General features: G+C 72.2%; 47 protein-coding genes and 1 pseudogene. 25 read left to right on the top strand and 23 right to left on the bottom strand.

Going from position 1 to position 52,248, the window contains the following annotated elements:
- Positions 1-385 precede the first annotated feature (385 nt).
- From ACIRQ9_RS38150 to ACIRQ9_RS38125, 6 genes are all read right to left on the bottom strand, one after another.
- Positions 386-2,212: a ThiF family adenylyltransferase gene (locus tag ACIRQ9_RS38150; RefSeq protein WP_404184688.1), complete on the bottom strand. Its 1,827-nt coding sequence runs from the start codon at positions 2,210-2,212 to the stop codon at positions 386-388.
- A gap of 20 nt (positions 2,213-2,232) precedes the next feature.
- Positions 2,233-2,949, bottom strand: coding sequence for a Type 1 glutamine amidotransferase-like domain-containing protein (locus ACIRQ9_RS38145; protein ID WP_404184685.1), 717 nt, complete (start codon positions 2,947-2,949; stop codon positions 2,233-2,235).
- A gap of 28 nt (positions 2,950-2,977) precedes the next feature.
- Positions 2,978-4,255 carry an MFS transporter gene (locus ACIRQ9_RS38140; protein ID WP_404184683.1) on the bottom strand — a complete coding sequence of 426 codons (1,278 nt, stop codon included), beginning with the start codon at positions 4,253-4,255 and terminating at the stop codon, positions 2,978-2,980.
- Positions 4,252-5,118 (bottom strand): YqcI/YcgG family protein, encoded by an 867-nt coding sequence (locus ACIRQ9_RS38135; RefSeq protein WP_404184680.1) that lies wholly within the window; start codon positions 5,116-5,118, stop codon positions 4,252-4,254. Before ACIRQ9_RS38135 ends, ACIRQ9_RS38140 begins: the two co-directional genes overlap by 4 nt.
- Positions 5,119-5,354: 236 nt before the next feature.
- The gene (locus tag ACIRQ9_RS38130; protein ID WP_404184677.1) at positions 5,355-5,519 is read right to left on the bottom strand and encodes a hypothetical protein; all 165 of its coding nucleotides are present in this window, start codon (positions 5,517-5,519) and stop codon (positions 5,355-5,357) included.
- Between the two features lie 158 nt (positions 5,520-5,677).
- Positions 5,678-5,989 (bottom strand): hypothetical protein, encoded by a 312-nt coding sequence (locus tag ACIRQ9_RS38125; RefSeq protein ID WP_404184674.1) that lies wholly within the window; start codon positions 5,987-5,989, stop codon positions 5,678-5,680.
- 223 nt (positions 5,990-6,212) lie between these two features.
- Here ACIRQ9_RS38125 and ACIRQ9_RS38120 point away from each other — a divergent pair, with 223 nt between their 5' ends.
- The 3 genes from ACIRQ9_RS38120 (at position 6,213) to ACIRQ9_RS38110 (ending at position 9,796) form a co-directional block, all read left to right on the top strand.
- On the top strand, positions 6,213-7,202 hold the full coding sequence (locus ACIRQ9_RS38120) for a helix-turn-helix domain-containing protein (protein ID WP_404184671.1): 990 nt from the start codon (positions 6,213-6,215) through the stop codon (positions 7,200-7,202).
- Between the two features lie 194 nt (positions 7,203-7,396).
- Positions 7,397-9,112: a DUF4158 domain-containing protein gene (locus tag ACIRQ9_RS38115; protein ID WP_404184668.1), complete on the top strand. Its 1,716-nt coding sequence runs from the start codon at positions 7,397-7,399 to the stop codon at positions 9,110-9,112.
- 18 nt (positions 9,113-9,130) lie between these two features.
- The gene (locus ACIRQ9_RS38110; protein ID WP_404184691.1) at positions 9,131-9,796 is read left to right on the top strand and encodes a Tn3 family transposase; all 666 of its coding nucleotides are present in this window, start codon (positions 9,131-9,133) and stop codon (positions 9,794-9,796) included.
- Between the two features lie 393 nt (positions 9,797-10,189).
- Here ACIRQ9_RS38110 and ACIRQ9_RS38105 read toward each other — a convergent pair whose 3' ends face one another.
- Entirely contained in the window at positions 10,190-11,155 is a 966-nt protein-coding gene (locus ACIRQ9_RS38105) for a pirin family protein (RefSeq protein WP_404184665.1), read from the bottom strand.
- A 277-nt stretch (positions 11,156-11,432) separates the two neighbouring features.
- On the opposite strand from ACIRQ9_RS38105, the gene ACIRQ9_RS38100 reads away from it, so the two are divergent.
- Positions 11,433-13,706, top strand: coding sequence for an MFS transporter (locus ACIRQ9_RS38100; RefSeq protein WP_404184662.1), 2,274 nt, complete (start codon positions 11,433-11,435; stop codon positions 13,704-13,706).
- Between the two features lie 28 nt (positions 13,707-13,734).
- On the opposite strand, the gene ACIRQ9_RS38095 is transcribed toward ACIRQ9_RS38100, so the two are convergent.
- Together ACIRQ9_RS38095 and ACIRQ9_RS38090 are read right to left on the bottom strand one after the other, a co-directional pair.
- Positions 13,735-15,105, bottom strand: a complete 1,371-nt coding sequence (locus tag ACIRQ9_RS38095; protein ID WP_404184659.1) for a VWA domain-containing protein — start codon at positions 15,103-15,105, stop codon at positions 13,735-13,737.
- Complete coding sequence (locus tag ACIRQ9_RS38090; RefSeq protein ID WP_404184656.1) at positions 15,102-15,959, bottom strand: AAA family ATPase; 858 nt, start codon at positions 15,957-15,959, stop codon at positions 15,102-15,104. The genes ACIRQ9_RS38095 and ACIRQ9_RS38090 overlap by 4 nt, the downstream gene beginning before the upstream one ends.
- Before the next feature lie 125 nt (positions 15,960-16,084).
- Between ACIRQ9_RS38090 and ACIRQ9_RS38085 the strand changes: the two genes are divergently transcribed.
- The 5 genes and pseudogenes from ACIRQ9_RS38085 to ACIRQ9_RS38065 form a co-directional block, all read left to right on the top strand.
- Entirely contained in the window at positions 16,085-16,663 is a 579-nt protein-coding gene (locus ACIRQ9_RS38085) for a TetR/AcrR family transcriptional regulator (RefSeq protein WP_404184653.1), read from the top strand.
- Positions 16,664-16,876: 213 nt separating this feature from the next.
- On the top strand, positions 16,877-17,557 hold the full coding sequence (locus ACIRQ9_RS38080; protein ID WP_404184650.1) for an ABC transporter permease: 681 nt from the start codon (positions 16,877-16,879) through the stop codon (positions 17,555-17,557).
- Positions 17,554-18,225, top strand: a complete 672-nt coding sequence (locus ACIRQ9_RS38075) for an ABC transporter permease (RefSeq protein WP_404184647.1) — start codon at positions 17,554-17,556, stop codon at positions 18,223-18,225. Before ACIRQ9_RS38080 ends, ACIRQ9_RS38075 begins: the two co-directional genes overlap by 4 nt.
- Positions 18,222-19,163 carry an ABC transporter substrate-binding protein gene (locus ACIRQ9_RS38070; RefSeq protein WP_404184644.1) on the top strand — a complete coding sequence of 314 codons (942 nt, stop codon included), beginning with the start codon at positions 18,222-18,224 and terminating at the stop codon, positions 19,161-19,163. Before ACIRQ9_RS38075 ends, ACIRQ9_RS38070 begins: the two co-directional genes overlap by 4 nt.
- A 154-nt stretch (positions 19,164-19,317) precedes the next feature.
- Positions 19,318-19,497, top strand: a pseudogene (locus ACIRQ9_RS38065) (hypothetical protein); the annotation flags it as partial.
- A 54-nt stretch (positions 19,498-19,551) separates the two neighbouring features.
- Here the strand turns inward: ACIRQ9_RS38065 and ACIRQ9_RS38060 are convergent.
- The 7 genes from ACIRQ9_RS38060 to rhaI form a co-directional block, all read right to left on the bottom strand.
- Positions 19,552-20,706, bottom strand: coding sequence for a betaine/proline/choline family ABC transporter ATP-binding protein (locus ACIRQ9_RS38060; RefSeq protein ID WP_404184641.1), 1,155 nt, complete (start codon positions 20,704-20,706; stop codon positions 19,552-19,554).
- A 53-nt stretch (positions 20,707-20,759) separates the two neighbouring features.
- Positions 20,760-21,419, bottom strand: coding sequence for a lactate utilization protein C (locus ACIRQ9_RS38055; protein WP_404184638.1), 660 nt, complete (start codon positions 21,417-21,419; stop codon positions 20,760-20,762).
- Positions 21,416-22,894 carry a LutB/LldF family L-lactate oxidation iron-sulfur protein gene (locus ACIRQ9_RS38050; RefSeq protein ID WP_404184635.1) on the bottom strand — a complete coding sequence of 493 codons (1,479 nt, stop codon included), beginning with the start codon at positions 22,892-22,894 and terminating at the stop codon, positions 21,416-21,418. Before ACIRQ9_RS38050 ends, ACIRQ9_RS38055 begins: the two co-directional genes overlap by 4 nt.
- The gene (locus ACIRQ9_RS38045; RefSeq protein WP_404184632.1) at positions 22,891-23,646 is read right to left on the bottom strand and encodes a (Fe-S)-binding protein; all 756 of its coding nucleotides are present in this window, start codon (positions 23,644-23,646) and stop codon (positions 22,891-22,893) included. The genes ACIRQ9_RS38050 and ACIRQ9_RS38045 overlap by 4 nt, the downstream gene beginning before the upstream one ends.
- 71 nt (positions 23,647-23,717) lie before the next feature.
- Entirely contained in the window at positions 23,718-25,163 is a 1,446-nt protein-coding gene (locus tag ACIRQ9_RS38040) for a rhamnulokinase family protein (protein ID WP_404184629.1), read from the bottom strand.
- On the bottom strand, positions 25,160-27,199 hold the full coding sequence (locus ACIRQ9_RS38035; protein WP_404184626.1) for a bifunctional aldolase/short-chain dehydrogenase: 2,040 nt from the start codon (positions 27,197-27,199) through the stop codon (positions 25,160-25,162). The genes ACIRQ9_RS38040 and ACIRQ9_RS38035 overlap by 4 nt, the downstream gene beginning before the upstream one ends.
- A 141-nt stretch (positions 27,200-27,340) precedes the next feature.
- A complete protein-coding gene (rhaI, locus tag ACIRQ9_RS38030; protein WP_404184623.1) occupies positions 27,341-28,501 on the bottom strand; it encodes an L-rhamnose isomerase in 1,161 nt (386 codons plus the stop codon).
- A 255-nt stretch (positions 28,502-28,756) separates the two neighbouring features.
- On the opposite strand from rhaI, the gene ACIRQ9_RS38025 reads away from it, so the two are divergent.
- The 9 genes from ACIRQ9_RS38025 to ACIRQ9_RS37985 all read left to right on the top strand — a co-directional run bounded on the left by ACIRQ9_RS38025 (position 28,757) and on the right by ACIRQ9_RS37985 (position 38,087).
- Complete coding sequence (locus ACIRQ9_RS38025) at positions 28,757-30,274, top strand: sugar ABC transporter ATP-binding protein (protein ID WP_404184620.1); 1,518 nt, start codon at positions 28,757-28,759, stop codon at positions 30,272-30,274.
- A gap of 28 nt (positions 30,275-30,302) precedes the next feature.
- Positions 30,303-31,376 carry an ABC transporter permease gene (locus ACIRQ9_RS38020; RefSeq protein ID WP_404184617.1) on the top strand — a complete coding sequence of 358 codons (1,074 nt, stop codon included), beginning with the start codon at positions 30,303-30,305 and terminating at the stop codon, positions 31,374-31,376.
- Positions 31,369-32,346 carry an ABC transporter permease gene (locus ACIRQ9_RS38015; protein WP_404184614.1) on the top strand — a complete coding sequence of 326 codons (978 nt, stop codon included), beginning with the start codon at positions 31,369-31,371 and terminating at the stop codon, positions 32,344-32,346. Before ACIRQ9_RS38020 ends, ACIRQ9_RS38015 begins: the two co-directional genes overlap by 8 nt.
- Before the next feature lie 123 nt (positions 32,347-32,469).
- Positions 32,470-33,549 carry a rhamnose ABC transporter substrate-binding protein gene (gene rhaS / locus ACIRQ9_RS38010; RefSeq protein WP_404184611.1) on the top strand — a complete coding sequence of 360 codons (1,080 nt, stop codon included), beginning with the start codon at positions 32,470-32,472 and terminating at the stop codon, positions 33,547-33,549.
- A 17-nt stretch (positions 33,550-33,566) separates the two neighbouring features.
- Positions 33,567-33,887: an L-rhamnose mutarotase gene (locus tag ACIRQ9_RS38005; RefSeq protein ID WP_404184608.1), complete on the top strand. Its 321-nt coding sequence runs from the start codon at positions 33,567-33,569 to the stop codon at positions 33,885-33,887.
- A gap of 253 nt (positions 33,888-34,140) precedes the next feature.
- Positions 34,141-35,166 carry a LacI family DNA-binding transcriptional regulator gene (locus ACIRQ9_RS38000; protein WP_404184605.1) on the top strand — a complete coding sequence of 342 codons (1,026 nt, stop codon included), beginning with the start codon at positions 34,141-34,143 and terminating at the stop codon, positions 35,164-35,166.
- Positions 35,167-35,263: 97 nt separating this feature from the next.
- Positions 35,264-36,565, top strand: coding sequence for an alpha/beta fold hydrolase (locus ACIRQ9_RS37995; protein ID WP_404184602.1), 1,302 nt, complete (start codon positions 35,264-35,266; stop codon positions 36,563-36,565).
- A 125-nt stretch (positions 36,566-36,690) separates the two neighbouring features.
- Positions 36,691-37,584, top strand: coding sequence for an RNA polymerase sigma factor SigJ (gene sigJ / locus ACIRQ9_RS37990; RefSeq protein ID WP_404184599.1), 894 nt, complete (start codon positions 36,691-36,693; stop codon positions 37,582-37,584).
- Between the two features lie 89 nt (positions 37,585-37,673).
- Positions 37,674-38,087: an NAD(P)H-binding protein gene (locus ACIRQ9_RS37985; RefSeq protein WP_404184596.1), complete on the top strand. Its 414-nt coding sequence runs from the start codon at positions 37,674-37,676 to the stop codon at positions 38,085-38,087.
- Here ACIRQ9_RS37985 and ACIRQ9_RS37980 read toward each other — a convergent pair.
- A complete protein-coding gene (locus tag ACIRQ9_RS37980) occupies positions 38,081-39,163 on the bottom strand; it encodes an aldo/keto reductase (protein WP_404184593.1) in 1,083 nt (360 codons plus the stop codon). The genes ACIRQ9_RS37985 and ACIRQ9_RS37980 overlap by 7 nt on opposite strands.
- Positions 39,164-39,283: 120 nt before the next feature.
- Between ACIRQ9_RS37980 and ACIRQ9_RS37975 the strand changes: the two genes are divergently transcribed.
- Positions 39,284-40,126 carry a pentapeptide repeat-containing protein gene (locus ACIRQ9_RS37975; protein ID WP_404184590.1) on the top strand — a complete coding sequence of 281 codons (843 nt, stop codon included), beginning with the start codon at positions 39,284-39,286 and terminating at the stop codon, positions 40,124-40,126.
- Here ACIRQ9_RS37975 and ACIRQ9_RS37970 read toward each other — a convergent pair.
- On the bottom strand, positions 40,085-41,626 hold the full coding sequence (locus ACIRQ9_RS37970; protein ID WP_404184587.1) for a cytochrome P450: 1,542 nt from the start codon (positions 41,624-41,626) through the stop codon (positions 40,085-40,087). The two genes, ACIRQ9_RS37975 and ACIRQ9_RS37970, sit on opposite strands and share 42 nt — an antisense overlap.
- 108 nt (positions 41,627-41,734) lie before the next feature.
- Between ACIRQ9_RS37970 and ACIRQ9_RS37965 the strand changes: the two genes are divergently transcribed.
- Positions 41,735-42,340 (top strand): TetR/AcrR family transcriptional regulator, encoded by a 606-nt coding sequence (locus ACIRQ9_RS37965; RefSeq protein WP_404184584.1) that lies wholly within the window; start codon positions 41,735-41,737, stop codon positions 42,338-42,340.
- 90 nt (positions 42,341-42,430) lie between these two features.
- Positions 42,431-43,156, top strand: a complete 726-nt coding sequence (locus ACIRQ9_RS37960; RefSeq protein WP_404184581.1) for a DUF2470 domain-containing protein — start codon at positions 42,431-42,433, stop codon at positions 43,154-43,156.
- Here the strand turns inward: ACIRQ9_RS37960 and ACIRQ9_RS37955 are convergent.
- From ACIRQ9_RS37955 to ACIRQ9_RS37945, 3 genes are all read right to left on the bottom strand, one after another.
- Complete coding sequence (locus tag ACIRQ9_RS37955) at positions 43,124-44,326, bottom strand: lactonase family protein (protein WP_404184578.1); 1,203 nt, start codon at positions 44,324-44,326, stop codon at positions 43,124-43,126. The genes ACIRQ9_RS37960 and ACIRQ9_RS37955 overlap by 33 nt on opposite strands.
- A 108-nt stretch (positions 44,327-44,434) precedes the next feature.
- Positions 44,435-45,466 (bottom strand): hypothetical protein, encoded by a 1,032-nt coding sequence (locus ACIRQ9_RS37950; protein WP_404184575.1) that lies wholly within the window; start codon positions 45,464-45,466, stop codon positions 44,435-44,437.
- A gap of 34 nt (positions 45,467-45,500) precedes the next feature.
- Positions 45,501-46,754 (bottom strand): aromatic acid exporter family protein, encoded by a 1,254-nt coding sequence (locus tag ACIRQ9_RS37945; protein ID WP_404184572.1) that lies wholly within the window; start codon positions 46,752-46,754, stop codon positions 45,501-45,503.
- 379 nt (positions 46,755-47,133) lie between these two features.
- Between ACIRQ9_RS37945 and ACIRQ9_RS37940 the strand changes: the two genes are divergently transcribed.
- The gene (locus ACIRQ9_RS37940) at positions 47,134-48,042 is read left to right on the top strand and encodes a DUF3626 domain-containing protein (protein ID WP_404184569.1); all 909 of its coding nucleotides are present in this window, start codon (positions 47,134-47,136) and stop codon (positions 48,040-48,042) included.
- On the opposite strand, the gene ACIRQ9_RS37935 is transcribed toward ACIRQ9_RS37940, so the two are convergent.
- A complete protein-coding gene (locus tag ACIRQ9_RS37935) occupies positions 47,988-48,257 on the bottom strand; it encodes a hypothetical protein (protein WP_404184566.1) in 270 nt (89 codons plus the stop codon). The two genes, ACIRQ9_RS37940 and ACIRQ9_RS37935, sit on opposite strands and share 55 nt — an antisense overlap.
- A gap of 532 nt (positions 48,258-48,789) precedes the next feature.
- On the opposite strand from ACIRQ9_RS37935, the gene ACIRQ9_RS37930 reads away from it, so the two are divergent.
- Positions 48,790-50,079 carry an ROK family protein gene (locus ACIRQ9_RS37930; RefSeq protein WP_404184563.1) on the top strand — a complete coding sequence of 430 codons (1,290 nt, stop codon included), beginning with the start codon at positions 48,790-48,792 and terminating at the stop codon, positions 50,077-50,079.
- 77 nt (positions 50,080-50,156) lie between these two features.
- On the top strand, positions 50,157-50,381 hold the full coding sequence (locus ACIRQ9_RS37925; RefSeq protein ID WP_404184560.1) for a hypothetical protein: 225 nt from the start codon (positions 50,157-50,159) through the stop codon (positions 50,379-50,381).
- A 41-nt stretch (positions 50,382-50,422) separates the two neighbouring features.
- On the opposite strand, the gene ACIRQ9_RS37920 is transcribed toward ACIRQ9_RS37925, so the two are convergent.
- Positions 50,423-51,385: an SDR family NAD(P)-dependent oxidoreductase gene (locus tag ACIRQ9_RS37920; RefSeq protein ID WP_404184557.1), complete on the bottom strand. Its 963-nt coding sequence runs from the start codon at positions 51,383-51,385 to the stop codon at positions 50,423-50,425.
- Between the two features lie 498 nt (positions 51,386-51,883).
- On the opposite strand from ACIRQ9_RS37920, the gene ACIRQ9_RS37915 reads away from it, so the two are divergent.
- A complete protein-coding gene (locus ACIRQ9_RS37915; RefSeq protein WP_404184554.1) occupies positions 51,884-52,132 on the top strand; it encodes a hypothetical protein in 249 nt (82 codons plus the stop codon).
- The last annotated feature ends 116 nt before the right edge of the window (positions 52,133-52,248 follow it).

Genomic DNA, 52,248 nt, shown 5'->3' with positions numbered 1-52,248 from the left:
ACCTTGGGGCCCCCGGTGGGGGGGGGGGGGGGGGGGGTGGGGGGGGGGGGCGGGGGGGGGGGGGGGGGGGGGGGGGGCCCCCCCCCCCCCCCACCCCCGCTGTGCGGGTTAGTTCAGGACGCTGCGCTGGCTGCCCTTGACGCGGATGATGCGACGGATCTTGAGAACGATGCTCATGTGTGTCTCCTCATCGGGATTGGGACGCCGGGCCGGACGGCCCGTGTCGCCGTTGCCTGGTGGGGCGTCGGCGGGTTAGTTCAGGACGCTGCGCTGGCTGCCCTTGACGCGGATGATGCGACGGATCTTGAGAACGATGCTCATGCGTGGTGCACCTCCCTTCGATGTGCTGAGGTGAGCAGGGCGCCGGTGGGCCGGGCTGACGAGGTCAGCGCCGGTCGCCGGTGGTCTGGGGGGACAGGACGAAGGTCAGGAAGTACGGAACCCTGGATGCCTTCGCCCAGATCTCGGGATGGGTGGCGGCGGCCTCGACCGGTGGCTGCGGCTCGTGCAGCCCGGTGATGCAGAAGCCGGCGCGGAGGATTGCGGCGATGTAGGTCTGCACCGTGCGGTGGTGGGTCGTCATGGCCTCCATGACGATGTCGCCGCCGGGGCCCTCGCGGTGCTTGGTGACGGGACCTTCGGTGAAGTACTGCTCTAGCCGGAGGTCCTCGTACTGCCACTGGCCGCGGACATTTCTGCGGTTCCACGAGGCGCCGTCCTTCACCGGATGGGGCACGGTCACCAGCACGGTCCCGTCGTCCCGTACCGCGCGTCGCAGCTGGGCCAGTACCGGGTCGGGGTCGGCCACATGATCGAGCACGTTGTTGCATACCACCACGTCGAACTCGGCCGTGTATTCAGGCAGCCGGTCGCCGGTCACTGTGGTCACCCGGTTGGCAAACTCGGCAGGCAGGGCGGCCTGCAACAGTTCGAGCATCCGGGCGGAGCGATCGAAGCCGACGACATTGGCTCCCCGGGCGGCGATCATCCGGACCTGCTCGCCCGTACCGCAGCCGTAGTCCAAGGCCCGCATACCCGGTCCGACGTGAATCAGGTCGGCCATCAGGGGGTCCAGAACCACGGAGTTCAACGAGGCCTCGGCCCGGTCGGACTCGTACAGGTCCTCCAACTCGACCTGCGGCACTGCGCCCTGCCAGCGGGGGTCGGGCTTCTGGTCGCCGCACGCAAGGCAGTCGGCCCGGCGCGGGAAGTGCTCGCTGTGTAGCCGGTAGGAGCGGGAGTCGACCATGAGCCGGGTCCCGGCGGAGCAGCAGTCCCCGCCGAGCAGGGACCGGAGCACCTCGTTGGCGGCCATGGCGGCCACGATGACGTTCAGCGGACCGTAACTACCAGCCTGCATAGCCAGGTTGAGGTTGGGGCCAGGAGTCTCACCGGGTTCCAGGTACTGCTCCAGCTCGCCAGAGTGCCGGAAGCACTCATAGCAGGCGGTCGTGCCGGGCAGAACCAGCGGTCCGACAGAGCCGAAGGACTCCAGGTATCCCGCAGCTAGGTAACCGAAAGAGTGCTTGCGGGCGGCAGCGTCGATCCACTCGTGGAGTTCGTCAGGACTGTCTGCGGAGAGTACCACCAGGTCGCAGTCAGCCAAATGCTCGTCGAACAGCGCCGGACTCGCCGGTTCGGGGACCGTGCTGACTCGCACGGTGGAGTTGAGCCTGCGCAGCCGCTCGGCGGCAACCTCGACCTTGGGCCGGCCGACGGTCTCCTCGTCGTAGAGGAACTGGCGGGTCAGATTGCTCAGTTCGATGTGATCGCCGTCCGTGAGCACGAGATGTCCCACTCCGGCTGCGGCCAGCAGCGTGGCCACATTGCTGCCGATTCCGCCGGTGCCGACGACTCCCACCTTCGCTGAGGCGAGACTGTGCTGCGCAGTACCGGCTGGCAGTCCGGTCATGTCGTAGTAGAGGAGGTGGCGGGCGTAGCGGCTGTCGTCCGGGATCGGGGAGCCGACGATGCCAGCCTCGGTGAGCTGGTCGAGCAGGTCCTCGGCCCCTTCTTCGCTAAGTCCGGCGGTGCTGGTCAGATGCGTTACAGCGTTGTCCCGTTTGACGGGTGCGGACAGTAGGGTGATCAGTTCGGCCAGGAAGTCGGGGGCGTCAAGGATCTCGGTGCCGTTGGGCGGCAGATGGCCGATCCTGAGGGTGCTGCCGAGACGGCGGGCTTCTAGATAGGGCTTGAGCTGAAGGGTGTCCATGGCAATGCGTCCTTCGGAGGTCAGGCCGTCAGCAGGCGATATGGCAGGGGGGTCTCAGTAGCGGTGCCGTCGGTGCCGACGGTGACGCGGTGGAGCGTGGCACCGGGTGTCCTGGTCACGACGGTTTCGAGGTGGCCGTCGGTGAACAGGGCGGCCGCGCCGTCGTCAAGCGCCCAGCCGCCGGGCAGTGCCCCGGTCGCGACAGCGGAGACAAAGGCAGCTCCGCGCCCGGGCTCGCTGTCGTAATGCGGGCACAGGCTGCCGGGCAGTAGCCCCAGGCCGTCCCCGAGCGGGGCCAGCGGGCCGAAAGAATCGGTGAGGCAGGTGCTCATCCAGCACGCGGCCCCCGCGCTGATCCCGCAAAGCAGTACCCCTTCCTCGTACGCTTCGCGGAGGATCTCGTCGAGGCGGTGGATGCGCCATACGGCGAGCATGTTCGCGGTGTTGCCGCCGCCGACGTAGACGACGTCCTGCTCCAGCACGAACCGTCGCAGGTCCTCGTGCCGGCGGCGGAACAGTGGTAGGTCCGAGGGCTCGCAGCTCTTGTCGGCGAAGGCGGTGTGGAAGCGGTCGACGTAGCCTGCCGCGTCACCGCTCGCCGTCGGGACGAAGCAGACCCGGGGGCGGTCAGGGCCGTCTGCGATCCGCGCCGTGGCTAGGACGAAGTCGTCGAGCAGGGTGTCGGGGTCGTCTGAGAATCCGCCGCCCAGCAGCACAATCCTTCGAGGCCTGGTCATCGCTGGTCGCTCCGGTCCGGTCAGGGGGTCAGTTCGAGTGGGCCGCTGGCGATAGCGGCGTTCGGTCGTCAGTGGTGGGGGCGGCGTGGTGCCGGAGCCTGCGGATCTGCGGCACAGCGATTAGCACCGTTGGTACGGACAGGGCCAGCAGGAGGCTGGCGCCTCGTAGGGTGTGCTGCTGGCCGGCCGCCGCTGCGACGCTGGCGGCGATCAGGTAGCCGAAGGGGCGCAGGCAGGATGAACCGATCCGATCGAAAGCCGCGACGCGTCCGAGTTTGTCCTGTGGTGTCTCGCGCTGAAGCGTCGTCTCCCAGAAGGCGTCTGCAGCGGCGAATCCCGCCCCGGCCATGGCAGTGGTCGCAAGCAGTATGGGGAGCCAGTCCGTCCAGGTCAGCGCCGCCATCGCTGGAACAGACACGGCCAGCGCCGCTTGCATGGTCAGCAGCGGTCGGGCGGGTTGCAGCCGCAGTGCGAGGAGGCTGCCCAGGAGCGAACCGGCTCCGAACGCGGTAACCAGCGCTCCCCATGCAGCAGGTCCGCCCAGCGTGGCCCCGGCGACGACCGGACCGAGGGTGAAGAAGGCTGCGAAGCACGCCTGGAAGAGCAGGCTCTGCAGGATTCCCGCTACCAGCCAGTTCCGGGAGGACACCTCGTGCCATCCCTCAGCCAGATCCTGCCGCACCCCGCGTGGTCGGCCGCCGGCCGAAGCCGGTACAGGCTCACTCTGCCGGATCCCCAGCAGCAGACATGCGGACATTAGGAACGTCACTGCGTCGACCAGCAGTGACCAGCCGGGACCCGCAAACGCCACCACCACCCCTGACACAGCGGGACCCAGCATCCCCGCCCCGTTGCCTACCAGGCCGAGCAGGCCGTTGGCGCGCTGCAGGTCGCCGTCGGGAACGGTCGCCGGTGTTAGTCCGGTCGCGGCAGGCACGAAGAATGCGCTCGCCGAGCCCAGTACGGCCTGCAGCACCATCAGCAGCCACAGCGTGATCTGCCCGGTGAGGACCGCCGCCGCGAGTGCACCCTGCACGACCGCGCAGACCACGTCGCTTGAGACCATGATCCGCGCGCGGGGCAGCCGGTCCGCCCACACTCCTCCGAAGATCAGGAAGATAACGTGTGGCAGGGTTCGAGCGGCCAGGACCAGCCCTAGGGCACCGGCTGTCGGCGAGGACTGGAGCACCGCGAAAGCGACGGCGACCAGAGCCAGTTCAGTGCCGAACCGGGACAAGCCGTGGGCGGCAACCAGCCGTCTGAAGCTGGCGTGCCGAAGCGGGCTGAGCGCAAGCGGGGCTTTCACCGGGTACTCCTCTGGCCGTCGTCGGCGGGGCCGAATTCCCACCACCGCACAGGCGCTTCGCCCAACGACAGCGGTTTGACGAACCGGTGGGCCTCGAAAGGGGACAATGTGATCGACAGGTCGTAAGGTCTGCCACTGTTCTCGTAGAGGTCACGGATACGGGCTCGCACGGCCGGTGAGATGAGACCCCCGCCGCTCGGGCTGACGGCCCGGTCGAAGGCGCGGTCCGGCTGGAAAAGCAGATACGTGTACGGCTCGCCGAAGCCGTGGCGGGAGTGGTCCGGGGGGTAGCAAGGTGCTGTCGTCACGAGAAACATCCGCTCGCGGGCAAAGGTGAAATACCACCCCTCACGCTCCGGTGACCGCAGGTCGCACCGGCTGGCCCCGTCCAGCTCGGCCAGCCCCCGCAGCACCCGACGGGTGGTCGACGCGAGGTCCGTCACGGTCGCGCCGTACTCCCTGGGGAGGGTCAGGACGATCCCGTCCACCGGTTCCCGACGGGCGGCCGCAGCGAACCCACGCATTTTCTGGCCCCAGGCTGGCAGGGCATCCTCAATGTCTGGGCCGCTCCATGGCACCGTCCAGATCACCGAACGTTGCGCAAATACACACTGCGTTCCCCGCATGACTCGTTCGAAGGACTCCGCCTCCGGGCCGGTGACCGGCGACCAGTCTGCGACGTCTGGCCCGGTGGTAATGGGTCCGGCGAAACCAACCGGCGGACCGTTCCTGGCTCCGAGCGTGTCGAGCCGTACGCCGACGCGGTTCAGCAGTGTGCCAAGCGAAGCGCCCCGCAAGGCTGCCCGCTGCCGCAGCGTGAGCCCACTTCCACCCGAGTAGGCGCGGACCAGGTGCTCGATCAACTTCGTATCGGCATGCAGCGCCGCCGCACGGCGGCGCGGGTGAACGGGGATGGAATCCCGGGTTACCCGGTCCCCAATCAACTTCCCCAGTACCGCAGTCGCCTGCCGGGCTGGGGCGAGGAACTCTGCCTCCCCCGCGAGCACCCGATCCGTCGACTGACTGAGCTGGCGGGCTGCGGCCCGTATTCCGAGGCCCTCGCCGAGGTTTGGTGGACGGCTCGCGTCCAGACCCGTTCTCACTGCCAGCCGAAGTCGTCGGTTGTGATCTGAGTCTCGGCGGCTGCCGCCGTCACGTCCGTTGCCTGGGCTGCGACACTCGCCGACGGCTGGGCGTGGGAGTTCGCCGATGGCGAGCACACCATGACCACCGAAGCGGTGGCCAGCAGGATGAAACGAATCATAGCGGCGTCCCTTTCACTTCAGGAGAACGACAGGGCGATTGACTGCCAGAATCTACCAAGCCTGATTGCCCCCGGCGCCGTGCCTATGACCTGCAGCTTTCCGTCTGACTAGACCGAAGGCAACAGACCTCCTGTGGACGGATCCGTCCTTGGACTGTTCAGTCCATCCATACGTCGCCCACGGGCTGCGCGAGCAGTGGGACCTGGGCGACCGTCAGTTCCCAGTGCCGCAGGCTCGGCTCCGCCGCGAGCGCCCGGGCGACCACGGCACCTGCGACGCGCTCCGCCTCCTCCAGATACCGGGCGAGAACGTAGACGCCGATTACCGGCTCTGGTTGCGCGTTGGCGTGGAGCACCAGGTGCTCCACGGCCTCCTCCGGGAGGGCATGCTGCCGGACAAGCAGCGCAAGGTCAGACGGTGGCTCGGCGTCCGGGACACGGGATTTGAGGTGCGCGTGAACGAGGTACATGTCTTGACGCTTCCACGGACACAGCCGACGAGAGCGAATGGTGCGGTGGACAGTTCGGGCCTTTGCCTAAAGAGTCCTCTCTGATGTCTGGACTCCGGTCCGGCACCCGGACCACCAGCTCGGATACCGTCGCCAGCACGCCGAAACGATCTCCACGGAGCTATCGTGCGTGCAGCGCGGGAAACACCGCGCACCACGACGTGCTCCTGGGGGACTCGACTCCATGCTGGAACTGCTGGGCCTAGACACGACAACCGAATCCGTCTACCTGGCCATGCTGCAGCAACCTCAGGCAGGGATTACGGAACTCGCGGACAGTCTCGGCCTCGGCGAGGAAGAGGTACGGAGAGCTCTGGACATACTGTCCGAACTCGCGCTGATACGCCCGTCCGTTGACCCCGATGGTGCTCCGGAGGTGGTCAACCCACAGATGGGCCTGGAGGTTCTACTCTCGCGCCAACAGGCCGAGTTGACCGAACAGCAGCGGCGGATCGAGGCATCCCGGGCTGCTGCGGCCCGCCTCATCTCAGAGTACGCCCGGCTCTTCCCCGCCTCGCATCCCGGCACAGAGCAGCTCGTCGGACCTCATGAAGTCCGGCACCGACTGTCCATGCTGGCGGAGCAAGTCGAACAAGAGGTACTGGCGTTCGCACCAGGCGGACCGCAGACTCAGGAGAACATGAGCGCCTCACGACCGCTTAACCAGCGGCTGCTGGACCGTGGCATCCGTATGCGCACCCTGTATCTGGACAGCGTACGCAGGGACTCGGCGACGGTGGAGCATGCGCATTGGCTGGCGGAGCATGGTGCTGAGGTGCGCACCGTTCCGGTACTTCCTACCCGGATGATCATCATTGACCGTGCCACCGCCGTCATCGCGATCGATGGCGACGACAGCTCCCAGGGAGCGGTGGTGTTGACCGGGGGCGGCACTCTGACCGCCCTGTGTGCCCTTTTCGAGAGCACATGGGCAGCAGGCCAGCCGCTCGGCACTCCGCAGGGACCCGACTCCCACGGTGTCACTCCGCAGTACCGCAGCGCGCTCGAGCTACTCGCCGAAGGGTTCACCGATGAGGCGATTGCCAAACGACTAGGGGTATCGCCGCGTACAGCGCGCCGTATCGCCACGGATCTCATGGACCGGCTGGACGCCCGGAGCCGCTTCCAGGCTGGGGTACACGCTGCGCGACGCAGTTGGCTACCGAAAGCGTAGGGACCGTCGGTCAAACCTCGACCCAGCAAGATTTGCTGTTGTGTAGTCCATCACCAACGGCCTGGATAACACCGCCCGTTCCGTGGGCCGGTGACCGCCGTCAGCCCCCGCTGCCCCTTGTTCCGTCTCTGCCAATCATGTGACTTAAGGTGAGCGCCGTCACAGCAGGGGAAGCGATGGGGAGAGGCGGGCCGGTGGCATTCCTGACCGACGAACAACGCCGCAACTACGGCACGTTCACCGCCGTACCGGACGAGGGGCAGCTGGCCGGCTACTTCCTCCTGGACCGCACCGCGCGGCGGCGGGCGATGGCCTGCCGTGGTGCGAGGTCGCAGCTCGGCTACGCCCTCCAGCTCGGCACCGTACGGTTCCTCGGAACTTTCCTGGACAACCCCGAGGACGCGCCCGCGGAAGTCGTCGAGTACGTCGCCGACCAGCTCGGCCACTCCCCGTCCGTGCTCGCCGGGTACGGCGCCGAGCGCACCCGCCGGGACCACAGAGACGCCATCAAGGACGCCTACGGCTACCGGGATCTGATGGGCGACGCCTGGTGGAAGCTGGCCCGCTGGCTGTGGGACCGGTGCTGGTCGGGCAACGAGCGCCCCATCGCCCTGTTCGACCTCGCCACCCTGCACCTGGTCGAGAACAAGGTGCTGTTGCCCAGCGCCACCATCCTCGAACGCATGGTCACCTCCATTCGCGAGCACACCAACCGCAAGACCTGGCGCACCCTGGCCGCCCAACCCGACGCCGTCCAGCGCGCCGCCCTGGCCGGGCTGCTGTCGGTTGAGGACAGCCGCCGCACCTCCAAGCTGGACCGGCTGCGCCGCTCCCCACACGACATCACTGGCCCCGGCGCGGGCAAGGCCATCGACTGGTTCATCGAGCTCAACAAACTCGGAGCCGCCGGCTGGGACCTGGCCGCGATCCCCGCCGGCCGCCTGAACGCGCTGTCCCGCTACGCCTCCTCGGTCCGCCCCAAGGCGGTCGCCGACCTCGCCGAACCCCGCAGGACGGCCACACTGGTGGCGTTCGCCGCCGCGATGCGCACCCGCTCCGCGGACGAGGCCATCGAGGTCTTGGACATGCTGATGTCCGACCTGGCCCGCACCTCCGCGAACCTGGCCGCCAAGCAGCGCATGCGCACCCTGGGCGACCTGGACGCCGCCGCCCTGATGCTGCGCGAGGCGTGGATCACCCTCAGCCACTCCGCCGCCGACCCCGAGCAGGACGTCCGCGGCGGCTTCGACCTGCTCGACATCACCGCCATGCACCAGGCCGCCCGCACCGTCGGCGAACTCGCCCGGCCCGAGGCCGAGACCGTCGCCGCCGAACTGACCGCCCGCTACCGCACCATCAACCAGCCCCTGCGGCGCCTAGCCAAACATCTCGGCCTGGAGGGGGTCGAAGAGGCAGGCCCCCTGATGGAGGCTCTAGCGTTCCTGTCGAAGCTGGAGCGGACTCTGGCCAAGAGCCGCCAGAGCGTGTTCCCCTCCGTCCCCACCGGCCACCTCGGACCCACCTGGCAGACCCGGGTGTTCCCAACCAAGGGCGAACACGCTGGCGGCGTTGACAAGCACGCCTGGATCGTGGGCACCGCCGACGCCCTGCGCGGCGCGCTGCGCCGCCACGACGTGTTCGTGCCCGGCCTGGACAAGTGGGGCGACCCCCGCAAGGCCCTGCTCCAGGACGCTGCCTGGGGAAACGCCCGCCCCCGGGTGTGCCGCAGCCTCGGCCTGTCCGCAAAGCCCTGGGTCGACGTGCGCCGTTGGTGCCGGGAACTCGACGACGACTACCGGCGCCTGGCCGTCGGCCTCGCCAACAACCCGCACGTCCGCATCGAGCAGCGCACCGAGAACGGCAGACTGCGCGACCACCTCGTCCTCACCGGACTGGACAAGCTCACATAACCGGCCAGCCTCAAAGACCTGCGTGAAGCCGTCGACGTCCGCATCCCCACCATCGACCTCCCCGAACTCCTCCTCGAAGTCCATGCCTGGACCGCGTTCCTGAACCACTTCCACCACGTCTCGGAAGCCGGCAGCCGCGCCGAGCACGTGATCGTCTCGCTGGCGGCGGTTCTGGTCAGCGAGGCATGCAACATCGGGATACAGGCGATGGTCTCCGAGGACGAACCCGGCCACTCCCGCGACCAGCTGTTCTGGGTCGAGCAGAACTACCTGCGCGCCGATGCCGTGGCCGACGGGACCGATGACGGGGCGGCGTACGATTTCGTCGAACCAGTTAGCGGCGATGCGGCCCACCTCCGTCAGGGACCCGGTCGCCTCCAGGGGTTCCGCATCGTCGCTGGGCTCGGGCCGGTAGGTGGTGAGGTGGCGTTGACTGCAGAAGAGGCGGTCGCCGGCCACGGTCGCGCCCAAGGTCCCGAATACGCGATGGTTCTCCAGATCGAGAAGGTCGATGGCCAGCAGCAGTACCTGATCTCCGCGGGCCAGCGCCTCGTCCGTCGCGACGTCATAGGGGTCGCGATCGGGCTCACCATCGCCGTCTTGGCTATCCCTGCCAGTCTCGTCCGGCTCGCTTACCAGCACAGAGGCCGTACTGGGCGGGCGTTGCGGCCAGAAGCGTGCTGATTCCCGCACCACGGCAACCAGTTTCTTATTTTTTTGTGGAGCCTGCACAACAGCTCGGTCAAGTGGTTCACCGCTGCCCTGCGGGAGACGTCGTCCTCTTGGGGGATACCCCGTCCCGTGGGCGCACCCATCCGTCGGCACTCGGCTGTCGAGCCGCGGCGGGGTGGGGCTTGCCGCTACGAGTGGACCTGATTACTCGTCAGTAAAGTCAGCGTCGGGTCAGCATTCGTCCTGGCAAAGATGCCCCCAGATGCCCACACCGTGGAATCGGGAAGCCCCTCGGAGGCGCTCGTGTGCAGGCCTCCGAAGGGACTTTCGTCAGTGAACGTCATGGTGTGAAAGGTCGGATGACGATTGTGGCCGCCTGACGTCGGAAGCCGGTGTCTTGCCTGCTCAGCGGGTTCGTCCCCGTGGTTTGAGGGGGGTCTCGGGCAGCGATGGTGCGTGCAGCGGCGCCCCGTCGTACCCCTTCACCTCGCCGAAGCGCGACCCGCTCGCCCAGTCCTCGCGCGCCTGCTCGATCTCCTGCTGGGTGCGGGCGACGAAGTTCCACCACATGATGAGCTCCTCCTCGAACGGCTCGCCGCCCAGGAGCATCACCGACGCGTCCGACTCCGCGCGCAGCGGCAGTTCGGTGCGGCCGCAGCCGAGGTAGAGCATCGAGCCCGGGAGCACCGGGACGCCGTCGACGTTCACCTCGCCGGACATCGCCAGCACGCCGTACTCGAAGTCCGGTTCCAGAGGCAGGCGCAGATCCGCCCCGCGGTCGAGGGCCAGGTCGGCGCCGACGATCGGGGTGAACGTCGTGCCGGGCGAGGCGGCGCCGTCGAGGGAGCCGAGGATGACCGTCGCGGTGAGGCCGGGCGCGGTGACGGTCGGCAGGTCGGGGTGGTGCTCGAACTTCGGCTCGACGTGCCGGTCGGAGTCGGGCAGCGCGACCCAGAGCTGGGCGCCGTGCAGGTACCGGGCGTGCGACCTGGGGCTCTCCTCGGAGTGGCTGATCGCCCGGCCCGAGGTCATCAGCCCGAGCTCGCGCGGACGGATGGTCTGCAGGCTGCCGGTCGAGTCGCGGTGCAGCACCTCGCCCTGGTGGAGCCAGCTGACCGTCTGCAGCCCGATGTGCGGGTGCGGCGGGACCTGCATCCCGGGCTCGTCGGCGATGTCGTCGGGGCCGTAGTGGTCGACGAACGCCCAGGCGCCGATCATGCGGCGGCCGAGGTTCGGCAGCAGCCGGCGCACCTCGGTCGACTCGCCGAGTTGGACGTGGCGGGGACTCAGCAGCTCGCGGACGGGTTCGGCGACGACGAATCCGCGGCCACCGCACACGCTCGGGACGGGCGCCCGGTCAAGGTTGCTCATGCCGCCCAACTTAGCCCCATAAGGTCCCGGTTGCCGAGCGCTCGACCGGCGATGCGGAACCCGTCCTTCACCTCGCCGGTGGCCGGCCGGCCGGCGGCAGGGGCGTACCTGGTTGCCGGTGCCGGGTCGCCGTCTCTGGGCAACTCGCCCTCAATGGAGGGGACTTCGGGGCGGTGCGAGGTCCGTGGGCGGCGCGCGACTCTGCTTGCTCAAGTAAATCAAGTGACTTACATTCTGGGGGTCGTGCAGAGTCGGACGGCCCTACGGAGGCTCGACCATGTCCCACGCACAGCCCTCGTCGGCCACGGCGGGGGAGCCCGCGGCGCCGCGGGCGAGTGCAGTCGTCGCGGTGCTGGCCTTCGGCGGGATCGTGGTCTCGCTGATGCAGACCCTCGTGATCCCCGTCGTGCCCGAGCTGCCGAAACTGCTCGACGCCTCCGCCTCCGACGCGGCCTGGGCCGTTACCGCCACCCTGCTCGCCGCCGCCGTCGCCACGCCCGTCATGGGACGGCTCGGCGACATGTACGGCAAGCGGCTGATGCTGCTGACCAGCATGGTCATGCTGGTCGCCGGTTCGGTCACCGCCGCGTTCAGCGACACCCTCGTACCGATGATCGTGGGCCGCGCGCTCCAGGGCCTGGCCTCGGGCGTGATCCCGCTCGGCATCAGCATCATGCGCGACGAACTCCCCGCCGAACGGCTCGGCTCGGCCACCGCGCTGATGAGCGCCTCGCTCGGCGTCGGCGGCGCGCTCGGCATGCCCGCCGCCGCGCTGATCGCGGACCACTTCGACTGGCACGTGCTGTTCTGGACCTCGGCCGCGCTCGGCGTCGTCGCCGCCGTGCTGGTCGTGGCGCTGGTGCCGGAGTCCAAGGTGCGCACCGGCGGCCGGTTCGACCTGCCCGGCGCCGTCGGTATGGCAGCGGGCCTGGTCAGTCTCCTGCTCGGCATCTCCAAGGGTGCCGACTGGGGCTGGGGCAGCGGCACCACGCTGGGCCTGTTCGGGGCCGCCGTGGTGATCCTGGTCGCCTGGGGCTCCTACGAACTGCGCACCCGGCAGCCGCTGGTCGACCTGCGCACCACCGCCCGCCGTCAGGTCCTGGTGACGAACCTCGCCTCGGTCACCTTCGGGTTCTCCATGTTCGCGATGTCCCTGGTGCTTCCGCAGCTCCTGCAGTTGCCTGAGGCGGCCGGCTACGGGCTGGGCAGGTCGCTGCTCGACGCGGGCCTGGTGATGGCACCGACCGGCCTGGTCATGATGGCGACGGCGCCGCTGTCGGCCCTCGTCTCCAAGAACTTCGGCCCGAAGATCACCTTGATGTGCGGCGCGGTGATCGTGGCCGCCGGGTACGGGCTCAACATCGTGCTGATGGACGCCGTCTGGCAGCTCGTCCTGGTCTCCTGCGTCGTCGGCGCCGGGATCGGGTTCGCCTACGGCGCGATGCCCGCGCTCATCATGGGCGCCGTCGACCCGCACGAGACGGCCGCCGCCAACAGCCTCAACACCCTGATGCGGTCGATCGGCACGTCGACCGCGAGTGCGGTGGCCGGCGTGATCCTGGCCCAGATGACGAACGTCTTCGGCGGCGTCACCGTGCCCTCCGAGAACGGCTTCAAGGTCGTCATGGCGTCCGGCTCCGGGGCGGCCCTGCTCGCGCTGCTGGTGGCCGCGTTCATCCCGCGCCGCGAGCGGCCGGCGGCTGACCTCGCCGGGCCGGCGGCCGGGTCGCCGGTGACCGCGCCGACGGCAGGGGCGGACCCGGCGACGGTGACCGTCGACGTCACCGACGACGGTGTCCAGGTGCGCGGGCGGGTGCGCGGCGCCGACGGGACCGGCGTCGGCCGGGCCGCTGTCACGCTGATCTCCCTCGGCGGCCGCCGGCTCGGCCGCGCGGTCGCGGACGCCGAGGGCCGCTACGCGGTGGGCGCGCCCGGGGAGGGGACGTACGTCCTCATCGCCTCCGCCGACGGGTGCCGCCCGCAGGCCACCACCCTGGTGGTGGGCACCGGGCCGGTCGCCTACGACGTGCTGCTCAGCGGCACCAGCGGCCTGTCCGGGCTGGTGCGGGCCGCGGACGGCGGAGCACCGGTCGCCGGAGCCGTGGTGGTCGTCACCGACGTGCGCGGCGACGTGCTCGCCGGCCGGGAGACCGACGGGATCGGGGAGTTCGCGATCGGGGACCTGGTGCCGGGCACCGTGACCCTCGCCGTCAGCTCGCCCAAGCACCGCCCGCTCGCCCTGCCCGTGGAGATCGCCGCGACCGGCACCACCCGCGTCGACGTCGAGCTGCGGCCCGGCGCCCACGTGCGCGGCACGGTACGGGGCGGCGGAGGGCCGCTGGGCGACGCCCGGGTCACACTCGTGGACGTCGCGGGCAACGTCGTCGCCACGGCCACCACCGGCCGGGACGGCGCGTACGCCTTCTCCGACCTGGACGCCGGGGCGTACACGGTGATCGCGACCGGCTACCCGCCGCACGCCGCCGGAGTGCGGGTCTCCGGTGCGGACGTCCACGGCCACGACATCGAACTCGCCCACCCGGGCGCGTAGTCCACGCTCCCGCGCGGGGGACCGGGAGTCAGACCGGCAGCAACCGCATGACGAGGGAGGCGAGCTGACGGGCCGTACGGCACTCGTGCATCTCGACCAGTTCGGCGTAGTCGGGTGCCGCCGAGTCGCCGGTACCCCACAGGGAGCGCGCCTCCGGGTTCAACCAGTAGACGCGGCGGGCCTGTTCGGAGATCCGGCGGACGGCCGCGAGGTTCGGGTCGAGGTTGTTGGTGCGGGCGTCCCCGAGCACGAACACCGTGCTGCGCGGGCCGACCGCGGCGCCGTACCGCTCCGCGAACTCGCCCAGCGAGACGCCGTAGTCGCTGCTGCCGTGCCACCCGGTGAGCGTCGCCTCGGCGCGGATCCGGGCGCCGAGTCCCTCCGGGTCCGCCCTGCCATGTTCGAGCAGGCCGGTCACCTCGTCGATGCGGTTGACGAAGGCGAAGACCCTGATCTTGCTGAACTGGTCGTGCAACGCCTGCACCAGCAGCATCGTGAAGTCGGAGAACCCCGACACCGAGCCCGACACGTCGCACAGCAGGACCAGTTCGGGCCGGACCGGCTGGCGCCTGCGCAGCACCGGCCGCATCGGCACCCCGCCCGTGGACAGGGAGCCGCGCAGGGTGCGCCGCAGGTCGATGGTGCCCCGTGCGGCCCGGCGGCGGCGCGCGGCCAGCCGGGTCGCCAGCTTGCGGGCCAGCGGCTGGACGGCCCTGCGCAGTTCGGTGAGCTGATCGCGTCCGGCGAACAGGAAGTCCACCCGGTCGGCGCTCGGCGGCACCGCGCGCCGGGCGATCTCGTCCCGGCCGCGCCGCTCGGCCACCCGGCGCCGGGCCTCCGCCGCGACCATGCCCCGGAACGTCTCGATCCGCCGCCGTATCTCGTCGTCCAGCAGCCGGTCCGTGAACCCGGGATCCGTGCCCCGCGCCCGGACGTCCGCCCGCACCCGCGCCAGCAGCGTCTGCGGCCGCAGCCGGTCCAGCGTCTGGTACGACGACCAGCCGTCCGAGCCCGACGGGCCCCCGTAGCCGCCGAAGCCGTCCACCGCCTGCGCGGCCAGCTGCCGCAGCAGCGCGGTGTCGTCGTCGGCCAGCGCGGCCGCGAGCCGTTCCCGTACGGCGTCGCGGTCCGCGGGCCCGGTGTCCGGGCCGCCCACTCCGCGCGGGAAGTAGAGGTCGAAGACCTGGTCGAACACGGCCCGCTGGCCGGTGGTGTGCAGCAGGGTCGCGGCCAGTCCCTCGCGCAGCAGCTCCCGGTCCGCCAGGCCCAGCTCCGCCACCGCCAGGCCCGCGTCCACGGTCTCCCCGGTGCCCACCCGCACCCCGTGCGAACGCAGCGCGCCCACCAGGCCGGTGAGCCGGCCTGCGAGGTCGGCGGGAGCGTCGGACGCCGTGCTCACAGCGCGTCCAGGTCCAGTTTGGCGGCCGCCTTCTGGATGTCGTCCTGGTGCTTGAGGACCACGCCCAGGGAGTCCCGTACGACCTGCTCGTCGAGCGTGTCGGCGCCCAGCGCCAGCAGGGTGCGCGCCCAGTCGATCGTCTCCGCGACCGACGGCACCTTGCGCAGGTCCATCGCCCGCAGCGCGCCGACCACGCGGACGACGGACTCGGTCAGCGCCTCGGTGAGCCGCGGCACCTTCAGCCGGACGATCCGGCGCTCCAGCTCCTCGTCGGGGAACCCGATGTGCAGGAACAGGCAGCGGCGGCGCAGCGCCTCGGACAGCTCGCGGCTGGCGTTCGAGGTGAGCACCACGAACGGGCGGCGGGTGGCGGTGACCGTGCCCAGTTCCGGGACGGTCACCTGGAAGTCGCTGAGCACCTCAAGGAGCAGGCCCTCCACCTCGACGTCGGCCTTGTCGGTCTCGTCGATCAGCAGCACCTTCGGATCGTCGCCCCGGATCGCGGTGAGCAGCGGGCGCGGGAGCAGGAACTCCTCGCTGAAGATGTCGGTGCGCGCCTCGTCCCAGGTCTCGTCCCGGCCGGCGCTGATGCGCAGCAGCTGCTTGGCGTGGTTCCACTCGTACAGCGCGCGGGACTCGTCCACGCCCTCATAGCACTGCAGCCGTATCAGCTCGGCCCCGGCGACCGTCGCGACGGCCTTCGCCAGCTCCGTCTTGCCGACCCCGGCGGGTCCCTCGACGAGGAGCGGCTTGCCGAGCCGGTCGGCCAGGAAGACGGTGGTGGCGACGGCGGGGGAGGCGAGGTAGCCGGTCTCCGCGAGCCGGGCGGAGACGTCGTCGACGGAAGTGAACAACGGGGCCTCCGGCTGATCAGGGTCGTGAGCGGTTCCGGCTCCTATCTAAGCGCTTGTTCACCTCTCCTGCCACCCTGTAGACCGATCGGTTTCCCCGTGGGCGGTCGCGCGGTAACCTCGGGGTCATGGCCACCACCGACAAGGCGTCACCCCGTGACCGGCTGCTCGAAGCGGCCGCCGAGCTCTTCTACCGCGACGGCGTCTCCGTCGGCGTCGAGGCGCTGTGCCGGTCGGCCGGCGTGTCCAAGCGCTCGATGTACCAGCTCTTCGACAGCAAGGACGAGATGCTGGCCGCCAGCCTGGAGCGGCGCAGGCCCTGGTACGAGGCCCAGCTCACGCCCGCCGACGGCGCGGGCGCGCCGGCCACGCCGCGGGAGCGGGTCCTGTACGTCTTCGAGCGGCTGGCGAAGGGCTCCGCGACCCCCGGCTACCAGGGCTGTCCGTACCTCGCCGTCCTGGTCGAGCTGAAGGATCCCGCGCACCCGGCGAGCAGGGTGGCCCGGGACGTCAAGGACCGGCTGGAGGGCTTCTTCCGTGAGCAGGCCGGCCAGGGCGGCGCCGCGGACCCGGCCGTCCTCGCCCGGCAGTTGATGCTGGTCTTCGACGGCGCCAGCGCGCGGGCCGGCGCCCGCATCGAGCACCTGGACGACGGCCTGGCCGCGGGAACGGCGGCGGCGCTGATGGACGCCGGCGGAATGGCGTAACCCCCCCCGCGCGGCCGCCCTCGACACCGCGGCCGGGCCCCGGTCGCGGTGTCGAGGGCGTAGGGCCCGGTCGGCGAGCCGGGACGCGGGGGCCGTCGGCCGACGCCGACGCGAGCCCCGGAAGGCGGCGCCCGCCAGGGCTGTCGCCGGTTCGCGCCCCCGGACGGGTCAGCACAACGTGCCGGGACGCGGCCCGGCCGATGCAATGGACGCGTGACCGCGCCGCCCGACGACTGCCTCGCGCGCAACGAGTGGATCTGCGGGGCCTACCTGAGCAGCCGCCGCCAGATCCTCCTCGACGCGGTCGGCCAGCACCTGCGGCTCACCGTCGTCTCGGTGCTCATCGGCCTCGCCATCGCCGTCCCGCTGGCCGTGCTGGCCCGCCGCTGGCGCTGGTCCGCCGCGCCCGTCCTCGGCGTCACGACGATCCTCTACACCATCCCGTCCCTGGCGATGTTCTCCCTGCTCCTGCCCCTCTACGGCCTCTCCGCCACCCTCGTGATCGCCGGACTGGTCCTCTACTCGCTCACCCTGCTCGTCCGGAACATCCTGGCGGGCCTGCGCGCCGTTCCCGAGGAGACCCGGCAGGCCGCCCGCGGCATGGGCTACGGACCGGTCCGCCTCCTGCTCACCGTCGAACTGCCGCTCGCCCTGCCCGCCGCGATGGCCGGACTGCGCATCGCCACCGTCTCGGCGGTCTCCTTGGTCACCGTCGGCGCGATCGTCGGCTTCGGCGGACTCGGCAACCTGATCTACGCCGGCATGAACACCTACTTCAAGGCCCAGGTGCTCACCGCCTCCGTCCTGTGCGTGGTCATCGCCGTCGCCGCCGACCTGCTGCTGCTCGGCGTGCAGCGGCTGCTCACCCCGTGGTCCCGGGCGGCCCGCGCATGACCACGCTCTCCGACGCCTGGGACTGGCTCACCGACGCCGCGCACTGGGCCGGCGACGACGGGATCGGCCACCGGCTGCTCCAGCACCTCGTCCTCACCGCCGTCTGCCTCGTCATCAGCTGCGCCGTCGCCCTGCCGGTCGCACTCGTCCTCGGCCATCTCGGCAGGGGCGGCGCGCTCGCCGTGAACATCTCCAACGTCGGCCGTGCCGTCCCCACCTTCGCCGTCCTGGTCCTGCTGCTCCTCACCCCGGTCGGCCGCTGGGGCGAGGGCCCCACGGTGGTGGCCCTCGTGCTGTTCGCCGTACCGCCGCTGCTCACCAACGCCTACGTCGGCATGCGCGAGGTCGACCGGAGCGTCGTCCGGGCGGCCCGCGGCATGGGGATGACCGGCCGGCAGATGCTGTTCCGCGTCGAACTGCCGCTCTCCCTGCCCCTGCTCCTCAACGGCGTGCGGATCGCCGCCGTGCAGCTCGTGGCCACGGCGACCATCGCGGCACTGGCGGGCGGCGGAGGCCTCGGCCGGATCATCACCGCCGGGTTCAATCTGGCCAGCACCCCCCAGGTGGTCGCCGGCGCGATCCTGGTCGCCGCCTTCGCGCTGGTCGTGGAGGGCGTCTTCGAACTCGTCGAACGGCTCGGCCCGGCCTGGGCACGGGGCGCGCGGTGAGGTCCCGTACGGCGGTACCGGCCGCGCTGCTGCTCACCCTCACCGCCTGCACCACCGGCCCCTCCCTGGAGAACCGCGGCGAGGTGACCGCACCGCCGGGCGACAGCCGGCACCTGACCGTCGGCTCGGCCGGCTTCACCGAGAGCGACCTGCTCGCCCAGATGTACGCCCAGTTGCTGAACCAGGCCGGCTACCGGACCTCCCTGATCACCGTGGCCAACCGGGAGATCTACGAACCCGCCCTGGAGTCCGGGCAGATCGACGTCGTCCCGGAGTACGCGGCCACGTTCGCCGACTGGCTCAACGCCAAGGCCAACGGCCCCGACGCCCCGCCCGTCGGCTCGCCCGACCTCGACGCCACGATGAAGGCACTGCGCCGCCTCGCCGCACCCCGCGGCCTCACCGTCCTGGACCCGGGACGTGCGGTCGACCAGAACGCCTTCGCGGTCACCGCCGCCTTCGCCCGGGAGCACCACCTCAGAACACTCGGCGACCTCGGCGCCTCGGGCCTGCCGGTACGGCTGGCCGCGGGCGACGAGTGCGTGCAACGGCCGTACTGCGAACCGGGACTGAAGAAGGTCTACGGGATCGACATCACCGGCATCGACCCGAAGGGCGTCGGCACCACCCAGGCCAAGCGGGCCGTGCAGAGCGGCCAGGACCAGATGGTGCTGACCACCACCACGGACGCGACCCTCGGCCAGTTCGGCCTGGTCCTGCTCGCCGACGACAAGCACCTGCAGAACGCCGACTACGTCGTCCCGGTCGTCAACCGCGCGCGGGCCGGCGGCGAGGGCGCCACGAAGGCGCTCGGCAAGCTCAACGACGTCCTGACCACGGCCGACCTGGCCGCCATGAACCAGCAGGTCGACGGCTGGCGGCGGCTGGCCCAGGACGTGGCCCGGACGTACCTGCGGGACAAGGGCCTGCTGAAGTGAGGTCCGGGGCGCGTTGTCCGTGCCGGGCGGTACGTTCCGGGCCATGGGGATCCATCTGGTGAGTGTCGCGGCGGGGGACCCGCGGCGCACCAGTTCCTCGTCGAGGGCCGAGGCGACGGCGCCCCGGCCGCCCTCCTCCTCGTCGAACGCGCTACCCGAGGCGTGCGACAACCTCGACCTGACGACGTGGTTCCTGGAGGGCGAGGCCGAGAAGACCGCCGCCGCCCGTCCCGGCCCGTGGGCCGAGGACCTGGACACCGCCTTCTCCGTCGCGCTGTACCTGCGGGCCGCCCAGCACTCACTGCGCCGCGGCTGCCCCGTGACGTACAGCTGACCGCCCGCCGGACGACGGGCGGCCAGGCGTCGGAGACCGGGGGACGGGAAAAGGTCAGGCGTCGGAGACCGAGTCGAACGGGACCTGGCCGCGTGCGACACCCCGCGCGTCCGCGTCCACCGAACGGCGCAGCGCCTCGTGCAGCTTGGCCGGGGTGAGCACGCCGAGGAAGCGCGAGCCGTCCAGGACCGCGACCCATCCCGCGTCGTACTGGAGCATCACACCGAACGCCTGCTTCAGCGGGGCGCCGACCGGTACCCACGCGGTCATCCGGTGTGCCAGGTCCCCGACGGTCCCGCCCGCCGCCAGCTCCTCCCCTCCCACCCAGCCGTGCAGGTCGCCCCGTTCGTCCAGGACCACCGCCCACCGCGCCCCCTCGGCCCGCAACCGCGCCGCCGCGCTCTGCGCGGACTCGGCCGGGCGGGCGACCGGCGGCTGCTCCAGGTCGTCCGGCTGGATCTCGGTCACCGACAGCCGTTTCAGCCCGCGGTTGGCGCCCACGAACCCGGCGACGTACGGCGTGGCGGGCGTCCCCAGCACCGCACCCGGCGTGTCGTACTGCTCGATGCGGCCCTGCCCGTACACCGCGATCCGGTCGCCGAGCCGCACCGCCTCCTCGATGTCATGGGTGACCAGCAGCACCGTCTTGCGCACGGCCGCCTGCATCCGGAGGAACTCGTCCTGCAACTGCTCCCGCACCACCGGGTCGACGGCGCCGAACGGCTCGTCCATCAGGAGCACCGGAGGATCGGCGGCGAGCGCGCGGGCCACCCCGACCCGCTGCCGCTGGCCGCCGGAGAGCTGGTCCGGATAGCGCGGACCGAACGTCCCCGGGTCCAGACCCACCAGGTCGAGCAGTTCGGCGGCGCGCTCCCGGGCCCTGGCCCGCTTCCAGCCGAGCAGCGCCGGGACGGTCGCGGTGTTGTCGAGGACGGTGCGGTGCGGGAACAGGCCCACCTGCTGGATGACGTACCCGATCCGGCGGCGCAGCCGGACCGGGTCGACGCCCGCGATGTCCTCGCCGTCCACCAGGATCCGGCCGGAGGTCGGTTCGATGAGCCGGTTGACCATCATCATCGTGGTGGTCTTGCCGCAGCCGGACGGACCCACGAGAGTGACGAGTTCACCCTCGCGGACCTCGAAGGAGAGGCCGTCCACGGCGGTCGTGCCGTCCGGATACCGCTTGCTGACCTGCTCGAACCGGATCATTCCCTCACGCTAGCCGCGCCCTTTGCGGCCCGCGCGCCGAAGCGGCGGCAGGTCTACGGGGCCGGCTCGGCGTCCGTCCGCCCGGCGCCGACGAGCACCACCTCCAGCGTGCGCGGGCCGTGCACCCCCTCGACCCGGTCCAGTTCGATGTCGCTGGTCGCGGAGGGCCCGGAGATCCAGGTCAACGGGCGCGCGGGGTCGAGGCGTTCGAGTGCCTGCGGTACGGAGGAGACGACCTGGTCGGGAGTCCGGACGACGCAGATGTGGTGGTCGGGGACGAGGGTGATGCGGCGGCGGCCCTGGTCGGGGCCGCCGTCCAGGACGATCGTGCCGGTCTCGGCGACGGCCAGCGCGCATCCGGTGACGACGCTGTCCACGGCGTCCAGGTCGTGTGCCGTGTCGGTCGCCCGGTCGGGGACCCGTTCGGGCCCGGCCGCCGGCAGCCACTCCGGCGGCAGCGCGGCAGGCACCAGCACCCGCCGCGACCCGCGGGTGGCGAGCAACCGGGCGATCAGATCCGGCAGTTCGGATTCCGTGCATCGGTGGACGAGGGCACGGTAGTCTGCGAGGTTCTCCGCCAGCAGATCCACCGTCCCGGTATCGCCGCGCTGTCCGTGCTCGCGCAGATAGGTCCGCTCGATCGGTGTCTCCGTGTCCGGCACGTCGGCCAGCGCGCGCCGCACCCGGCCCAGGATCCTTTCCCTGCTGCTCACTTGGCGTCGTCCTTTCCGCCGTTCGTCCGCTGCCACCAGTCCCGGAACGGCTCCGCCGGTACGGCCGGCAGGTCCCGCGTCCCGGTCCACGCCCGGCCGGGACCCGGCAGCGTACGCGGGTGGAGGCGACGGCTGCGGGAGGCGAGCCGCTGGCCCGCGCGCAGGGCGGCCGGGTGCGCGAACGCCCAGCGGGCCGCGCGCATCGCCGCCCGTTCGGCCGCGTGTCCCCTGGCGGGCTTGAGCAGGACCTTGTTCCCGCCGCGGACCGCCGCACCGCCCTCCACGACCCGCTCCCGCAGGTGCACCAGCACCTCCGGGATGTCGATGGCGACCGGGCACACCTCGTAGCAGGCCCCGCACAGCGACGACGCGTACGGCAGCGAGGCGTCGATCGCGCTCGCCGTCCCGCGCAGCTGCGGGCTGAGGATCGCGCCGATCGGACCGGGGTAGACCGAGCCGTAGGCGTGCCCGCCGGCCCGCTCGTACACCGGGCAGACGTTGAGGCAGGCGGAACAGCGGATGCAGCGCAGCGCCTGGCGGCCGACCTCGTCGGCGAGGGTGTCGGTGCGGCCGTTGTCGAGGAGCACCAGATGGAACGTGCGCGGGCCGTCCCCGTCGGTGGTGCCGGTCCACGTCGAGGTGTACGGGTTCATCCGTTCGGCGGTCGAGGAACGGGGGAGGGTCTGCAGGAAGACCTCCAGGTCCCGCCAGGTCGGGACGATCTTCTCGATGCCGACGACCGAGATCAGCGTCTCGGGGAGGGTGAGGCACATCCGGCCGTTGCCCTCGGACTCGACGACCACCAGGGTGCCGGTCTCGGCGACCATGAAGTTGGCGCCCGAGACCCCGACCTTGGCGCGCAGGAACTTCTCGCGCAGGTGCAGCCGGGCCGCCTCGGCGAGCTCGGCCGGGGTGTCGGTGAGGCCGTCGGGCGCGGGGCGGCCCCAACTGCCCATCTCACGCCGGAAGATGTCCCGGATCTCGCCCCGGTTGCGGTGGATCGCCGGGACCAGGATGTGCGAGGGCCGGTCCTTGCCCAACTGCACGATCAGCTCGGCGAGATCGGTCTCGTAGGCCCGGATTCCCGCGGCCTCCAGGGCCTCGTTCAGCCCGATCTCCTGCGTGGCCATCGACTTGACCTTGACGACCTCGGTCTCACCGGTCTCCTTGACCAGGTCCGTCACGATCCGGTTGGCCTCCTCGGCGTCGGCGGCCCAGTGGACCGTGCCGCCGGCCGCCGTCACGGCCTCCTCCAACCGGACCAGGTAGCGGTCGAGGTGACGGAGTGTGTGGTCCTTGATCTGTCGGCCCGCCTCGCGCAGCGCGTCCCAGTCGGACAGCTCGGCGACGGCCCGGGCCCGCTTGGCCCGGATGGTGTGCGTGGCATGGCGCAGATTCCCGCGCAGCACAGGGTCGTTGACGGCCTCGTGCGCGGCCTGCGGGAAGGCCGGCATCCCCAGATAGGTTCCGCTCATGCCGCCGGCTCCTCCTCGGTGCTCGCCAGGATCTCCGCGAGGTGCACCGGCCGCATGGCCGTCCCGAGCCGGGTCATCGTCCCGCCGATGTGCATGAGGCAGGAGTTGTCCGCCGCGCACAGCACCCGCGCGCCCGTCGACTCCGCGTTGCGGACCTTGTCGGCGCCCATCGCCGCCGACACGTCCGCGTTCTTGACCGCGAACGTCCCGCCGAACCCGCAGCACTCCTCGGCGCCCGGCAACTCCACGAGGTCCAGCCCCCGCACCGCCTCCAGCAGCCGCCGCGGCCGGTCTCCCAGCCCCAGACTCCGCAGGCCGTGACAGGTCGGGTGATAGGTCACCCGGTGCGGGTACCAGGCGCCCACGTCCGTCACCCCGAGGACGTCCACCAGGAACTCGGTCAGCTCGTACGTCTTCGGCACCACCGGCGCCAGCACGGCCGCGAGCTCCCCGCCCCGGCCCTCCGCCCTCGCCCGTTCACCCAGCCGCGGATACAGCTCCCGCACCATCGCCCCGCACGACCCCGACGGCGTCACGATCGCCTCGTACTCCCCGAAGACATCGGAGAAGTGCCGGGCCAAGGGCTCCGCCTGATGCCGGTAGCCGGTGTTGTAGTGCGCCTGCCCGCAGCACGTCTGGCCCATCGGGAAATCGACCTCCACACCCAGCCTGGACAGCAGCTTCACTACCGCACGGCCGGTGTCCGGATACAACGTGTCGTTGACGCAGGTCAGGAACAAGGCGACACGCATCGCGGCTCCTAGAGGTCGATCATCCGATGAGTGCAGGGTAGTGGGCCGGTGCGATGCGCGGGAGCCCCGCTTCACCGGGTGGCGAGTCGTGTCTCGGCGGCGGCCCAGCGGGCGGTGTCGCCGCGGGGCTCGTAGCGGGCGAGGGGCTGCGTCCTGGCGAGGAGCCGGCGCATGCCGGCGAGGTCGCCGGCCAGGCCGTGGGCGCGGGCCTGGACCAGGACGTTGCCGAAGGCGGCCGCCTCCGCGGGGCCGGCCACCACCGGCAGCCCGCAGGCGTCGGCGGTGAGCTGGCAGAGCAGCGTGTTGCGGGCGCCGCCGCCCACCACGTACACCGTGTCCACCGGGTGGTCGGCGAGCCGCTGGGCGTCGCTGACCGCCCGGCGGTGGGCGAGCGCCAGGGAGTCGAGGATGCACCGGGTGATCTCACCGGGGGTCCCCGGCACCGGCTGCCCGGATGCCCGGCACGCCTCGCCGATCCGCTCCGGCATCCGGCCCGGGGCCAGGAACTCCGCGTTCCCCGCGTCCACCACCGAACGCAGGGCCGGCACGGCCGCCGCGTCCCGCAGCAGGCCGCCCAGCTCCGGGCCGCCCCAGGTCCGCACGCACTCCTGCAACAGCCACAGCCCCATGATGTTGCGCAGGTAGCGGACCGTGCCGTCCAGGCCCAGTTCGTTGGTGAAGTTGGCGGCCCGGCTCTCCTCGGTCAGCACGGGCGCGGCCAGTTCGAGGCCCGCCAGCGACCAGGTGCCGGTGCAGATGTACGCGAACCGTTCACCGGCGGCCGGTACGGCGGCCACCGCCGAGGCGGTGTCGTGCGAGCCGACGGCGGTCACCGGCACCGGTCCGGTGAGCCCCGCCTCCTCCAGCACCTCGGGACGCAGCAGTCCGGCCGGGTCCCCGGGCCGCCGCAGCGGCGCGAACAGCCCGAGGTCGATCCCCGCCCGGTCCGCCACCTCGGCTGACCAGCTTCGTGTGCGGGGGTCGATCAGCTGGGTGGTGGAGGCGTTGGTCAGCTCGGTGCCCTGTTCGCCGGTCAGCCAGTACGACAGCAGGTCGGGGACGAGCAACAGCCGCTCGGCGCGGGCGAACTGGGCGCTCGACCGGGCCGCCACCAGTTGGTACAGGGTGTTGAAGGGCGCGTACTGGAGTCCGGTGTTGGCGTACAGCTCCGCCGCCGGCAGGGTCGCCCACAGCTTCTCGGCGACGCCTTCCGTGCGGGCGTCGCGGTAGTGCACCGGATTGCCGAGCAGCGCGCCGTCGGCGTCCAGCAGCCCGTAGTCCACGGCCCAGCTGTCGATCCCGACGGAGTCCACCTGCCCCGCGGCCCGCAGCCCCGCCAACACCCCCGCGTACAGCGCGAGTACGTCCCAGCGCAGTCCCTCCGGCAGCCGGACGGGCTGGTTCGCGAACCGGTGCGCCTCGGTCAGCTCCAGCGAGTCCGGCCCCACCCGGCCAACCATGACCCGTCCGCTGGACGCGCCGAGGTCGACCGCGGCGTAGGACTTCGGGCCGGTCATCGCAGGAACGCGGCCGCCACACCCGCGTCGACGGGCACGTGCAGCCCGGTGGTGTGGGTCAGCTCCCCGCCCGTCAGCGCGAACACCGCGTTGGCCACGTGCTCGGGCAGCACCTCCCGCTTGAGGATGGTCCGCCGCGCGTAGAACTCGCCCAGCTTCGCCTCCTCCACCCCGTACACGGCGGCCCGCTGCGCTCCCCAGCCGCCCGCGAAGATGCCCGAACCCCGCACCACGCCGTCGGGGTTGACCCCGTTGACCCGGATGCCGTGCTCGCCCAGCTCCGCCGCGAGCAGCCGCACCTGATGCGCCTGGTCGGCCTTGGCGGCCGAGTAGGCGATGTTGTTCGGCCCGGCGAACACGGCGTTCTTGGAGGCGATGTAGACGATGTCGCCGCCAAGGCCCTGGGCGGTCATCACCCGGGCCGCCTCCCGTGACACCAGGAAGGAGCCGCGGGCCATGATGGCGTGCTGGAGGTCCCAGTCCCTCGCCGACGTCTCCAGCAGCGGCTTGGACAGGGAGATCCCGGCGTTGTTGACGACGAGGTCGACCCCGCCGAAGGCCAGGACGGCCGCCCGGAAGGCGGCGGCGATCTGCTCCTCGTCGGTCACGTCGACGGTGACGGCGACGGCCCGGTCGGACCCGCCGAGTTCCTCCGTGACGGCGGCGGCACGCTCGGCGTCGAGATCGGCCACGACGACGCAGGCGCCTTCGGCGACGAGCCGGTGCGCGATCGCCCTGCCGATCCCGCTGCCGGCCCCCGTCACCAGGGCCACCCGGGTCGCCAGGGCCTTGGGGGCGGGCATCCGCCGGAGCTTGGCCTCCTCCAGCGCCCAGTACTCGATGCGGAACTTCTCCGACTCCTCGATCGGCGCGTACGACGACACCGACTCTGCACCGCGCATCACGTTGACCGCGTTGACGTAGAACTCGCCCGCGACCCGGGCCGTCTGCTTGTCCTTGCCGAAGCTGAACATGCCGACGCCGGGCACCAGGACGATCGCCGGATCGGCGCCGCGCATGGCGGGGGAGTCGGGCAGGGCGTGCCGCCGGTAGTAGGCCGCGTACTCCTCGCGGTACGCCGTGTGCAGCTCCCGCAGCCGGGCGACGGCCTCGTCGAGGGGCGCGGTGGGCGGCAGGTCGAGGACGAGCGGCCGTACCTTCGTCCGCAGGAAGTGGTCCGGGCACGAGGTGCCCAGCGCCGCGAGACGCGGATGCTCGGATCGGGCCAGGAAGTCGAGGACCGTCTCGGAGTCGGTGAAGTGCCCGACCTGCGCACGGTCCTGGGAGGCGACGGCACGGACGTACGGCGCGAGGGCGGCCGCCCGCTCCCGCCGCCCGGCCTCCGGGAGCGCGCCGTACCCCTCGACGACGGGCCCGAAGGGCTCCGCCCTGCCGCGCTCGGTGAGGAAGGCCTCGGCGGTGCGGATGATGTGCAGCGAGTTGCGTTCGCACTCCTCGGAGGTGGCGCCCCAGGCGGTGATCCCGTGGCCGCCCAGGACGCAGCCGATCGCCTCCGGGTGGGCGGCCTGCACGGCCGCGATGTCCAGCCCCAGCTGGAAACCGGGCCGCCGCCACGGCACCCACACCACCGTGTCCCCGAAGCACTCCGCGGTCAGTTTCTCGCCGTCGGCGGCGCAGGCCAGCGCGATCCCGGAGTCCGGGTGGAGGTGGTCGACGTGCGGGGCGTCCACGAGCCCGTGCATCGCGGTGTCGATGGAGGGCGCGGCCCCGCCCCTGCCGTGCAGGCAGTAGTCGAAGGCGCCGACCATCTCGTCCTCGCGCTCGACGCCCGGATAGACGCCGGCGAGCGCCCGGAGCCGGTCGAGCCGCAGCACGGCGAGACCGGACCCGGTGAGGGTGCCGAGATCCCCGCCGGACCCCTTCACCCACATCAGTTCGACGTCGCCGCCGGTGACGGGATCGGTGCCGGTGCCCTTGGCGGAGGTGTTCCCGCCGGCGTAGTTGGTGTTCCGCGGATCGGCGCCGAGCCGATGGGAACGGGACAGGAGAGCGGCCGCTTCGGGATGGCTGGTCATGAGGGTTCCTGATGTCTCGATGTACGGCGGAAGGACGCGTCCGTCGAGGACGCGGGGCTGTGGCGATGTGCGGCCCCGCCGCGCGGGCGTGACCGGCCGCGGCGGACCCGGGGTCCGCGACTCACACGTCCCGGCGGACGCTCACGCACCCCACCCCGCCTGCTGCCCGCCCACCCGCTCGGCGACGATCCGCTCGGCCCATCCGGACCGGCGGTACGCCGCGAGCGGGTCGGGGTCCAGTCCCATCTCGTCCCGCACCTCGCGCAGCAGCGGGCGCACGTCCGTGTCGTACGCGTCCATGAGCACGGCGTTCGCGCCGAGCACGTCCCCGGCGGTCTGGGCGGCGGCCAGGGCCTCGCGGTCCACCAGCAGGGCCTTCGCGGTGGCCTCCTGCACGTTCATCACGGAGCGGATGATCGCCGGGATCTTCGCCTCGATGTTGTGGCACTGGTCGAGCATGAAGGCCACCTCGGAGGTGAGTCCGCCGCCGCCCACGACCTCGCACATGATCCGGAACAGCTGGAACGGGTCCGCCGCCCCGACCATCAGGTCGTCGTCCGCGTAGAACCGCGAGTTGAAGTCGAAGCCGCCGAGCTTCCGCTCCCGCAGCAGCGTGGCCACGATGAACTCGATGTTGGTGCCCGGCGCGTGGTGCCCGGTGTCGACCACCACCTGTGCCTTCGGGCCCAGTTTGAGGCAGTGCGCGTAGGCGGTGCCCCAGTCCGGCACGTCGGTCGTGTAGAAGGCCGGCTCGAACAGCTTGTACTCCAGCAGCATCCGCTGCCCCTCGCCGAGGCGCGCGTACACCTGTGCCAGCGCTTCCGCGAGCCGGTCCTGGCGGGCCCGGATGTCGTCCTGCCCGGGATAGTTGGTGCCGTCCGCGAACCACAGCTTCAGATCGCGCGAGCCCGTCGCGTCCATGATGTCGACGCAGTCCAGCAGATGACCGACGGCCTTGCGGCGCACCGCCGGGTCCGGATGGCAGACGCTGCCCAGCCGGTAGGCGTCGTCCTGGAAGGTGTTGGAGTTGACCGTCCCCAGCCCGAGCCCCCGCTTCTCGGCGTGCTCGGCCAGGTCCGCGTAGTCGTCCACCGTGTCCCAGGGGATGTGCAGGGCCACCGTCGGCGCGATCCCGGTCACCGCGTGGACCTGGGCCGCGTCGTCCAGCTTCTCCTTCACCGTGCGCGGCACGCCCTGCTGGGCGAACACCTTGAAACGGGTCCCCGAGTTTCCGTACGCCCACGACGGCGTCTCGACGGCCTGGGTCTTCAGCGCGGTCTTCACCGCGGCGAGGTCGGTCACGTGGGAGCTCCTGGAGTCCGAGCGGTGAAACGATTCAGAACGGCAAAGTATGAGCCCTCCGGGGGAGTGTCAAGCACTCCGGCCGACCCGATTGTCCGTAACCCAGTCGTGACCGGGGATCAGGGAAACTTTTCGACACGGACCCATTGACGTGACATGCCCGTGGTGCCTACGGTCCCGGCAATCCAGTTGAAACCTTTCACGACGCCGTGGGGTCGGTGCCGACCGCCACGCGGGTGTCGTCGAGGAGCCTCCATGACCCACCCGTCCGACACGGGACCGGCCCCGGTGCTGGCACTGAAGGACGTCTCCAAGTCCTTCGGCGCCGTCCGCGCCCTGCGGGACGTCTCCCTGGAGCTGTTTCCCGGCGAGGTGCACGCCCTCGCCGGCGAGAACGGCGCGGGCAAGTCGACGCTGATCAAGACCCTCGCCGGGGTGCACCGACCGGACGCCGGCCAGGTGCTGCTCGACGGCGAGCCCGTCGTCTTCCACGGCCCCGGCGACGCCCGCGACGCCGGGATCGCCGTCATCTACCAGGAACCCACGCTCTTCCCCGACCTCTCGATCGCCGAGAACATCTTCATGGGCCGTCAGCCCCGGCGCGCGCTCGGCCGGATCGACCACAAGGCCACCCGCGCGGCCACCGCCGCCCTGATGAAGCGGCTCGGCGTCGCACTCGACCCCGACCGCCCGGCCCGCGGCCTGTCGATCGCGGACCAGCAGATCGTGGAGATCGCCAAGGCGCTCTCCTTCGACGCCCGGGTCCTGATCATGGACGAGCCGACGGCGGCCCTCACCGGCAGCGAGGTCGCCCGCCTCTTCGGTGTCGTGCGCACCCTGCGCGAGAACGGCGCCGCCGTGCTCTTCATCTCCCACCGGCTGGAGGAGATCTTCCGGATCTGCGGCCGGGTCACCACCCTGCGGGACGGCGCCCGGATCGCCAGCGAGCCCGTCGAGGGCATGACCGAGGACGACCTGGTGCGCCGGATGGTCGGCCGCGACCTGGACGAGCTGTACCCCAAGCAGGACGTCCCGGCGGGTGAAGTCGCGCTCTCGGTACGGCGGCTGACCCGCGAGGGCGTCTTCACCGACGTCTCCTTCGAGGTCCGCGCCGGCGAGATCGTGGGCCTGGCCGGACTGGTCGGCGCCGGCCGGACCGAGGTCGCGCGGGCCGTGTTCGGCGTCGACCGCTGGGACGCGGGGGAGGTGGAGGTGCGGGGCCGCAGACTGACGAACGGCGCCCCCTCCACCGCGATGGCCGCCGGACTCGCCCTGGTCCCCGAGGACCGCCGCGCCCAGGGCCTGGTGATGGACATGTCCATCGAGCGCAACATCGGCCTGACCGGACTGCGCACGACCGCCCGGGCCGGTCTCGTGAACCGCGGCGCCGAGCGCAGCCGCTCCCTCGACTGGGCGGTGAGGCTCCAGGTGAAGTACGCCCGGATCGCCGACACCGTCAACACGCTCTCCGGCGGCAACCAGCAGAAGGTGGTCCTCGCCAAATGGCTGGCGACCGGGCCGCGGGTGCTGATCGTCGACGAGCCGACCCGGGGCATCGACGTCGGGACGAAGGCCGAGGTCCACCGGCTTCTCGGCGAGCTGGCGGCCGACGGGGTCGCCGTCCTGATGATCTCCTCCGACCTGCCCGAGATCCTCGGCATGGCCGACCGCGTGCTGGTGATGCACGAGGGCCGGATCACCGCCGAGATCCCGCGCTCCGACGCGACCGAGGAAACCGTGATGGCCGCAGCGACCGGGAGGGCCGCCGCATGACGACCAGCCCCGTGGGGAGGGCCGCCGCATGACGGTGACCACCTCCGGACAGACCTCCGTCGCCGAGGCGCCCGAGTCCAGCGGGACCCGGCTCGTCGACCGCGTCTTCAGGATGCGCGAACTCGCCATCCTGGCCGTGTTCCTGGTGATGATCGCCGTCACCCAGGCCGGCAACAGCCAGTTCCTCTCCCAGCAGGGCATCAAGGACCTGCTCCTGAACGCCACCATCCTGGTGCTGGTCGCCACCGGCCAGTCCCTGGTGGTGATCACCCGCAACGTCGACCTGTCGGTGGGCTCGACGCTCGGCATCACCGCCTTCGCCGCAGGCGACTACCTGCACGGCGGCGGCAGCACCGTCGTCGCGATCGTGCTGGCCGTCCTGCTCGGCGTCGGCTGCGGCCTGCTCAACGGCCTGCTCGTCAGCCTCGGCCAGGTGCCCGCCCTCGTCGTCACCCTCGGCACGCTCTACGTCATCCGCGGCGTCGACTCCATCTGGGTCGGCTCCCGGCAGATCACGGCCGCCGATCTCCCCGGCGGATTCAACGACTTCGGCTCGGGCGGGCTTGCGGCGGTGCCCTGGCTCGCGCTCATCGCGCTCGCCGTCCTGGTCGCCACCGCCTACTACCTCAAGCACTTCGGCAGCGGCCGGGAGCTGTACGCCCTCGGCTCCAACCCGGAGGCCGCCCGGCTGGCCGGCATCCCGGTGCGCCGGCGGATCCTCACCGCCTACACCTTCTGCGGCGCCCTCGCGGGTCTCGCCGGCGCCATGTACCTGGCCCGCTTCGGCAACGTCGACTCCGGCACCGGCAACGGCTACGAACTCACCGTCGTCAGCGCCGTGGTGGTCGGCGGCGTGGTCTTCACCGGCGGCTCCGGGAGCGTGTACGGCGCCGCGCTCGGCGCGCTGCTGCTGACCTCCGTCAACAGCGTGCTGCCCGCCCTCGGGGTCAGCTCCGTGTGGGTGCTCGCCATCAACGGCTTCCTGCTGCTGCTCGCCATCGCCGTCGACCGGGTCGTGGCGCTGCGGGTGGCGGCCGCGCTGAAGAAGAAGTCGGCCCTCAAGAGGACCGCGACCAGCAAGGAGAGTGCCGGCCATGCCTGAGTCCCTGACGCGTGCGGTTCGCTGGGACACCGTCGTCGGCGCCCTGCTGATCGTCCTGCTGCTGTTCTCCTTCGGCTTCGTCGACGGCTTCGGCAACGCTCTCAACCTGTCGTTCCTGATCGGCAACACGCTCCCGATCGCCCTGGTCGCGCTGCCGATGACGCTGCTGGTGGTGGCCGGTGAGATCGACCTGTCGGTGGCCTCCACCGCCGGGCTCTCGGGCGCGGTGATGGGCCGGCTCTGGAACGAGGGCATGGCGATCGAGACGATCATCCCGCTGTGCCTGCTGCTGGGCGTGGCCTGCGGACTGGTCAACGGGCTGCTGGTGACCCGGCTCGGCCTGCCGTCGCTGGCCGTCACCATCGGCACGCTCGCGGCCTACCGGGGCGTCGCGCAGATCGTGCTCGGGTCGGACGCGGTCACCGACTTCCCCACGCAGTACCTCGACTTCGCGGCCGGCCGGCTCGGCGACACGTTCCTGCCACGGGCCTTCCTGCCCTTCCTGGTGCTCCTCGTGATCGCCGTGGTGGTGCTGCACGCCACGCCGTTCGGGCGGTCGCTGTTCGCGGTCGGCGCCAGCGAGGAGGCGGCGCGGTTCGCCGGGATCCGGGTGAAGCGCAACAAGCTGGTCCTGTTCGTCGTCACCGGCCTGATGGCGTCCCTGACCGGGGTCTTCTGGGCGCTGCACTACGCCAGCGCGCGGTACGACAACGCGACGGGCCTCGAACTGAGCGTCGTGGCGGCGGTGTTGCTGGGCGGCATCGACTTCGACGGCGGCCGGGGGACGCTCGGCGGCGCGATCGCGGGGGTGTTCCTGCTCGGGGCGCTCCAGAACGTGATGAGCCTGCTGAATGTCTCCGCGCAGTCCCAGATCGTCGTCACCGGCGTGCTGCTCGTCGTCTCGGTGCTGGGCCCGAGGGTCGCCCGGCAGATCGCTCTCGCCCGGTACAAGGCCGCCAAGGCCACCTGAATCACCGTGAGTCGGGTGTGATCGACCGCGCCCGCGCGGCGCAGCCGCACCCGCACCGCAGTCCCGCGCCCCGAAAAGGAACACGGGCGCGTCCTCGTCGCTCCCACTGCCAAAGGAACCGCCATGCGCAAGTCATCCCTCCGGCGTGCCTGCGTCGCTCTCGCCGCCGTCTCGGCCCTCTCGCTCGCCGCCACCGCCTGCGGCGGCACCACCAAGAACAACTCCGGCGGCGACGACAAGGCCGCCACCTCCACCGCCAAGGCCGATCCGAACGCCGCCCTCAAGAAGGGGCTGACCGTCGGCTTCCTGCCCAAGCAGGTCAACAACCCCTACTTCACCTCCGCCGACAAGGGAGGCGAGAAGGCGCTCACCGAACTGGGCGGCACCTACAAGGAGGTCGGGCCCTCCAGCGCCACCGACACCTCCGGGCAGGTCTCCTACGTCAACACCCTCACCCAGCAGCAGGTGGACGCCATGGCCGTCTCCGCCCAGGACCCCGGCGCCCTGTGCACCGCGCTCAAGCAGGCCATGAGCAACGGCATCAAGGTCGTCACCTACGACTCCGACACCAACGTCGGCTGCCGCAACGCCTTCGTCTCGCAGGCCAGCGCCGAGGACCTCGGCCGCACCGAGGTCCAGCTCCTCGCCGAACAGATCGGGTACAAGGGCGAGATCGCGATCCTGTCCGCCGCGCAGACCGCGACCAACCAGAACACCTGGATCGGGTTCATGAAGGAGGAGCTGAAGGACCCGAAGTACAAGGACGTCAAGCTGGTCAAGGTCGCCTACGGCAACGACGACGCCCAGCAGTCCTTCCAGCAGACCCAGGGCCTGCTCCAGCAGTACCCGAACCTCAAGGGCATCATCTCCCCGACCACCGTCGGCATCAAGGCGGCCGCGCAGTACCTGTCCGGCTCCAAGTACAAGGGCAAGGTCGAGCTGACCGGTCTCGGCACCCCGAACGACATGCGCAAGTACGTGAAGAACGGCACCGTCGAGGGCTTCGAGCTGTGGGACCCGGCCAAGCTCGGCGACCTCGCCGCCCGCACCGCCGTCGCGCTCGCCTCCGGGCAGATCACCGGCAAGGAGGGCGAGACCTTCAAGGCCGGCGGCACCACGTACACCATCGGCAAGGACGGCGTGATCAACCTCGGCAAGCCGACCGTGTTCGACGCCAAGAACATCGACCAGTTCAACTTCTAGTCCGTCAGGGGGCGTTGATGCAGCGGGTGTGTTTCCTCCTCAGGGTCCGCGAGGACCGCGTCGCCGAGTACCGCGAACGCCACGCCGCCGTGTGGCCGCGGATGCGCGAGGCGCTCTCGGCCACCGGCTGGCACAACTACTCGCTGTTCCTGCGCGACGACGGCCTGCTGGTCGGCTATCTGGAGACGGAGGACTTCGAGGCCGCCCGCGCCGGCATGGCGGCCACCGAGGTCAACGCCCGCTGGCAGGCGGAGATGGCACCCTTCTTCGTCGCACCGGACGGCGCCCGGCCCGACGAGGCGATGACACCGCTCACCGAGGTGTTCCACCTCGCCTGACCACCGGCGCACCGACCCGGTCCTCGCACCGGTCGGGCGGCGCCTGGCCACCGCGTCCGGGGCCTCCGGCACACCGCCGAAGCCGCTGGGCGACGGCGGTGTGCCGGACGCCCGGGGCGCTGCCCGTGGCCGGCCTCGCCCGGTCCGGCGGGCCCGGGCCGGTGTGCGCGTCATGTCGTAATGTGAAGCCCTTCCGGATGTGCCCCTCCCCGCCGCGGAGGCGCCGTCCACGGTTTTCTGGAGGTCTCGCCCGATGGCCCAGTCGGTGGGTATCAAGGACGTCGCCCGCGCCGCCGGAGTCTCGGTGGGCACGGTCTCCAACGTCATCAACCGCCCGGAGTCCGTCGCCGGCGAGACCCGGGCGCGGGTGCAGTCGGCGATCGAACGGCTCGGGTACGTCCGCAGCGAGTCCGCGCGCCAGCTGCGGGCGGGCCGCAGCCGGATCATGGGTCTGCTCGTCCTCGACATGGGCAACCCCTTCTTCGTGGACGTGGCCCGCGGCGCCGAACGCGCGGCGCGGCAGGCCGGGCTCGGCGTGATGGTCTGCAACAGCGCCCAGAACGCCGGCGAGGAGGCCGACTACCTCGCGCTCTTCGCCGAGCAGCGGGTGCGCGGCGTCCTGCTCACCCCGGCCGACGCCACCGGCCGCAACATCGCGGCCTTCCGCCGGCACGGCATCCCCTTCGTGCTGGTCGACCGGGTCGCCGAGGGCACCACCGAGTGCTCGGTCAGCGTGGACGACGTGGCCGGCGGCGCGCTCGCGGTCCGGCACCTCGTCGACGCCGGACACCGGTCCATCGCCTACGTCAGCGGGCCTCCCGGGCTCAACCAGGTCCGCGACCGGCGCACCGGCGCGCTCAACGCCCTCGCCGAGGCGGGGCTGGGGCCCGACGCGCTGCGCGAACTGCCGACGGAGCGCCTGGACGTCGCGGCGGGCCGGGACGCGGGGGCGCGACTGCTCGGGCTCGCGGACCGGCCCACCGCCGTGTTCTGCGCCAACGACCTGCTCGCCCTCGGTGTCCTGCAGTCGCTGTACGCGGCCGGGGTGGTCGTCCCGGACGACCTGGCGATCGTCGGCTACGACGACATCGAGTTCGCCGCCGCGGCCGCCGTCCCGCTGACCTCGGTCCGCCAGCCGGCCATGACCATGGGCGCGATGGCCGCCGACCTGCTGCTGGAGGAGACCGAGGAGCGCGACGGGCAGGCGGCGCACGAGCACCGCCGGGTGGTGCTCCAGCCGGAACTGGTGGTGCGCCGCTCCAGCCTCGCCGCCCGCTGATCGGTTGTTCAGTAACGATTTCATGATCCCGGGCGCGGCGCGGCCCCGTACGTGTGCTGAACTGGGTCGCGACCATCCGTCCGTCACGGGAGATACGTTGAGCCTCAGCTATCGCCAGCCCGGTGTCGTCCTCACCGACCACCACTTCACCGTCCCGCTGGACCACGCCGACCCGGACGGCGAGACCATCGAGCTGTACGCCCGTGAGGCGGTCGCGAGCGAGCGGGCGGACGAGGAGCTGCCCTGGCTGCTCTACCTGCAGGGCGGCCCGGGATTTGGGGCGAATCGTTTCGTCGGACGTCAGGCCTGGCTCGACAGGGCCCTGCGGGAGTACCGCGTCCTCCTTCTCGACCAGCGCGGAACCGGCCGGTCCACCCCTCTCGGCCGCCAGACGCTGCCGCTGCGCGGCGGCCCGGCCGCCCAGGCCGACCACCTCGCCCGCTTCCGCGCCGACTCGATCGTCCGGGACTGCGAGGCGATCCGTCCCCGGCTCACCGGCGGAGCCCCCTGGACCACCCTCGGCCAGAGCTTCGGCGGCTTCTGCACGGTGACCTACCTGTCGTTCGCGCCCGAAGGCCTCGCGACCTCCCTCATCACCGGCGGCCTGCCGTCCCTGGACGCGCACGCCGACGACGTCTACCGCGCCGCCTACCCGCGCATCGAACGCAAGGTCGCCGCCCACTACGACCGCTACCCGATGGACGTCGAGCGGGTCCGCCGCATCGCCGAGCACCTCCTGGACCACCCGGTGGAGCTGCCCGGCGGCTACCGGCTCACCGTCGAGGCCTTCCAGTCCCTCGGCCTGATGCTCGGCATGAGCGACGGCAGCCACCGCCTCCACTTCCTGCTGGAGGACGCCTTCGTGCGCACCGCGGCCGGACCCGAACTCTCCGACGCCTTCCAGGAGCAGGTCCGGGCCCTGCTGTCGTACGCGGGCAACCCGCTCTACGCCCTCGTCCACGAACCGGTCTACGGCCAGGACAGCCGACCCACCGCCTGGGCGGCCGAGCGGGTGCGCGCCGAGTTCCCGCAGTTCGACGCCGCCAAGGCGCTGGCCGACGACGCCCCGGTGCTGTTCACCGGCGAGACGGTCCACCCCTGGATGTTCGAGACCGACCCGTCCCTGCGCCCGCTGCGCGAGGCCGCCGAACTGGTCGCCGCCCGCACCGACTGGCAGCCGCTGTACGACCCGGCCCGGCTCGCCGCCAACGAGGTCCCGGTCGCCGCCGCCGTCTACCACGACGACATGTACGTCGACGCCGGGCACTCGCTGGAGACCGCGCGGGCCGTGCGGGGCCTGCGCACCTGGGTCACCGACGAGTTCGGGCACGACGGCCTGCGCACCGGCGCCCCGCGCGTCCTGGACCGGCTCCTGGCTCTCGTCCGCGACGAGGTCTGAGCCCCGCGGCGGGGCACGCGGACGCGACCGGCGGACACCCGCTGTCCGCACCTCCTGGTAAGACGGTGTGCGGGGAGGGCGCCCGGCGACGGCCGGGCGCCCCGGCCGACGGACGGGGAGACGGGATGAACGACACGGAACTGCTGGCGGGCCGCTTCGAGGAGCACCGCGAGCGGCTGCGCGCGGTGGCCTACCGGATGCTCGGTTCGGTCACCGAGGCCGAGGACGCGGTCCAGGAGGCCTGGCTCAGGCTCGGCCGCACCGGGGCGGACGAGATCCGCAACCTCGGCGGCTGGCTGACCACGGTGACCGGCCGGGTCTGCCTGGACCTGCTGCGCTCCCGCACGGCCCGCCGCGAGCAGCCGATCGACGAGACGTTCGTCCCCGACCCGGTGGTCCGGCCGCTGTCCGAGGCGGACCCCGAACAGGAGGCGGTCGAGGCGGACTCCGTCGGGATCGCCCTGCTGATCGTCCTGGAGACGCTGGAGCCCGACGAGCGGCTGGCGTTCGTCCTGCACGACATGTTCGCGGTGCCCTTCGACGACATCGCGCCGATCGTGGAACGCGGCGCGGCGGCGACCCGGCAGCTGGCCAGCCGTGCCCGCCGCCGGGTGCAGGGCGTCGCCCCGTCGGCCGACCCCGACCTCGGCCGGCAGCGCCGTGCCGTGGAGGCCTTCCTCGCGGCCTCCCGAGACGGCGACTTCGAGGCGTTGCTCGCGGTGCTCCACCCCGACGTGGTGCTGCGCGTGGACTCGGGAGCGCTGGTGCGCGGCGCGGCCGCCTCCAAGGTGCTGCGCGGGGCCCGGTCGGTGGCCGAAGGGGCGTTCACCTTCCGGCAGTTCTCGGCCTGGTCGCGGACGGTGCTGGTCAACGGCACGGTCGGCGTGGTCACCATGCCCGAGGGGCGTCCGCTGTCGGTCTCGGCGGTCACCGTGATGGACGGCCGCATCACCGCGATGTACATCCTCGCCGACCCCGACCGGCTCGGCCGCCTGGACCTGCCCGCCGAGGCACGATGACATGTCCGCCGCCCGGCGGCGGGATGTCACACTCGCCGCCGCCGGCCCCCTCTCACAGGGCAGCAGTCCTCAGGAGAGGGGAAGAGCACGTGAACATCGTCGTATTCGGCGCGAACGGACCGACCGGCCGGCAGGTGACCGCGCAGGCGCTCGCCGAGGGGCACACGGTCACCGCCGTCACCCGCCGTCCCGAACGGTTCCCGGCCGGGGACGCGCGGCTGCGGGTGGCAGCCGCCGACGTCTTCGATCCGGCGGCGGTGTCACGCGCCGTCGCCGGGCACCGCATGCGGGCGGGCTACACCGGCCGGCGCGCCGGGGACCTGGACGTGCACTACCGCCGGGTCAACGGCGACGACGCGGCCGTGCTGTTCAGCGGCGACTCGCCGTACGCCGTGATGGTCATGGACCTCACCCCGGACGGCGACCGGGTCCGCGGCGTCTACGTGGTCACCAACCCCGCCAGACTCGGCCACGTACGGCCGGACGAGGACCCGGGTCAGTAGCGCGCGGTGCTGGCCAGCAGCGGCGGATAGACCGCGGTCGGCTCCCCGTCGACCGTGGCGCCCGCGTACTTGAGCATCGCGCCGACCTGGCGGTTGAGGTCGTGGGGGAAACCGAGGGCGGGCGCCGAGACCTCGTCCAGGCGGGCCGTCTGCTCCGGGGTCAGGCGTACGTCGAGGGCGGCGACGTTCGCCTCCAGGTGGCCGAGCGTGCGCGGGCCGATCAGCGTGGAGGTGACACCGGGACGGTTCTGCACCCAGGACAGCGCCACGGCGGCGGGGCTCGCCCCGGCCTCCTCGGCGACCGCGGCGAGTTCCTCGATCACGGTGAACTGGGCCTCACTGGGCCGCCCGAGGACCGCGGGCCGCCTGGCGTCGGCGGGTGCCGCCTGATCGCGGCGGTACCTGCCGGACAGGAAGCCGGACTTGAGCGGGCTCCAGGGCAGCAGGCCCATTCCGGCGTCCTCGGCCAGCGGGACCAGCTCGCCCTCGATGGTGCGCTCCAGCAGCGAGTACTCCATCTGCAGCGCGGTCACCGGCGTCCAGCCGCGCAGCAGCGCCGTGGTGTGGGCCTTGGCGGTGAACCAGGCCGGGGTGTCCGAGAAGCCGACGTACCGGATCTTGCCGGCCGTCACCAGGTCGTCGAGCGTGCGCAGGGTCTCCTCGACGGGCGTGGACCGGTCGTGGTTGTGCAGCCAGTACAGGTCGATGTAGTCGGTGCGCAGCCGGCGCAGTGACTCCTCCAGCTGGCCGACGAGGGCCTTGCGGCCCGCGCCGCCGCCGTTCGGGTCGCCGAGGTGGAGGTTGCCGTAGAACTTGGTGGCGAGCACCAGGCGGTCGCGCCGGCCGGGGTGGGCGGCGAAGTAGTCGCCGAGGATCGCCTCCGAGTGGCCGTTGGTGTAGAAGTTCGCCGTGTCGACGAAGTTGCCGCCGAGGTCGAGATAGGTCTGGAGGATCCTCTCCGCCTCCTCGACCGAACAGCCGAAGCCGCCGTCCTCGCCGAAGTTCATCGCGCCGAGGCAGAACGGGCTCACCTTGAGACCTGAACGGCCGAGGCCGACGTACGAGTCGAGTGCCATGTCATGCTCCCTGGTAGCTGGGCCGGGGAATCCGGCTCTTCGAGCAAACCAGCCTGAGCTGCGCGAACGTTAGAACGATCGCATCGAGGACCTGCACGATCCTCTCAGTACGATGTACGGGTGCCAGAACACATATCTGAACGGTCCGGACTGCGGGAGCTGCGCGGGGACTGTGCCCGCTGTTTCGGCCTGTGCTGTGTCGCCCTGTCCTTCACGGCCTCGGCCGACTTCGCGGTCGACAAGCCCGCGGGCAGCCCCTGCCGGAACCTCGGCGGCGACCACCGCTGCACGATCCACACCGACCTGCGGCGCAGCGGGTTTACCGGCTGCACCGTCTACGACTGCTTCGGCGCCGGGCAACGGGTCTCGCAGGTCACCTTCGGCGGACAGGACTGGCGGGCCGGGTCCGCAAAGGACGCCCGCCGGATGTTCGACGTCTTCCCGGTCGTACGGCAGCTGCACGAGCTGCTCTGGTACCTCACCGAGGCGCTGGAACTGCCCGCCGCCCGCCCGGTCCACGCGGAGCTGCGGGAGCTGCTCCGGACCACCGGCGAACTGGCCCTCGGCACCCCCGAGGACCTCGCCGCCCTCGACGTGGCCGCCCACCGGCAGCAGGTGAGCGTACTGCTGCTGCGCACCAGCGAGCTGGTACGCGCGGGCGTGCCCGGGCGGCGGAAGGACCGCCGCGGCGCGGACCTGATGGGTGCCCGGCTCAAAGGCGCCGTGCTGCGCGGCGCGAGCCTGCGCGGGGCCTACCTGATCGCCGCCGACCTCACCGGCGCGGACCTGCGCGACACCGACCTGATCGGCGCCGACCTGCGCGACGCCGATCTCACGGGCGCGGACCTCACGGGCGCGTTCTTCCTGACCCAGCCGCAGCTCGACGCGGCCCGGGGCAGTGCCGGCACCCGGCTGCCGGCGTCAGTCACCCGCCCCGTGCACTGGGCAGCCGCCGCCCGCTGAGGCGGCCGTGCCGTCCGGCACGGTCACCGGCGCCGGGGCCGGCCGGCGTCGTTCCAGCCGCAGCCGCAGGCCGTCCGGCATCAGCGTCAGCCGCTCGGTCACCCGCAGCCGGTAGTCGGGGTCGGCTTGGAGGCCGTAGCGGCGCAGCAGCAGGCCGAGGACCAGGGTCGCCTCGTGCAGGGCGAACTGGCGGCCGATGCAGGCCCTGGCCCCCGTGCCGAACGGCTTGAAGGTGTGCGGCGCGCGGCTGCGCGCCGCCTTCGGCTCGAAGCGGTCCGGGTCGAAGCCCTCCGCGTCCGGGCCCCACACCTCGGGGTCCCGGTGCAGCATCGGGGTCAGGACCAGGGCCCAGGCGCCCCGGCGCATCGGATGGTCGCCGGCGAGCACGGTGTCCACGCGCGCCTCGCGGGCGAAGGCGGGCGCGGTCGGCCACAGCCGCAGCGACTCGTCGAGGACCCGGCGGACGTAACGGAGCTTGGCGACCTGGTCGTAGTCCGGCGCGGGCGTGTCGCCCCAGACCCGGTCGACCTCGGCGGCGGCCCTGGCGGCGATCTCCGGGTGCAGGGCGAGGTAGTGCAGGGCGAAGGAGAGCGCGCCCGAGGTCGTCTCGTGGCCGGCCACCAGGAAGGTGATCACCTGGCGGCGCACGTTCTCCGCCGACAGCCGCTCCCCGGTGTGGGGGTGGGCCGTCTCCAGCATCCGGTCCAGCAGGTCGCCGTCCCCGCGTCCCGACGCGCGGCGCTCGGCGACCAGGTCGTCGACCGTGCGGTTGAGGAAGGAGATGTCGGCCGCGTTGCGCCGGGCGGCCTGCCGCAGCAGCAGCGGGGCCAGCGGCCCGGGGACGCTGTTGAGGCGCTGGGCGTAGGTGAGGGTGCCGATCATCGCGGTCACGAAGGGGTGCGGCCGGTCCCGTTCGAAGGAGCCGAAGTCGTGTCCGAACCCGGTCCGCGCGATCGTCTCCAGGGTCAGCTTGGTCATGTCGCCGGGCACGTCGACCCAGCGGCCCGCGGCCAGCTCCCGGTCCCAGTGGCCGGTCAGGCGGCCGGCCACGGACAGCATCATCGCGTGATAGCCCTCCATGGCCTCCCGGCTGAAGCCCGGGGCCAGCACGTCGTGCGCCAGCTGCCAGTTCGGCTCGTGGTTGTACGCCGTGAACAGCCCGTCCCCGGCGATCGGGCGCAGGTTGGCGACCCCGAGGCCGACGTGCTTGGCGAACCGTGTCTCGTCGGCCATGTCGGCGGCCTGCCGGGCGCCCCACACGAAGACGAACTCGTTGCCGAACGCCCGGCGGCGGAAGACCGGGCCCAGCTGCCGGGCGAGGCGCATGGAGTCCTGGAGCGGCGTGCGGCGGTCGACGCCGAGGACGTCGCCGAGGAGGGGCAGCCGGCGCGGCGGGTGCGGAATCCGGTGCAGCTCGGGCCATCCCTGCTCGGCGCCCCGGAACCCCTTCGGCAGCGGGCCGCCCGCTCCCGTCGTCGTCTGCGTGGCCGTCTCCGCCATGACGCGATCTCCCTCGATGCTGCGGCAGGTTGAGCTAGTTGTACGTGAGTTCAATAGGCGGGGTCAGTCTCGTCCCGTTGTTGAATCCACGTCAAGTACAGTGCGGACATGGTCGCGAACCAGGGTGAGCGCAGCCGTCGCAGACTCAGCACCGCGGAACGACGCGAGCAGCTCCTCTCGGTCGGTGCCCGGCTCTTCTCCGAGAGCCCGTACGGCGACGTGTGGATCGAGCAGGTCGCGGAGATCGCGGGCGTCTCCCGAGGGCTGCTGTACCACTATTTTCCGACCAAACGGGACTTCTTCGCCGCGGTGGTGGAGCGGGAGAGTGAGCGGATGCTGCGGATGACCGCGGCCGGGCCCGGCATGTCCGCCCGGGAGCAGCTCGCCGCGGGCCTCGACGTCTACCTCGACTACGTTCACACGCACGCGCACGGCTTCCGTGCCTTCCATCGCGCCGAGGCCTCCGGCGACCAGGCCGTGCGGCGCGTCTACCGGCGGGCGCAGGCCGCGCAGGAGCGTCAGATCCTGGCCGCCCTCGCCGCGGACCCCGAGTTCGGCCCCGCCCTGGAGCTGCGCCCCGACACCCGGCTGGCGGTACGCGGCTGGCTCGCCTTCACCACGCACGTCTGCCTGGAGTGGCTGCGCACCGGGGAGCTGACCCGGCAGCAGGTGCGGGACCTGTGCGCGCGGGCGCTGCTCGGCGTCATCTCCTGAACCCGTTCGTCGTGCGCGTCGCGCGCGGCGTGCTTGGCGTACTCCCCGATCTTCGCTAAGTTAGGTGAGGCTTACCTAGGGAGGTTCGGGATGGGTGACGAACAGGCGGCCTGGGCGGCGGGCCCCGGCGCGGCCGAACAGGCCCGGTCGGTGCTGGCCACGGCGTGGTCGTGCGCGGTGACCGCGGAGGGCGGACGCGAGGAGTTCGTCGGCGCGCACGCGGTCGCCGACGACGGCCGGGTCCTGCTGCACGTACCGGAGGACAGCGCCCTGCTCGCGGCCGCGATCTGCGCACCGCGCGGCGAGCCGTCCGCGGTGCTGGAGTTCGCCGACGTCGCGCCCGTCGCGGTGCGCAACCGGATCCGGGCCCGGCTGTGGATGGCCGGCTGGTTCGCTCTCCACGAGGAGCACCTCGTCTTCCAGCCCACCCGGGTGGTGCTGCGCCGGCCCTCCGGCGCGGTCGTCGTCGACCTCGGCGAGTTCGCCGCCGCGTCCCCCGACCCGCTCGCGGGTGCCGAGGCCCACCTGCTCACCCACCTCGCCGACGCCCACCCGGACGCCGTCGAGCGCCTCACCAGGCTCGTGGAGCCGCAGACCCTGCACGCCGTGACCCGCGTCCAGCCGCTGGCCGTGGACCGGCACGGACTGACCCTGCGCATCGAACGCACCCGCGCCCACGGCGACGTACGCCTGGCCTTCCACGCGCCCGCCGACGACGTCACCCAGCTCACCGAGCGCATGCACGTCCTGCTGAACCAGGCCGCCGCCTCCTGCCCGCGGACGCTACAGCGGCAGCGCGCAGACGGCGACGGGTGACGCGAACGGCCGCCCGGTGAGCCGGAGTTCGCCCGTGGCCCGGTCGACGCCGAAGACACTCACGGTGCCGGACCGCTGGCACGCGGCGAACAGCAGCCGGCCGTCCGGCGAGAGAGCGATCTGCCGGGGGAAGTCCCCTTCCACCGGCACCGTGTCCAGCAGCCGCAGCCGGGCCCCGGCGGCCTCGACCGCGTACCGCGCGAGCGTGTTGGCGCCGCGGTTGGCCAGGTAGGCGTAGGAACCGTCGGCGGTGACCAGGAGCTGCGCCGGGTAGTTGGTGGTGCCCGCCCCGCTGCCGGTGGACTGCGGAGCGCCGACGGAGAGCCGGCCGGAGGCCTGGTCGTAACCGCACACCGCGATCGTGTCGTCCACCTCGTTGGCCAGGTACGCGTACCGCCCGCCCGGATGGAAGGTCAGATGACGCGGTCCGGCCCCCGGCCTGGTGTGCGCCTGGGCCACCTCGGTGAGCCGGCCCCGGGTGAGGTCCAGGCGGTAGCTGTAGACCGTGTCGGTGCCCAGGTCGACGGCGAGGACATGGCCGCCGTCCGGACTGGTGAGGAACTGGTGGGCGTGCGGGCCCTGCTGCCCGGGACCGGGCGCCGGACGCGTGTGCGTGACCAGGTCGGTGCGCTCGCCGAGGGCGCCCGCGCCGTCGATCGGATGGACGGCCACACTGCCCGAGGTGTAGTTCGCGCTCAGCAGCCAGCGGCCGCTCGGGTGCACCGAGAGATGACAGGGCCCCGCCCCGCCCGTGCTCCGGGTGCCGAGGATCCTCCGGTCCGCGAGGCGTACGGCGGTCACCCCGCCGTCCGTGCGCTCGTTCACCGCGTACAGCGTGCGGCCGTCCGGATGCACGGCGAGATACGACGGGTCCGCGACGCCGGTGAGCGTGCCGGCGCCGGTGATCTCGCCGGTGCCGGGATCGTAGGAGGCCAGGCCGATGCCGGTGCCACCGCCGTCCACGGAGGTGTAGGTGCCGAGATGGAGCGGACGCGGCCCGGCCGGTGCCGCCGGAGATTTCGCCGCCCGGCGCGGACGGGGCGCGGGGGCACGATCCCCGGGCGGGGCCGCGGGCGCGGGGACCGCCGCCACCGCGGCCGCTCCCGCCACCGCGCCGACGAACCGGCGCCTGCTCCAGCCGCCCCGCGTCGCTTCCGCACCACTGCCCATGCCCGCACCTCAGGTCGTCGGTCACCTCGGTCGTCACAGCAACCTTGACGCGGGCTCGGGGGCAAAAGCAAGAAGGACAACGGCCGTTGCGTCACCTGCAACAGACGGTCACCAGTCGCCGTCCGCCACCGGCTTGCCCGGCGGGTCCTTCAGCGGGATCACCTGCCCGTCGGTCGGCTGCTGCCAGGGCTCCAGGTCGTCGCCGAGCCAGTCGCCGACCGGCTTGACCCCTTCCAGGGTGTCCGTGGGAGCAAGATCCCGGGCGTCCTGGTCGTAGTAGTCGTACCAGGGCAGCCCGGCGCGGGTGTACGCGGCCCGGTCCACCGGCGACGGCGGCGGCTCCTCGCCCGTGATGCGACGCCACTGGGGAGGCGTGACCAGGTGCACGAAGACCCGGCCGGCCGGACTCGCGGCCCAGTCGGCTGCCGGCCGGTCGTCCTCGTAGACCTCCTGGCGCATCGAGCCGCCCGCCCCGAGACCCATCCCGGCCGCACGGGAGCGCGGAGCGGCGCCGGGCGCCGGTGCCGCGGCCATCATCGGGAGCGCCGCGCCGTAGCCGCCGGGCCCGCCGGGCGCCGGTGTCCGCTCGCGCCGCAGCCGCTCCTCGCGCCGCCACCGGGCGAGCGGCTCGTCCTTCAGCGTGAAGGACTGCAGCTGCACCCCGCCCCACACCTCCTCGCCGGTGACCTGTCCCTCCACCGTGGCGCCGAGGCCCAGCGGCACCGCCACGAACTGGCGGACCGTGCCCCGTCCGGAATTGATGCCGTCCAGCCACGGCTGCCGGGGCAGCACCAGGTAGTTCTGCGGATCCCGGGACAGCCGGTCGCTCCACGGCTCGCCGGAGACCGCGCACACCTTGCCGACGCCGACCTGGAGGGCGGCGGGCTCCGCCGTGCCCGCGAAACTCAGCCACATCGCCTCGCGCAGATACACCGGGAGCATCACCCCGCCGCGCGCCCGCCACTCCGGCGGGACCGTGTCCGGATGGTCGCTCACCCGCCGGACCGGGAACTCGCCGAGCCCCGGCGGCAGCGGATGCGTGCCCGTCTCCGGCAGCCGAAGGGTGCGCACGAAGCGCACCGCCACCCCGCCCGGCAGCCGCAGCGTGTTCCCGTCGATCCGTACCGCCGTGTCCGTCACCGGCGCGCCCCCTTCTTCGTCCCTACGCCGTCCTTCACCGAGAACGCGCCGCACCACCCGCCCGGTTCCGCCGCAGCCGCTCCGGTACGCCGATCCGCTCCCGCAGCCAGGTCAGCCGCGGCCGCTTGACCCACTGCTCGCCGGAGACCCGGTCCAGTTCCTCCAGCAGCCGTCGGGTGCGGTGCTCGGTGTTCATCTCGTCGATCAGCCGGTTGACCTCGGTCAGGACGGCTCCCAGCAGTTGCCAGTCCCGGTCGTCGCGGCGGATCTCGTCCCGGAGCAGCTTGGCGAGCTTGTCGCGGGTCCCGGCCGCGGTGTGCAGCTCGGCCGAGAGCCGGGCCTCGGCCGACTCGGCGCTCTCGCTGATGCTGGTGGTCACCAGCACCGCGAAGCTCACCACGGCGTCCGCGATCTGCGCCAGCAGCTGCTCCACCGCGGCCCCCGTGTCCGAGGCGAACAGCGGCTCGGGCTCGCGGGCCTTGGCCAGGTCGGTGAAGGTACGGGCCAGCACGCGCAGTACGACCGTGCAGATCTCCAGGGTGTCCAGGCCGGTGCGCAGCACCACCCGGTGCAGCAGGCCCTCCCTGACCCGCGGATTGAGCCGCAGGCTGTCCTCGGCCTGCCGCAGCGCCGCGTCCACGTCCACGATGGCGTGGTCGAGCCGGCGGGCCTCGTGCAGCCGCTCGGCCGCCTGCCGCCACGGCGTCGGCCCCGACGCCTCCTCGCCCATGCGCAGCATCAGCTGCCGCAAACGGCGGGCCAGGCCCTCGATCGACTCCCCGGCCTCGTCCACCCACACCGGCGGAGGCAGCAGCAGATTGCAGCCCATGCCGACCACCGCGCCGATCAGCGTCTCCACGATCCGCGCCCAGGCGGTGCTGCTGATGGTGGTGACCCCGAGCACCAGCATGGCGCTGATCGCCACCTCGGGGATGTACTCGTCGACGCGGACCAGGTGCCCCACCCCCAGCGAGGCCACGATCAGCAGGGCCAGGCTCCACCAGGTCAGGCCGACCAGCTGGCTGAAGGCGATGGCGACCAGGACGCCGGCCACCACCGCGTTGACCCGCCGGAACCCGTTGGTGAGGGTCGCGTACAGGGTCACCTGCACGACCAGGAGGGCGGTCAGCGGCGCGGTGAGCGGAGCCGGTTCCGGACTCAGCCGGAGCGCCACCACGTAGGCGATCGTGGCCGCGGCGGACGACCGCAGCGTCTGGACGACCACCGGGTCCCGATGGCGCCGCAGCAGTTCCGGCAGACCCCTGGCCCGCTCCCGTACGTCGTGCATCCTTTGGCCTGTTCCCCCTCACACGTCACGCCGAACGTGTTTTCCGCGGATCACCCGGGCGCCGATGGTGGGATGACCAGGGTGGACTACGCAGCGTGCCCGGCCGCGGGAGGCGACGAGGCGGCGGTGCCATTCCGGCGCGACCCGTGAGCGGCGCGGGTCCGGGCGGGGCGGCACGGCGTGGGACGCCGGAGTTCCCGGTCCTTGCCGATCTTCCCGTCGGCCGAACACTCCGGTCCCCGGAGAAGGATCCTTCCGACCGCCGGGACGCCCGTCGCGCCGGGGCGGGTTCGGCGCCACGAAACTCCCGCGACCGGGAACGCGGTGATCGGATAGCGTCGCCGGCACCGGAGGGGCGGGGACGGGCGCGGGGGAGCCGATGGAACGCACGGACACCGGGACGGCACGAGCCGTGGCGGCGCTGCGCCACGTGGCCGCGCTGAGCCGCGGACCGGCCCTGGACCCCGGCCTGCCCGTCACCCTGAACTTCCACCCCGACCGGCACTCGGCCGGGCTGCCGATCCTGGAGGCGCTGGCCCGGGACGGCGCCTACCACTCCCAGTTCGTCACCGGCACCTCCAACGGCGGACTCACCGCGCACCCCGGCGGCGACCGCTGGCGCTGGGAGAGCCGGATCTTCGGCGGCGCCTACGACGAAGCCGAGCCGGCCGAGAGGCCGGTGTACGGGGCGCTGAACTTCCGCCGACAAATGGTGGGCGCCGCCCCCAGGTTCGGTTCCTCGCACCTGCGGCTTACCGGACCCGTCCTGCACCGCGCGACCTTCTGCTACCCCGACAGCGCGGCCGAGCCGACAGACTTCGGCGTCGCCGCCGGCACGCACCTGCTCGCCCTCGCCGAGGAGGACGAGAAGGACGCCCTGGACGACTACATCGAGACACAGGTCCACGGCGGGGTACGGCTCGACCGGGACGTGGCCGCCCTGGTGCTGGACGCCTCCTACCGGGGGACACCCGTGGCGGCGGCCGCCCGGCGGCTGCCCTTCCCCGTCGAATGGCACCCCGGCTACCGGATCACCGTGCCCGAGCTGCGCCGCCGCGCGGACTACCGCGGCCCGCGGTACGCGACGCTCGGCGCCCTGATCGCCGAGAGGGGCGTCGTGGACCCCCGGATCCTCGGCGACGCGGCCCGCACCGGCCGCTACCCGGTCCAGGATCTCAAGATGGTCTGGCACACCCTGGCGCGGTTCGGGGCCCCGGAAGGCGCCGGCACGGCCTACTCCGCCGGTTCGGGCGGCCGGACGCCGGGGGCCGGCACGCCCAGGGCGTAGGCGCGGGCCACCGGTTCGGTGCGGTGGGCGGCCGACCAGCGCGCCGACAGGCGGCGCAGGTGACAGGTGACGCCGTCCCTGGTGAGACCGAGATCGCGGGCCGCCTGGACAGTGCTGGCGCCCCTGGCCGGCAGCGCCAGCACCCGGCCCTCGACCGCGCTGACCTTCGACGGCTTCGCCTGCGGCGCCTCGCGCTCGCCGTCCGGCCGCAACATCACCAGCAGCGACGGCGTCTCGCTGACCGGGTCCGCCGTCAGCTCCCCGTACCGCTCCCGCCCGCCACCGCACCGACACCCGGTAGCGCGAGGGGTGCCGCAGCCGCAGCGCCTCGGCGATCCGCTCCGCCCGCGCCTCCACCTGCGGACGGAACAGCTCCAGCACTTTCTGCGGGGACGGCAGCAGGATGGCGCCGGGGGTGCGGGAGGCGTTCCGTACCATGCTCCGTGAGCGCACGCCCGTGGAGATTCCGACGAATGGCTGAACTCCCTGATGACGGAAGGCCGTTATGTGGAGGATGTGTACGCGGCCGGCTGACCGGCGCGGTGGCCCGGCGCCCCGCGAGGGACGCCGGGGACCGTGCGGGATGTCACGGCGGGGGGCCGCTCGTGCGCGAGCCGTGCCCCGACGGCGCGATCCGGCATCGGCCTCTCCTTAGCTCACAGCGTGAACTAAGGGTTGGGAAAATATCGCTTCCGCCCTCTCGAAGGAGTATGTTGCAGGTCGGGAAGGGTTCGTGAAGGGAGCCACATGGCGGGGCGGAACGGGCGCACGGTACGCGACCTCAGGAGGGCCAACCGCACGGCCGTGCTCCAGCGACTCTATTTCGACGGCCCCCTCAGCCGCTTCGAGCTGGGCCCGGCCACCGGCCTGAGCTCCGGTTCGGTGAGCAACGTGGTCGCCGACCTGGTCGCCGACGGCCTGGTCGAGGAGGCCGGCAGCGTCGACTCCGACGGCGGCAGGCCCCGCACCCTGCTGCGGGTCGCCCCGCACAGCGGCCACATGATCGGCGTCGACGTCGGCGAGACCCGGGTCCGGGTCGAGCTGTTCGACCTCACGCTCACCGAACTCGCCCGCGTCGAACGCCCGCTGACGCAGCAGGGCTACGACGTCGACGTGATCGTCGGCCACATCCGGGACGGCATCACCGAGGTCCTGGCCACCGAGGGCGCCTCGCCCGAGCTGCTGCTCGGCGTCGGCGTCGGCGTCCCCGGCATCGTCGAGCACACCGCGGACCGCGGGGCCCTGGTGCACGGGCAGACCATCGGCTGGGACGCGGTCCCGCTGGAGGAACTGCTGCGCACCGGCCGCGGCCTCCCCGGCTCCGTGCGGTACTTCATCGACAACGGCGCCAAGACCCTGGGGCAGGCCGAGATGTGGTTCGGCGCCGGGCGTGGCGCGGACAACGCCGTGGTGGTGCTGTTCGGCTCCGGCGTCGGCGCCTGTCTGGTCACCGCCGAGGTGGAGCACGGCCGGGCCGTCGAGTGGGGCCACCTGACGGTACGGGTGCGGGGCCGGCGCTGCCGCTGCGGCGCGCTCGGCTGCCTGGAGGCCTACGCCGGCGCCGAGTCGCTGCTGGCCCGCTGGCGCGAGGAGGGCGGCCGTCCGGCCGAGGACACCGACGAGGAGACCGCGCTCACCGCGATGCTCGCCGCCGCCTACCCGGCCGAGGGCACGGATCCCGATCCGGTCGCGCTCGCCGTCCTGGAGGAGACCGCCGAGTACCTGGGCGCCGGCCTCTCGGACCTGATCAACCTCTTCCAGCCCGAACGGATCCTGATCGGCGGCTGGGCCGGTCTCCAGCTCGGCGCCCGCTTCCTGCCCGCCGTACGCCGGTACGCGACCACGTACGCGCTGCGCCATCCGGCCGAACAGGTCACCATCGACCTCGGCCGGCTCGGGCCCGACGCGGTCACCGTCGGGGCCGCCATCCTGCCGCTGGCCGACTTCTTCAGCCGGGGCGGCCGCCGCGCCGAACCGGCGACCGAGGACCGGCTGCCCGCCTGGCGGATGGCCCTGGAGGAGCGCGCGCCGCGCTGATCCACCCCGGTTTCACGCCTCCCGGCCGAGGTACCCGCGTACCGCCCGGACCGACGAGACGTGTGAGGAGTACAGCCGTGAGCGACCAGCACCACGGCGGGCCCGTCCCCAGGGACCTGCCGGACCAGCAGGCCCGCCCCGACGACCGTGACCCGTGGGACGTCCCCGAGGGCAGTGACCCGGACACCCGCGACGAGGACGGGCTCCCCGGCACCGACGAGGCCGGGACCGGTCTGCGGGACGCGCCCCGGCCGGGCGTGGTGAGCCCGGAGGAGCCGCTGCCGGAGGAACCCTCGGCCTGAGCGCCTGAGCGCCTGAGCGCGGGCCACGCGGGCGACGCGGGTCAGGCGAACGCGTCGACGCCGGTCAGTTCCGCCGAGAGGCCCCAGAGCCGGGCGGCCTGCGCCGGGTCGATCGCCCAGTCCTTCACACCGGCCGTCGAGCCCTCCACGGCGGGCTCGGCGATGTCGCAGTCCTCCAGGTACACCCCGCCCATGCCCGCCAGCTGCGGGGAGGTGGCCGCCCAGGTCTGGGTGGCCGCCCCCTGCGCGGGCGTCTTGAAGCCCTGCGGGTTCAGCACCGTGCCCTGCTCGTCGACCCAGCCGCGCTCGACCATCTCCTCGCGCGGGATGTGCCGCTGGAGCGGGGTCATGATGCCGCCCGGGTGCAGGGCGAAGGCCCGGACACCGAAGTCCTGGCCGAGCCGGTCCAGGTGGACGGCGAACAGCACGTTCGCGGTCTTCGCCTGGCCGTACGCCTGCCACTTGTCGTAGCCCTGTTGCCACTGGACGTCGTCCCAGCGCATCCCGGCGAAGTGGTGGGCGCGCGAGGAGACCGACACGACCCGGCCGCCGCCCGCCGCGAGCGCCGGCCAGAGCCGGTTGACCAGGGCGAAGTGCCCGAGGTGGTTGGTGGCGAACTGGGCCTCCCAGCCAGGTCCGACGCGGGTCTCGGGGCAGGCCATGACGCCCGCGTTGTCGATCATGAAGTCGACGGGCCGGCCGGAGGCCAGGAACCGCTCGGCGAAGCCGCGCACGCTCTCCAGGTCGCCGAGGTCCAGCTCGTCCACCTCCGCGCCCTCCAGCCCCGCGAGCGCCTCGCGGGCGGCCTCGGGGCGCCGCGCGGGGACGACGACGCGGGCGCCCGCCTTGGTCAGGGCCCGGGTGGTCTCCAGGCCGAGCCCGGAGTAGCCACCGGTGACGATCGCCAGCCGGCCGCCGAGGTCGAGGCCCGCGAGGACGTCGTCCGCGGTGCTGTCCGCGCCGAATCCGGAACCGATCTTGTGCTGCGCAGTCGTAGTGCTCATGGCGTGAACGCTACGAATTGGAGTGCTCTCGAAGTCAAGCCGCGCCCCCGGCGCCCGGAAACCGCCCCCGGACAGCGGAAAGCCCCGGCCGCGACGGGGGATTCGCGGCCGGGGCGGTCGAGTGGTGGGTGCGCACGGCGGTCGCCTCGCGGCGAGGGGCTCCACAGGGCTTCAGCCGGACGATCGTCCCTGTGGGCGGAAGGTGAGGCCCGGGGACACTGTCCCGTCCGCACCCACGCCTCGTTCAACGGGCAACCACCTGGCGCTGTTCCGGCCGCCCGGGTGACACGCATCACCCGCTCGTGGCAGCGGACAACCCGTATCTTCTTCAAGCATGCGCAAATATCCGGGCAAATCCGGGCGCTCCATTCCCGGTCCTGAGACCGCGGCCGCCTGCGGACGGCCTGTTCCTGGGCCTCGACGGGGCCTCTGGCCGCCTCCTGCGGCAGGGCGAATCGGGCGCGTCACATCCGCCCGGGGAGATCTACCCTCGATTTCATGACCGAGATAGCGAGCCCGTTCATCTCCCAGCCGCGGATCCTGGTGCTCGGCGTCATGATCGGCAAGCCGGGCACCCTACCCTTCCGCATCGTGGAGATCGACGGAGAGGTGGTCGGCGAGGCACGGGACATCACCGAGGTGCTGGCGGTCGCCGCGACCCACGGGATCACGGTCCACGACCTGGACGACCCGGCCGTGGTCTGCTGGGTGGGCGGGGACAAGTTCACCTGGGTGCCCCGGCACTAGGGGGTGTCGCCGAGTACGCCGCGGGGGGGGGGGGGGGGGCGGCGCCGCCCCCCCCCCCGGGCGGCCCCCGGGGGGCCCCCCCCCCCCCCCAACAGGTTTTGGCCCCCCCCCCCGGG

The organism is Streptomyces sp. NPDC101237, from assembly GCF_044767465.1.
Taxonomy (GTDB): Bacteria; Actinomycetota; Actinomycetes; order Streptomycetales; family Streptomycetaceae; genus Streptomyces; species Streptomyces gramineus.
Note: the sequence above shows the minus strand (reverse complement) of the source record. Positions and strands in the feature narration are given on the sequence as shown.

What these genes read in the sequence shown, in the direction of transcription:
- ACIRQ9_RS38150 (WP_404184688.1), bottom strand. Translation starts at nt 2,212, where the DNA reads ATGGACACCCTTCAGCTCAAGCCCTATCTAGAAGCCCGCCGTCTCGGC.
- ACIRQ9_RS38145 (WP_404184685.1), bottom strand. Translation starts at nt 2,949, where the DNA reads ATGACCAGGCCTCGAAGGATTGTGCTGCTGGGCGGCGGATTCTCAGAC.
- ACIRQ9_RS38130 (WP_404184677.1), bottom strand. Translation starts at nt 5,519, where the DNA reads ATGATTCGTTTCATCCTGCTGGCCACCGCTTCGGTGGTCATGGTGTGC.
- ACIRQ9_RS38125 (WP_404184674.1), bottom strand. Translation starts at nt 5,989, where the DNA reads ATGTACCTCGTTCACGCGCACCTCAAATCCCGTGTCCCGGACGCCGAG.
- ACIRQ9_RS38120 (WP_404184671.1), top strand. Translation starts at nt 6,213, where the DNA reads ATGCTGGAACTGCTGGGCCTAGACACGACAACCGAATCCGTCTACCTG.
- ACIRQ9_RS38105 (WP_404184665.1), bottom strand. Translation starts at nt 11,155, where the DNA reads ATGAGCAACCTTGACCGGGCGCCCGTCCCGAGCGTGTGCGGTGGCCGC.
- ACIRQ9_RS38100 (WP_404184662.1), top strand. Translation starts at nt 11,433, where the DNA reads ATGTCCCACGCACAGCCCTCGTCGGCCACGGCGGGGGAGCCCGCGGCG.
- ACIRQ9_RS38085 (WP_404184653.1), top strand. Translation starts at nt 16,085, where the DNA reads ATGGCCACCACCGACAAGGCGTCACCCCGTGACCGGCTGCTCGAAGCG.
- ACIRQ9_RS38075 (WP_404184647.1), top strand. Translation starts at nt 17,554, where the DNA reads ATGACCACGCTCTCCGACGCCTGGGACTGGCTCACCGACGCCGCGCAC.
- ACIRQ9_RS38060 (WP_404184641.1), bottom strand. Translation starts at nt 20,706, where the DNA reads ATGATCCGGTTCGAGCAGGTCAGCAAGCGGTATCCGGACGGCACGACC.
- ACIRQ9_RS38050 (WP_404184635.1), bottom strand. Translation starts at nt 22,894, where the DNA reads ATGAGCGGAACCTATCTGGGGATGCCGGCCTTCCCGCAGGCCGCGCAC.
- ACIRQ9_RS38045 (WP_404184632.1), bottom strand. Translation starts at nt 23,646, where the DNA reads ATGCGTGTCGCCTTGTTCCTGACCTGCGTCAACGACACGTTGTATCCG.
- ACIRQ9_RS38040 (WP_404184629.1), bottom strand. Translation starts at nt 25,163, where the DNA reads ATGACCGGCCCGAAGTCCTACGCCGCGGTCGACCTCGGCGCGTCCAGC.
- ACIRQ9_RS38035 (WP_404184626.1), bottom strand. Translation starts at nt 27,199, where the DNA reads ATGACCAGCCATCCCGAAGCGGCCGCTCTCCTGTCCCGTTCCCATCGG.
- ACIRQ9_RS38025 (WP_404184620.1), top strand. Translation starts at nt 28,757, where the DNA reads ATGACCCACCCGTCCGACACGGGACCGGCCCCGGTGCTGGCACTGAAG.
- ACIRQ9_RS38020 (WP_404184617.1), top strand. Translation starts at nt 30,303, where the DNA reads ATGACGGTGACCACCTCCGGACAGACCTCCGTCGCCGAGGCGCCCGAG.
- ACIRQ9_RS38015 (WP_404184614.1), top strand. Translation starts at nt 31,369, where the DNA reads ATGCCTGAGTCCCTGACGCGTGCGGTTCGCTGGGACACCGTCGTCGGC.
- rhaS (WP_404184611.1), top strand. Translation starts at nt 32,470, where the DNA reads ATGCGCAAGTCATCCCTCCGGCGTGCCTGCGTCGCTCTCGCCGCCGTC.
- ACIRQ9_RS38005 (WP_404184608.1), top strand. Translation starts at nt 33,567, where the DNA reads ATGCAGCGGGTGTGTTTCCTCCTCAGGGTCCGCGAGGACCGCGTCGCC.
- ACIRQ9_RS38000 (WP_404184605.1), top strand. Translation starts at nt 34,141, where the DNA reads ATGGCCCAGTCGGTGGGTATCAAGGACGTCGCCCGCGCCGCCGGAGTC.
- sigJ (WP_404184599.1), top strand. Translation starts at nt 36,691, where the DNA reads ATGAACGACACGGAACTGCTGGCGGGCCGCTTCGAGGAGCACCGCGAG.
- ACIRQ9_RS37980 (WP_404184593.1), bottom strand. Translation starts at nt 39,163, where the DNA reads ATGGCACTCGACTCGTACGTCGGCCTCGGCCGTTCAGGTCTCAAGGTG.
- ACIRQ9_RS37970 (WP_404184587.1), bottom strand. Translation starts at nt 41,626, where the DNA reads ATGGCGGAGACGGCCACGCAGACGACGACGGGAGCGGGCGGCCCGCTG.
- ACIRQ9_RS37965 (WP_404184584.1), top strand. Translation starts at nt 41,735, where the DNA reads ATGGTCGCGAACCAGGGTGAGCGCAGCCGTCGCAGACTCAGCACCGCG.
- ACIRQ9_RS37960 (WP_404184581.1), top strand. Translation starts at nt 42,431, where the DNA reads ATGGGTGACGAACAGGCGGCCTGGGCGGCGGGCCCCGGCGCGGCCGAA.
- ACIRQ9_RS37955 (WP_404184578.1), bottom strand. Translation starts at nt 44,326, where the DNA reads ATGGGCAGTGGTGCGGAAGCGACGCGGGGCGGCTGGAGCAGGCGCCGG.
- ACIRQ9_RS37945 (WP_404184572.1), bottom strand. Translation starts at nt 46,754, where the DNA reads ATGCACGACGTACGGGAGCGGGCCAGGGGTCTGCCGGAACTGCTGCGG.
- ACIRQ9_RS37940 (WP_404184569.1), top strand. Translation starts at nt 47,134, where the DNA reads ATGGAACGCACGGACACCGGGACGGCACGAGCCGTGGCGGCGCTGCGC.
- ACIRQ9_RS37935 (WP_404184566.1), bottom strand. Translation starts at nt 48,257, where the DNA reads ATGTTGCGGCCGGACGGCGAGCGCGAGGCGCCGCAGGCGAAGCCGTCG.
- ACIRQ9_RS37930 (WP_404184563.1), top strand. Translation starts at nt 48,790, where the DNA reads ATGGCGGGGCGGAACGGGCGCACGGTACGCGACCTCAGGAGGGCCAAC.
- ACIRQ9_RS37920 (WP_404184557.1), bottom strand. Translation starts at nt 51,385, where the DNA reads ATGAGCACTACGACTGCGCAGCACAAGATCGGTTCCGGATTCGGCGCG.
- ACIRQ9_RS37915 (WP_404184554.1), top strand. Translation starts at nt 51,884, where the DNA reads ATGACCGAGATAGCGAGCCCGTTCATCTCCCAGCCGCGGATCCTGGTG.